This window comes from Saccharopolyspora aridisoli, assembly GCF_004348445.1.
GTDB classification, from domain to species: Bacteria; Actinomycetota; Actinomycetes; order Mycobacteriales; family Pseudonocardiaceae; genus Saccharopolyspora; species Saccharopolyspora aridisoli.
On record NZ_SMKV01000011.1, the window covers coordinates 1 to 57,671 of the forward strand.

Genomic DNA, 57,671 nt, shown 5'->3' on the forward strand with positions numbered 1-57,671 from the left:
GTGCTGGGAGGGGTGCAGGTAGAGGTCGTTGTGCAGGGGCTCGCCTGCGGTGTAGGGGGTGACGCATTCTCCGCAGACGCCTCTGCGGCAGCGGTGGGGGATGTTGATGTCCGCTGACTGCAGGGCGTCCAGGAGGGTTTCGTTCTCCCCGACCTGGACGGTTGTGCCGCTTCGGCGCAGGTGGGCGGTGAAGGGTCCGCCGGTGGCCGGGGTGGTTGCGAAGTGCTCCGCGTGGATGCGGGCGGGTGGCCAGCCGGCGTCGCGGGCCCGGGTCATGACCTCGTCCATGAGCGGCTTGGGGCCGCAGACGTAGAGGTGCGTGCCCAGGGGCTGGTCGGTGAGGTCGAGGCCGCGCCAGAACTCGGCACGGGAGTCGGTGATGTGCGCACCGGGGAGGTCGTCGGCGTGGGCGGCGTCGCGGGAGATGTAGTGCACCTCGACGGAGCGCTGCCAGGTCTCGGCCGCTCTGAAGTGCGAGAGGATCGGTGTGATGCCGATCCCGGCGGCGACGAGCAGGTGGTGGCGAGCGGTCTGCACGGGAGCGAGACCGCTTCGGGGATGCCCTGCTTCGACGACGTCGCCGGGGCGCAGCTGGTGCATCCAGCGCGATCCGCCGGATCCGAGGCGCACCGAGATCTCGTAGTGCTCCGGCTGGAATCCGTCGCCGGTGAGCGAGTAGGAGTTCCAGCGCGGCCGTCCTCGCTCGTCGGTGCCGCACAGCACGTCGACGTGACTGCCGGGCGTGTACGAGCGCAGCTCGCCGACCAGCCGGACCCGCCGCACGCCGTCGGCGACGGGGCACGTGTCAGCGACGGTGAGCCGGTTCATCGGCGCAGCCATGCGAGCAGCTCGGGACGGATCTCGCCGTAGCCCTTGTAGTCGGCCATCTCGTCGGGCAGTTCGGCGAGCACGGCTGCGAACTGCTCGCGCCAGGCAGGGATCAGCACCAGCTCCCGCATCGGCAGCAGGTGGGTGCGGATCAGGAACATGATCGAACTCGACATCGGCAGCCGGATCAGGTGCTGGACCTCCACTCGCAGGTGCAGGTCGTCGCCGATGTCCGACATGCGACCGCGCTCGGCGCCCCACTCGTCGTAGGTCTCCAGCGAGGCGTCCAGCCGGTGCCCGACGGTCGAGCTCCAGTTCAGCCGCCGGTAGCAGTCGCCGGGTTGCATGCCGAGCAGGAACCGCTCGGCTCGCGGGATCGCGCCGTCGGCGAAGTCGCGCGGGACGGGGCCGTGCAGTTCGGTGAACGACATCCCTAGCACGAACCGGATCGACCAGTTCGACGCGAAGGTCACCACCCCGGCATCGGCGAACAACCGCCCTCCGCGTTCGTCGAGCAGCACGATGTCGTCGGGCACCTGCGAGGCCGCGAACCGCAGCGGCGGTTCGCCCAGCGAGTCGTCGTCCCCGAAGCGGAACCGCCGCGCAACGCCGAGCCTCGTGTTCTCCCAGTGGAACTCGCGATCGCCGCAGGAGGCCAGCGTCATCGCCGGGTCGGTGGCCGCGGCTTCGGAGAGCAAGTGCAGCAGCGCGTCCCAGGACGCCGCTCGCATGTGCCCGCGCTCCACGTGACGCCCCGGGTCGCGGCCGAGGATCGCCGCGCGCTCCGCGAGTTCGGTCTCGTAGGCCTCGTTGAAGTCCAGGACCGCGCCGCCCCACTCACCCGCCGCCGTCCGGTGGACGCGCGGTGCGGGCTCGACGTTGACGCTGTAGCGGTAGCGGTCACCCTCCAGCGGCCAGGGGAACCGCCGCACTCGCGCTGGCAGGATCACCGGAACGCCTCCACGTCGGCACGGAACCCCAGGTGAGAACCCCGGAGCCAGGACACGTGGGAGTAGATGTGCAGCAGCTGGCCGCACCCGCCGCAGACCGTGCGGTCCCCGGCTACCGCCATCACCTCGGTGTCGGTGGCGCAGTGCGCGCAGTGCACCACCACCCGTTCCCGCGCGGTGACCTGGCAGCGGACCTCCTCCTCCAGGGCACCGGCCGAGAGCGCCTGCGAGCGCAGCGCCAGCACGTCGACTTCGTGTCCGGCCAGCATCAACCGCCATCCGACCCGCGCCTCCCGCAACTGCGCGGCCAGGGATTCGGACGCGGACGCGGCGTCGTCCGCCTGCAACGTCCACACAGGACGATCGACCGAGCGCAGCCATCCGCGGATGATCTCCGAAGCCTCATCCCCGACCCCGAGTAACGCGAAGCACCGGCCCGACGGATCCACCTCGACCCGCTCCGGCCACGCGGGCAGGCTGGTGCGCGCACCGGCCGCCATCCGCTCGTCGGTCATCGGCATCCTCCCGCCCCCGAGTACACGAAGGCCGGGCGCGGGTGTCAACCACGCCCGGCCCGAGTCACGCGATCACTGCACCGCCCAGTACCCGAACGCCTTGTAGTCCGGGGACGGGCCGAACGAGGTCAGCGCGGCCAGGCGGACGGTCAGCTCGCTGCTGGTCACCAGGTGCGCCGGAATCGTGATGACGGTTTCCGACCAGCCCTTCGTCTCCGGCTTGAGCCAGTGCTTGCCGAGGTCGGTGCCGTCGACGAGCACCCGCACGTCCCGCGCCCCCGTGTACAGCCCGGGCTTGGGACCGGCGGAGTCGTGCCGGGCGATGAGCCGGACCTCCTCGCCGGGAACCAGGTTGCGCAGCGTGAACTCCTCCTCGCCGACGATGTGCCTGGCGCTGTCGACGACCTCGTGCCCACCGGTTTCGAGCGTGCGGGCCTCGGTGAGCGGCTGGAAACCCGCTCGCGAGGTGTGCACCTCGTGGTCGTGGTCGGCCTCCGAGGTCATCGACCCGACGTTGACGTGATCCCGGATGGTGCCGCGGAACGGGCGCATCGGCACGTCACCGGTGTCGATCAAGCTCCAGTCGGCCTTGTACACCGTCATGACCGGCAGCGAGAGCACCGGCGCCCCCAGGACGCCGGCGTCGGCGAGGTGTTCCAGCTGCACCCCGTTGGGCATGCGGTCGTAGATGGCGATGTAGTCGGGGCGGTCGTCGGGCGACATCGCGCGCAGTTCCTCGTAGAGCGCACCCATGCCGTGCAGCGCGGGCTTGGCGAGGCCGTTGGTCGTCAGCCCCACGAGGTCCACCGTCGGGTGTCCGCCCAGGTAGGCGGCGGCACCGACGTCGTGCACGCCCAGCCGCGCGCCCTCCGGCAGGTTGCCCTTGGTCCAGGTGGCCAGGGCGACGACGCGCTCCCGGATGCCACCGGAGTCCTGCACCGCGTTGTGCACCCAGGTCGGCACCGACAGGGCCGTGAACAGCCCGGCCACCGCCAGCAGCGCCACCGGGGCCTTGTCGCCCAGCCTCAGCCGCTTGCCGACCTCGACGAGGCCGATGACGGCGGCGAGCACGAACAGCGGGAGGAACGGCTGCAGGTAGCGGACCTGCTGCCACAGCGCGGTTCCCATCGTGGAGATCGCGCCGAGCGCCAGCAGCGTCCCGATGCCGATCGTCCAACCGACCCAGCGCCGCGTCCCGCCGTCGCGGACCAGCACCGCCACGCCGAGCGCGGCCAGCAACAGCGCACCGGGGAAGGCGAAGTCCTGCCGGTTCAGCCCGGCGAGGATCTCCATGAACGCCGAGAAGTTGTCCGCGGTCTTTCCCGCGAGCTCGCCGAAGCTCAGGTTCGGCATGCTCAGGTGCGACTTGGCCTGCGAGCCGTTCGGCGAGGAGTGCCCGGTGGCGACCAGGTAGAACAGCAGCTGCGCGGCGATCACGGCGAACGGCAGCGCGCACCAGGCGACCGAGGCGATCCGGGAGGCGAGGTTCTGCCCGCGACGCGCGCTGAGGACCATCATCAGCGGCGGCACCAGAAGCAGGAACACCAGGGCTTCCAGGCGGCACAGCGCGGCCAGCGACGCCAGCACCGGGGTGAACTTGAAAACCCCGCACGGCGCCTCGCGGACCAGCATCAGCAACGTTGCGACCAGCAGCAACGAGGTGATCGAGACCTCCATACCGCTGGAAGCTCCCCACAGCAGCGGCCCGCTGAGCGCGACGAGCACACCTGCCCACACCCCTGCGACGGGACCGGCGACGCGACGGCCCAGCAGCACCACGCCAGCGGCGGTGAGCGCGTGGCAGACCACGCCGAACAGGACGGCGGCGGGCATCAGCAGACCGCCGTGCATCCCGAGGAAGTGCAGTGCTCCCAGCACCAGCACGTAGAGCAGGCTGCTGGCCCCGGTGCTGATCGGGTCGCCGTCGTTGTACCGCAGGAACTCGCCCTGCCCGATCTGCTTGCCGTACTGGAGGTGGATGTAGGTGTCGTCCAGCGGCGGGATGTAGTGGCCGCCGTTGTAGTGGACGTTCACCAGCACGAAGCCCAGCCCGGCCGCCACCGCCAGCAACGGGACCGCCCACAGGGCGCTCCGGTCCGCGCGCCACCGGGCCGCGGGGAGGTCCCCTCGTCTTGTCGGCTCGGATAACTCAGGTTCGACGAGGTCGTTCGTCACGCTCACCCAACGGTCCTTCCAGAAAAAGTGTTGTCGCGCCCTGCTCACCGGTTGGGCGGGCCCGCGTCCTCGACTATAGATGGGCGATTTCGCCCGATTCACCGGGACATCCGGTCCGGTCAGCGCTCGGTGGTCGATGCCCAGGCGTCGACGGCGTCGACGAGGCTTTCCGTCCAGGCGCGCAGGATTCGACGACCTTCGGATCCGCTGGCGCCGCGCGGGTCGCCGAGGACACCGTTGGCGCTGACCGCCGCGGTGCCGCCTTCGCGAAGCCGGTCGATCAGCTGCGGCAGCGGTTCGATGTTGCCGGGTTCGGTTCGTTCCAAGCGGACCGTGTGGGGCCGGAGCGCGAGCACCGCGGAGGTTTCGGTGCGTCCGGCGTGGCTGTCGTCGGCCGGTCCGGTCGGCGACCAGGCCAGCACCCGGCGGCCTTCGGAGCGCAGCGTGCGCACCGCGTTGCGCACGGGTGCGGCGTTGCCGCCGTGGCAGGAGACGAGCACCACGCCGGCGAAGGCGTCGGCCGAGCGGCCGAGCTCGGTGAGCAGCAGTTCGGTGGCGGTCTGCCCGATGGACAGCGTGCCTGGGAACGCGGCGTGCTCTCCGCTGGATCCGTAGGCCACGGCGGGTGCGACCACGACGGCCCGATGTTTGGCGAGGCGGTCGCACAGCGCGACGGCGATGTCGGTGTCCACCGTGCACGGCAGGTGCGGGCCGTGCTGCTCCGTGGCTCCGACGGGGACGGCGAGCAGCCGAGGTTCGCACAGCTCGGGCCAGCTGGTGTCGCCGAGGTTCACGCCGAGTTCCCGCTGACCGGGACGCTGCTGCGCCCGCCTCTGTCGGTGAGCACCGGCCGCAGCGCGATCGTGCTGCGTTCGCGCAGGACCCCGCGCAGCACGCCGCAACCGTAGGCGGCGTCGTCAGCTACGCGGGCGAGGGTGTGCCGCATCGGATCGAGCTCGCCCTTCTCGGCGAGGTGGCGCGCGGCGACGAGGGCGAGCACGACGCGCCCGCGCTTGGTGAGCAGCAGCGGCGGGATCGCCAGCGGCGCCCAAGAACGTCCGATGGCGTCGCCGAGGAGCCGTGCCGCACCGAGGTTCCCGTGCGCGGCGAGCTTGATCGACTCGGTCGCGGGGATGCCGAGAGCGCCGAGCTTGCGGGCGAGCAGGACGGCCGCCGCGCCGGTGACGGCCAGGGCGAGCCTGGGCCGGCCGAGGGCGATCAGCAGCCAGGTCAGCACGCTCCACAGCGAGATCCGCACGGGTGCGACGTGCTCGCCGTGGCGCCGTCCGAGTGGCCCGGCCGAGCAGCCGTAGCCGTAGCGCTGCCGCAGCAGGGCGGGCCAGCTGGGACGCGGGGCGTGCTCGACGATCGCGGCGGGTTCGTAACGGACCTGGTGGCGGGCGGTGAGCCGCCACACGAGGTCGACGTCCTCGCCGAAGCGCATGGTCTCGTCGAAACCCCCCAGTTCGGCGAGGGTTTCGGTGCGGACCAGCAGTGCGGCGGTGGGGACGTAGCCGATGCGGCTGCCGGGCAGCACGGGTCCAGGTTGGGGGCCGAGGTCCAGCGGTGAGCGGGTCTGCTCGTAGCGCTCCAGTGCCGAAACCCCCGGAACGCTGAGCACTCTCGGCGCCATCGCGGCGACGTCGGGTGCTTCGAAGTGGCGCAGCAGCGGGGCCAGCCAGCCGGGCTGCGGGACGGTGTCGGCGTCGAGGAAGGCCACCAGCGGCGTCGTGGCCAGGCGCCACCCGGCGTTGCGGGCGGCGGCCGGACCGCGTGCCGTGTCGTGGCGGATGGTGGCGCCGGGGATCGGTGTCGGGGAGCCGTCGTCGACGACGATGACGCGCAGGCCTCCCAGCGCCGCGAGCAGCGCGGTGGGGTTCTCGCCGCGGACGGGGATGACGACGGTGACGTCATCGGGTCCCAGGCTCGCCGTGTCGTGCTCGGGGTGCACCAGACCGGTGCGAACGAGCCGCTGCGCCAGTGACCTTCCGCTGGTCACGGGTTCTCCGGCGAGCCAGTCGTCGAGTAGTTCGCCACCGCGCGCGGTCAGCCGCATGATGCGGTACGGAGATCCGCCGGCGACGGTCCGCCCGTCGTCCCAGCGCTGCAGGCTCGGATCGGCCACCAGTCTCACGCCGTGAAGCCTCCGTCCGCGTGGACGACGGTGCCGGTGATCGCCGAGGCGCGTTCGTCGCAGAGCCAGCACACGGCGGCGGCGACCTCCTCCGGTTCCAGCAGGCGTTCGACGACCTGGTGGTCAGCGAACTCCTCCACGTCGTCGAGGTGGTAGTGGGCGGCGGTGGCGGTGAGCATGTCGGTGCGGGTCGATCCGGGTGACACCGCGCTGGCGTTGACGCCGGTTCCGCGCAGGTCGGTGGCCAATCCGCGGATCAGCCCGACCACCGCGTGCTTGGCCGCGTTGTACCCGGCCAGGTGGTAGAGGCCCCGGTGCGCGGCGGCCGAGGCGAGCGCGACGAACCGCCCGGCACGGGGCTCGGGGCGACGCAGCATCGCCGGGACCGCGGCGCGGGCCAGGTTGGACACGCCCCGGACGTCGATGTCGAAGAGCAGGTCCAGTTCGGTGTCGCTGGTCTCCCACAGCGGCGCTCCACCAGCCATCACGGCCGCCGCGGCGACGGCGGCGTCGAGCCCGCCGAACTCGGCCTCTGCGACCTGGACGGCTTCGGTCAGCGCGGCCGTGTCGCGGACGTCGGCGACCACCTCGCGCACCGAGTCCGGATGCTCGTCGGCCAGCCGGCGCAGTTCATCGCGGGTGCCGAGCGGGTAGGCCACGCCGGGCAGGTCGGCGCACACGTCGAGCGCGACGACCCGCCAGCCCTCGCCGGCGAGTTGCCGCACGACTGCGGCCCCCACTCCCCTGGCGGCTCCGGTGACGATCGCGACCCGGTTCACGGCCGCGCCTGGTATCCGCGGCGTCGCAGGTAGGCCAGCAGCTCGTCGGCGGCTTCGGCCGCGCTGAGCGGGCCCACGACGGTCGGCGGGGTGCGCTCGACCAGCGCGCCGGTCAGCTCCAGCGCTCGGTGGTGGGCGCTGTCCCCGCTGGGCACGGGGTGCTCGCGGGCTCGCGGGCGCCGGGGCCGTGCGCTGACGACGTCGGCGCTGGCGGGAGCCGGTGTCCATGGCAGCAGTTCGATCTCGGTGTCCTGCGCCGCCAGCACGGCGGGCAGCGCGGCGCGTCGGAGACGCAGCCCGCCTTCGACGGAAACCACGGCGGGACTGGGCAGCCGCAGGATCTCGCGGGCACCCCGGTCGAGCCGTCGGTGTGCCAGCAGCCGGTCGTCGTCGAGTTCGAGGTGGACCGCACCGAGCGCCTGGGCAGCACCCAGGTGCGCGGCGAGCAACGCCGGCGTCGCGCCGGTCCCGCCATCGGTGGACCGGTCGCCGCAGAGCACCAGGTCCGGTGTCTCCGGCATGGCTGCGGCCAGCGCTGCGGCGGTGGACCCGTTGTGCGCCAGGGAATTCGGGTCCAGCGGTGTGTCGACGTCGACGCGGGTGGCGCGGTCCGCTCCGGCCGCCAGCGCCTCGCGCAGGCCCTCCTCCGCTTCGGCCGGGCCGGCGCTGATGGCGTGGACCTGGCCGCCGGTGAGCTCGGCGAGCCGCAGCGCGTGTTCCAGCGCGGCGTGCTCGGCCGCGCTCTCGCCCCGGTGTCCGCCGCCCAGGGCGCCGGTGAGCGGGTCGACCTCGATCCGCTGCCAGGATCGGCTCAGTGCCACGGCGATGCGCATGTCCTCAACCCTTCCGGAACACGACGCCGTGACCACCGTCGGGGTAGGTCCAGCTGATGGCTCCGGCGTTGTTGCAGATCTGGTAGCAGGTGCCGCATTCGAAGCACTGCTCGTAGTTGAACAGGATGCCGCCGTCGCCGGTGGGCACGAACAGCTTCGCCGGGCAGGCGGCCACGCACGCCTTGGTGGTGCAGGACCGGCAGATGTCGGTGTCGACGCTGATGTGCGCCCGCTCGCCGACGTCGAAGTCCACGGTGTCCATCCGGTCCTCGAACGAAATGCTCTGGTACATGGTCGCTTCTCCTCAGCCGAAGGTGCGCAGTCCGGTCCAGGCATCCGCGGCCAGCTTCCGCAGGCGGACGCCGTGACGGGCGGCGGTGGCGCGGAACAGCTCGCCCAGACCGGGTTTCGGATCCGGGTTGCCGATGGTGAACACGCCCTGGGCGAAGTCGCACAGCAGTTTCGGGTACTGCTGCTGCACCCGGTCCGACAGCACCAGGCCGGGCGCGCGTTGCAGCCGCTTGTGGTCGGCGAGCACGAAGTTGCCCTCCAGGCGTTCGCGGTAGCCGTCGAGCCGACCGCCGTTCTCGACGGACTCGGCGGCGGTGCGTCCGGCGGCGAGACCGGATCCGATGGCGAAGTTGACGCCCTCCAGCCAGATCCCGGCCGCCAGGCACATCGCGGCGGCGTCACCGGTCACGAGCATCCCGGGCGCGGACAGCGGGGGCATGCTGCGGTAGCCGCCTTCCGGGATGAGGTGCGCGGAGTACTCCTTGAGCTCCGCGCCGCGCAGGTAGGGGGCGATCGCCGGGTGCGCCTTGAGGTCGGCGAGCACTTCCTCCGGGCGCCTGCCCGAGGCGGCGAGGCCGGTCAGCGACAGGACGACGCCGACGCTGATGGTGTCGCGGTTGGTGTAGAGGAACCCGCCGCCGGGAATGCCCCCGGTGCAGCCGAGGATCTCGAAGTCCGCGCCGTGGTCACCGGTGAGCGCGAAGCGCTCCTCGATGGCTTTGCGCGGCAGCGCCAGGGTTTCCTTGACGCCGAGCGTCTGGTGCTCGGGGTCGGTCCCGGGCACCAGTCCGGCCTGCTTGGCGAGGAACGAGTTGACGCCGTCGGCGGCGATGACCACGCGTGCCCGGATGTCGCCGTCGGGACGGTCGGTGCGCACGCCGACGATCTGGCCGTCCTCGCGGATCACGTCGGTGGCCACCGTCGAGGTGACCAACCGAGCTCCGGCGTCGACGGCCTTGCCCGCCAGCCACGAGTCGAAGTCGGCGCGGAAGGTCGTCATGCCGTTGTAGGGGGCGCTGCCCCAGTCCTCGGTGCGGAAGTCGACGGTGAGCGCCTGGTGATCGGTGAGCATCATCGTGCTGCGGCGGGTCACCCAGCGCTGCACCGGCACTTCGCGCCACCACTCTGGCAGCACCTCGTCGAGCACCCGGCCGTAGACGACTCCGCCGTAGACGTTCTTGGAGCCGGGGAACGGCCCGCGTTCGAGCAGGATGACGCTGCGCCCGGCTCGGGCGAGTTCCAGTGCGGCGGCCGACCCGGCGGGACCGGCGCCGACCACGACGGCGTCGACTTCAGGCATCTCGTCTCCGGCGGTCGAGTTCGCGCAGGACTTCGGGGGCGTCGGCGATGATGCCGAGGTCGGCCATCGCCGTCATCGGGCAGGACGGGTCCGTGTTGATGCTGACCACGTGCTCGGGTCGTCCTAGGCCACCGGTGTGCTGCGCGGCGCCGGAGATGCCGAGGGCGACGTAGAGCTCGGGGGCGACGACGACGCCGGTGGTGCCGATCTGCCGGTCGTGCCCGGCCCACCCGGCGTCGGTGACCACCCGGGTCGCTCCGGCTGAGGCGCCGAGCCATGCTGCGACGTCGGTCAGCGTCCGCATCACGGCGGTGCCGTCCTCACCCCGCCGCACCAGACCCGCTCCGCCGCCGAGGATGCGGTCGGCTTCGGTGAGCTCCACGGTCTCCGGTTCGGGTTCGCGGACCTCGACCGGTTCGGCGTCGAGCACCTCAGCGACGGTGGCGGCGATGGTCACCGGTTCCGGTGGCGGGATCGGGTGGCCGACGCCGCGCACCCCGGGGACCAGGGTCACCACCACGGGCCCGGTGAAGCGGACCTGGACCTCCAGGAAATCGTCCACCCTGGACAGGTCGGCGGTGCCGGTGCCGCAACGCGTCGCCCCGGCGTGCAGCGGCCTGCCGGTGCCGAACGCCAGTCGGGGCGCGAGGTCGCGTCCGTCGGGTGAGGCGGGTAGCAGCACCACCCGCACCGCGTCGAGCAGCGGTCCCAGCGTCGCGGCTAGCGAACCGGGCGCGACCTGCTCGGACTCGACGGTCCACGTGCTGCGGGCGGTGCGGAGCTCCTTGGCGGCGCGGTCGGTCCCGGTGCCGGCGAGCAGGACCGCTCCTCCAGCCTCCGCGACGGTCTCGTCGGCCCCGCCGGGGAGTGCGCCGTCGCGGACGACGACCACGGCCAGCACCTCGGGTAGCGCGTTCACAGTTCCACCGCCACTCGATGACCCTCGATCACGGCCGCGTGCGCGCGCCGCGGTGCCAGGCAGTCGCCCGCGCGGTGCACCGGGAACGGCGCGTCGCGCAGCTCGTGCCACAATTCGTCGACCGGGCTCTGGTGCACCGCGCACACCACCCAGTCGAAGGTGTGCTCGCCAGTCTCACCGGTGGTGTGCTTGAGGATCTGCAGCGACACGCGATCGCCTTCGGCGGAGGCGCCCAGGACGACCTCGTCGGTGCGTTGCCCGATCCCCTTGGCGTGCGCGCGGATGTTGAAGGTCTCCATGTCCAGCGTGACGCCGAGGTCCTGGCAGACGACCATGCCCGGGGTGCTGATCTGCACCCGGCATCCCCGGTCGGCCAGCAGTTCGGCGACCGAGGCGGCCTGGTGGAAGCCGAGCTCGTCGACGATCAGCACGTCGCCCTCGGGTGCGGTGTCCCCGGCGAGCACGTCGCGGACGTCGACCACGCGCGTCAGATCACCCGCCCACCAAGGCGATTGCGGTCTCGCTCCGGTGGCCAGCACTACCGCGTCGGGGTGCTCCTCGCGGAGCACCCGCGCGGTGGCCTCCGTTCCGGTCTTGACGTCCACGCCGTGGCGCTGGCACTCGGCGCGCAGGTTCCGCACCACGTCGAGGAATTCGGCACGCCCCGGCACGCTTGCCGCCTGCGCGACCTGCCCGCCGGTCTCGGCCGCCCGCTCGAAGAGCGTCACGTGGTGGCCGCGTTCGGCGGCGGTGGACGCGGCCTGCAAACCGGCCGGCCCACCACCGACCACCAGCACGCGGCTGCGCCTGCGCGGCGTCGGCAGGGTGGTGGATTCCTTGCCGGTGCGCGGGTTCTCGATGCACCCGAGCCAGCGGTTGAGGCCCATCCGGCCGACGCACTCCTGGTTGCAGGACAGGCAGGTCCGGATGTCGGTGGCGTGCCCCGACCGGGCTTTGGCCGCGAAGTCGGCATCGGCGATCTGACCGCGCACCACGCCAACCAGGTCGCAGTGGCCCTCCTCCAGCGCGCGTTCGGCCTGCAGCGGGTCCTTGATGCGGCCGACGCCGACGACCGGCAGGTCGACCGCCTGGCGGATGGCGTTGGAGATGAACAGCGCGTACCCAGGCGGGATCGCCATCGACGCCTCGATCATGTACAGCGTCGAGGTGGCCACGCCGATCGAGGTGTTGATGTAGTCGACCTTGCCCGTGCCCTCGACCATCTTGGCGACCTCGACGGCCTCGTCGATGGTGGTGCCGCCCTCGATCAGCTCGTCGCCGCAGAGCCGCACGCCCAGCGCCCGGTCGGGCCCGATGGATTCGCGGACGGCGTCGATGATCTCCAACAGGATGCGGGCCCGGCCGGTCAGCGATCCGCCGTAGTCGTCGGTGCGCTTGTTGGTGGCCGGGGACAGGAATCCGCGCACGATCGACGAGTGCGAGCACTGCAGCTCCACGCCGTCGAACCCGCCTTCGGCGCAGTGCGCGGCGACCGTGCCGTACCCGGCGACGACCTCGGCGATCTCGCGCTCGTCGATGGCCTTGGGAACTTCGCGGAACATCGGGTCGGGCACCGCCGAGGGCGCCCACACCGGCAGCCGCGAGTACATCGACGAGGCCTGTCCGCCGTTGTGGTTGAGCTGCGCGAAGATCGGCGTGTCGTGGGCGTGCACGGCCTCGGTGATGCGGCGGTACCCGGAGATCACCGACGGGTCGAAGCCGTGGATGAGCTTCTCGTACGGCCAGTCGGTGGGGTGTGTCGAGTGCTCCTCGGTGATCACCAGCCCGGAACCGCCCGCGGCGCGCGCCGCGTAGTAGGCGGCGTGCTGCTCGGTGGGGTGGCCGTCGCGCGCGTAGTTGGTCAGGTGCGCGGAGAACACGATGCGGTTGCGCACGGTCACCGGTCCCAGCCGCAGCGGGGAGAACAGGTAGCGGCTCATCGCAGACCCCCCGCCGCTCGACGGCCTTCCAGGATCGCCTCGTGCACGGTGCGGGGCGCGACGCAGTCGCCGATCCGCACCCCGTCGAGCCGCTGGTCCGGCAGCCGGTGTCCGCAGTGGACGACGGTGGCCGCCAGGCGCTCCCGGGTTTCGGCGGTGTGGACGTCCTCCAAGACCACGTGATCGTTACGCACCTCGCGCAGCAGGGACCGCTTCTCCAACGCCACCCCGGCCCGCTGCAGCCGCGCGTTGGCATCGGCGAGGTCTCCGGTCAGCGCGAGTTGCGTGCCCACGACCTGGTCCTGCGTCACGATCGCGGTCTCCACGCCTCGGCCCGCCAGCAGTTCGGCCACGCCGACTCCGACGAAGTCCCCGACGGGGTCGTGCACCACCACCGGTCCCTCGGGCGTCTCACCGGTCAAAGCTTCGACCACGTCGAGCACCACGCCCCCCTCTACCTTGAAACCCCAGGGGCCCGGCACGGACCCGGTCGCCACCACGACCTCGCGCCCGGCCACGTCCTCCGGACCGGCCTCGACTCCGAGCCGCACCTGGACGCCGAGTCGCCTGACTTCTTCCTCGAGCCACTCGACAAACCGCGACAAACGCCCGCGACCGGCGACTTCGGCCGCAATGCGCACCATCCCGCCGATCTGGTCACCGCGCTCGACGACCTCCACGGTCCGTCCCCGCAGGGCGAGCACCCGAGCGGCCTCCAGACCCGCGGGGCCACCTCCCACCACCAACACCGGCTCTCCCGAACCGAACCGCCCTTCAGCAGCACTCCGGTCCCCAACTCCAGTGGAACTCCGACGACGGACTTCAGTGGAAATCTGGGGACGGGTTTCGGTGGGAACCGGGGGATCTTCGGTCTCGTGACCGGCCGAGGGGTTGACGATGCAGGTGACGATGGGGTTGCGGTTGTCGCGGACGTTGCACTTCTGATTGCACAGGACGCAGGGGCGGACCGGCGTGCCGTCGCGGACCTCGGCGACGAGATCGGGGTCGGCGATCTGCGCTCGGGTCATCTCGACCAGGTCCGCCACACCGTCGTCGAGGGCTCGCTGAGCCTGATCCGGTTCGACGACGCTGCCCTGCAGGACGACCGGGGTCCCCCCGGCGGCTCCGCGGATCCACCTGCATAGGTCGATGTTGAAGCCGGGCTCGGTGTGCAGGTCGGGGCGGGTGGCGGTGGTGCCCATCGCCGAGCCCCGGACGACCACCAGGTAGTCGACCGCGTCGCGGACCGATTCAACGATGCCGACTGCGGCCTCCGGCGTGATGCCGGCCCACGGTGCGAGCTCGTCGCAGGACAACCGCAGGCCGACCACCCCGTCCCCGACCGCTTCGCGCACGGCCGCGAGCACCTCGCGCAGCAGCCGCGTGCGGTCGGTGCCGTAGTCGTCGGAGCGCTGGTTGGTCAGCCCGGACAGGAACTGCCGCAGCAGCGAGAACTGCCCGGCGTTGAGCTCGACCCCGTGCAGCCCGCTGCGCATCGCCTCGCGAGAGGCCGAGGCGAAACCCGCCACCAGCGCGTCGATCTCGTCCTGCTCCAGCTCCATCGGCATCTCTCGGCTGGCGACGTCGGGCACCCGCGAGGGTGCCCACAGCGCGCGCTGCGAGAACGCCGAGGAGCCCTGCGACCCGGAGTGCCCGAGCCCGGCGAGCACCACGGTCCCGTGCGGACGGCACGCCTCGGCCACGGCGGCCCAGCCCGGGCCGCAGTGAGACGCCAGCGGTGCGCGTTCGTAGGGCCAGTCCGAGTCGTGCGCGCTCGCGGTCTCGGTGACCAGCACACCGGCTCCACCGGCGGCGCGCGCCGCGTAGTAGCCGACGTGCCGGTCCGAGATGTCCCGATCACGCCCGAGGTTGGTCTCGTGCGGTCCGAACAGGACCCGCGACGGTGCGGTGCTCCGGCCGAGCCGGACCGGGTCGACGAGTTTCACGACCCGGTCACCAGTGGAGACGAGTCGCAGGGCTTCGCAGGGAAGGCGGGCATGCCGAGCCCGACCTTGCGCCGCGAGGAACGCGAGTGGTCCTGCGTCGCCTTGGGCAGCGCGCTCTTGTCCACGACGGACAACGCGGACTGCCCGTGCCCCTGCACGCACTCGGGGTCGGGTCCGTCCAACGGGAGTCCGGTGAAGAACTTCGCCGCCATGCAACCGCCCTGGCAGGCGTCGTAGTGCGAGCACGACGCGCACGCCCCCGCCGACTGCGGTTGCCGGAGATCGTTGAACAGCTCCGACTCCCGCCACACGCGGGCGAAACCGCCTTCCTCGCGGACGTTGCCGCCCTTGAACACGTCGTGGATGGCGAACGGGCACGCGTAGACGTCGCCGACCGGGTCGATCAGGCACACCACCCTTCCCGCACCGCACAGGTTCAGACCCGGCAGCGGGGTCGATCCCAGCGCGTTGAGGTGGAAGAACGAGTCACCGGTGAGCACCTGGTCGCCGCGGGCGACCAGCCAGTCGTAGATCTGCCGCTGCTGCGCGTCGGAGGGGTGCAGCTCGTCCCACACGTCGGCACCGCGTCCGGACGGCCGCAGCCTGGTGATGCGCAGCTGCGCGCCGAAGCGGTCGGCGATGACCTTGAAGTCGTCGAGCTGGTCGACGTTCTGGCTGGTCATCACGACCGAGATCTTGAAGTCGCGCATGCCCGCGTCGGAGAGGTTCTGCAACGCGGTCATCGCCATGTCGAACGATCCGGGCCCGCGCACCGCGTCGTTGACCTCGCGGGTCGCGCCGTCGAGCGAGATCTGCACGTCGACGTAGTCGGTGGCGGCCAGGCGGCGCGCACGTTCGGCGTCGATGCGCAGTCCGTTGGTGGAGAATTTGACCCCGACCTGGTGGTCGATGGCGTAGTCGAGGAGTTCCCAGAAGTCGGGGCGCACGGTGGGTTCACCGCCGCCGACGTTGACGTAGAAGACCTGCATGCGTTGCAGCTCGTCGATGACCGCTTTCATCTCGGCGGTGGAGAGCTCGTTCGGGTCCCGCCGCCCGGAGGAGGACAGGCAGTGCTCGCAGGCCAGGTTGCAGGCGTAGGTCCATTCCCACGTCAGGCAGATGGGGGCGTCGAGTCCGCCCTTGAACTGCTCTACCAGCGCGGGGACCGGTGCTGTGGTGGTCATTCCAGGCTCACTTCCAACGGGACTTCGTCGTCTGCATTGGGTGGCAGGGGTTTTCTCAACGCGGCGGAGCCGCCGTCTCAGGTGTGGGTCTCACCCGGCACGCCGAGCAAGGTGATCGACGAACTCACTCTCGCGGGCGGATCATGTCGGACGCGGCCAGGGAGGCGAGTGCTTTGCGGAACTGCGGGCGGCGCTGCTCGGGGAAGCGCGCCAGTGCCTCTTCGACGCTGGCGTGCTCGTCGAGCTCGCGGACGAGTTCCACCAGTTCGGGCACTTTCAGGAACGACAGCTTCCGGTTGCCGAAGTGGTACGCGAGCGCCCCGAAGGGTTCGGGGCGCAACGCGACTTGCGGGTTCAACCGGTAGCCGCGGCTGATGTCGAACTCCGCGGCGGCCACGATCAGTAGACCCCGCACATCCCGTCGATGGAAACTTCCTCTACCAGGAGTTCTTCCTCGAGGACGGGCTCGTTTCCGGTGCTCTGGTCGATCTGCTTGTCAGCCATGCGATGCTCCTCACAGTGTCGAGCTACCATCGACACGGTATTTGCACCGAGTGCATTTTTACAAGACCTGGAGCGGGTTCCGTTGCGGCATGACACCTCTGGAGCACAGCGATCGGGTGGGCGCCGAAAGGTCACCACCGCAGCGGAACTGGAGCAGGTCGCCTTCGACCTCTTCGACGAACAGGGCTTCGAACGCACCACCGTCACCGACATCGCGGCCGCCGCGGGCATCGCGCGGCGCACGTTCTTCCACTACTTCCCGTCGAAGAACGACATCCCGTGGGGCGACTTCGACTCAGGCCTGGAGCGGATGCGCGCCGAGTTCCGCGCGCTGCCGGATGACCTCCCGCTGATGGACGCGGTGCGGCACTGCTTGGTGGAGTTCAACCGGGTCCCGGAGGACCAGGCCCCCGACCACCGCAGGCGGATGCGGCTGATCCTGGGAGTTCCCGCGCTGCAAGCGCATTCGACGCTGCGCTTCGAGGCATGGCGCGAGGTGGTGGCCGGGTACGTCGGCCACCGCCTCGGCCAGTCGTCAACCGCGCTGACCCCGCAGACCATCGCGCACGCCACGCTGGGCGTGGCGCTGTCGGCGTATCAGCACTGGCTGGATCATCCCGAGCAGGATCTCTCGTCCCTGCTCGACACGGCGATGCGCGAACTCGCGCTCGCGCACGCCGCTCAGTAGTCGGCTTCTGTGTAGCGGATCAGCCCGCGCAGGTTCTTGCCTGCCATCATGTCGGCGTACCCGGTGTTGATGTCCTCCAGCTTGTACTCGGCGGTGATCAGCTCGTCGAGCTTGAGGGTGCCGTTGCGGTAGTGCTCCAACAGCCGCGGGATCTGCATGCGCGGGCTGACCCCGCCGAAGATCGCGCCCTGCAACCGCTTCTGCAGCAGGGTGAGCTCGAACAGGCTCACCTGGGCGTCGATCTGGTCGGCCCGGCCCATGCCGGTGACCACCACCTGACCGCCCTTCTTGGTCATCGACAACGCCGGTTGCAGGTGCTCCCCGGTGGTCTCGCCGATGCAGATCAGCACGCTGTCCGCCAGCTGACCCCAGGTCAGCTCACCGACGGCTTCGTGCGCTTCGGCCATCGAGGCGAAGGAGTGCGTGGCGCCGAGCTCCTCGGCCTTGGTCCGCTTGAACTCCACCGGGTCCACGGCCACGACGTAGCGCGCACCCGCCGCCGCAGCTCCCTGCACGGCGTTGATGCCGACGCCACCGCAGCCCACGACGACCACGGTGTCACCGGTGCGCGTCTCACCGATCTCGGTGGCGGTGCCCCAGCCGGTCGACACACCGCAGCCCAGCAGCGCGGCCTTCTCCAGCGGGATGTCCTCCTCGATGGTGAGCACCGATGCCTGATTCACCGTCACGTACGGCGCGAAGGTTCCCAGCAGGCACATCGGCGCGGCGGGTTTGCCCTGGTAGGAGATGCGGTAACCGCCGGAGATCGCTTCTCCGGACAGCAGGCTCGCACCTGCGTCGCAGAGGTTCTGCATCCCCTTCGCGCACGCACGACACCTGCCGCAGCCCGGGATGAAGGTCAGCACCACGTGGTCGCCTTCCTCGATCCCGGTGACCCCGGCACCAACCTTGGTGACCACACCGGCACCCTCGTGCCCACCGACGGCGGGGTAGATCGCCATCGGGGTGGCGCCGTTGCGCAGGTGCTCGTCCGAATGGCACAGGCCCGAGGCCGCGAGCCTCACCTGCACTTCGCCCTCGATCGGATCGCCCAGTTCGATCTCTTCGACTTCCCAGTCTTTGCCCGGCTCGTGCAGGATCGCGGCCTTCGTCTTCATAACCACTCCTCGTCGAGTGCGGAAGAACATGCGCATCCGAGAATGAGAACCCGGTCACGCCGAAGTCAATGCCGCGAACGAACGATCAGCAGCGGTGCCGGTGTGTGGTGGATCAGCTTGTGGCTGGTCGAGCCCAGGTGGGCGCCTGCGACACCACCGCGTCCGTGCGCGCCCACGACCACCAGTTGCGCCTCGGTCGAGTGGTTGATCAGCGCCTCCACCGGGGAGCCGCGCCCCACGATCCGCTCGACCTCGACGGCGGGGAACCGCTCCCGCCACCCGGCCATGACCGCGGCGAGGAAGCGCTGCTCCTGCTCCGCGACCTCCTCGCTCGGCAGCCTGCTGCGCAGCCACTTCAGGTCGATGCCGACGACCTCCCAGGTGTGCACCACGTGCAGCGGTTCGCCGAGCGTGTCCGCCAGCCGGAACGCCTGCGCGAGCACCGGCGCGGCGGATTCGACGTCGTCGACACCGGCGACGACCGGACCCACGTCCGGGAACGTGGGCGGATCGCCGACGTCCGGCACGACCGCGACCGAGCCGAGCGCGTGCGCGGCGACCTTGACCGCGACCGCGCCCGCCAGCAGGCCGGTGAACCCGCCGAAGCCGCGGTCGCCGACCACCAGCAGCTCGGCGGCCGCGGACTCGGCGACGAGCACCCGCTCGGGAGGACCGGGGACCGCTGCGGCGGTCACCTCGACGGCTGGCTGCTCGGACCGGACGTGTTCGGCGGCGTCGGAGAGCCAGTGGGCGACCTGCGCGCGCACGTGATCCTCGCCCGGATGTGCGGTGGGGTCCGCGTAGACGATCCGCAGGCCGCAGCCGCGCCGCGCCGCCTCGCGTGCCGCCCAGGCCGCGGCGTTGCGCGCCACCGCCGAACCGTCGACTCCCACCACGACGTTCATCACGGCCTCCTCGGTCGTCCCCTCCCAGGGTCGTCGACCGGGGCGCCACGCGCCTCCCGGTCCGAAGTGTCCGAAGTCGACGTGCGAGGCGGTGTTGATCCACCGAGCCGCGTCGGCCGGGGCCGCTCGGCCACGAGTTCGACTCCGCAGGCCCCAAGCCCTACTGCACCTCCCACATCACCTTCCAGGTGAGGGAGCCCGGGAACAGCGCTCGAACGGCTCAGCCTAGGTCGCATGAAGAGCGCGAGCGGCGCAGCCGTGAGCCGTCAACACCACCCCCGCAACCCGCACCGCCAAGCGAACGGAGCCCGGCCTTCACCCGAAGACGCCGGTCGGCAGCACGGCGTGGACTCCCCAGGTCTGGTTCGCGATCTGGGTGATGCGCATGTCGACCGTCGCGCTGGCCAGCGCCAGCGCCGCGCCCCTGTCCAGGGCGCGCTCGATCTGCAGCCAGTCGACCATCGCGCTCAACGCGGTGGCGGTGGCCTCGTTGAGGTCGGTGTCGAAACCGAACGTGACCAGGCCTGAGGGGGTTTCGGCGTGGATGCCGGGGACCGGGCGGTCCACGACCAGATCGAGCCGCACCCGGGTCGTCATGCCGCACTCGATGGCCGTGCCCCCGACCTCGCCGTCGCCCTGCCGGGCGTGGCCGTCGCCGAGCAGCAGCATCGCGTCCGGAACCGTGACCGGCAGGTACAAGGTCGATCCGGCGACGAGCTCGCGGCAGTCGATGTTGCCACCGCCTTCGGGCCGCGGCGGGATCGTCGAGTGCTCACCGGGTTCCTCCGGCGGCATGCCGACCACGCCGAGGAACGGCGCGAGCCGCACGGTGTGCCCGTGCTGGTCGGTGCCGGTCTCGCCGTCGAGCTCCCACAGCAACCAGGTCCGCTCGGCGTCGTCCACCCGCAGCCGGCGCATCAGCCAGTCGTCCTTGCCCGCGGCCGCCGTCCACCCCCACCCGGCGGGCGTGAGCTCCTCGAAGTGCACGGCCAGCACCATCCCGGGCTTGGCGCGGCGCACCGCGATCGGGCCGGTCAGGCAATGCCCCCGCCGCTCGGCGAACATGACGGGCTGCTGCTCCCCCGGCACCTCGTGGCGCCGCAGGAACCCGCTGGAGTCCAGCGTCTCCACCGTCACGACGTCCCCGGCCTCCACGGTGAGCACCGGCCCGGTGTCCCGGCTGAACACGTCGACGACGCTGCCCACCTCGGCCCGAACCTCGAAAGGACCCACCACGACCTCCGCCCCTGGAACTCCCACCACCCAACCAGGACGGACGTTACCGGCCAAGTGGGGGAACCCACGTCAGCGATGCGTCACGTCGAGGGCGGCCCGGATGATGGTGCCGGTGTCGAGACCGTGGTGGCGGTAGACGTCTTCGAGGGATCCGGACTGGCCGAACCCGGTGACGCCCAAGTGGACGGCCGGAACCCGGCTGACACCGGCCAGGAACGCCAGCGCGTGCGGGTGTCCATCGAGGACGGTGACCATCGGGCGCGCCCGATCGGCCGGCAAGACCTGGTCCAGCACACCCCGGTCGGCATCACCCCGATGAGCCCGGAACAGCAGGTCCGCGCTGGTCACGCACACGACGTCGGCACCGACCCCCTGATCGGCGAGCCGGTCGGCCGCGACCAGCGTCTCGGTCATCAGCGCGCCCATGCCCACCAGCGTCACCTGCGGGTCGGAGTGGCGTCGCAGCGCGTACGCGCCTCCGACGACCTGCCTGCGGCGGCGTTCGCGGGCCGCCGGATCGCCGGGCACCGACGCCAGCGACTGGTCCACCGGACGCGTCGAGAGTCGCAGGTAGGACGAGGATCCGCCGGGCTTGCCGAGCTGCGACATGGCCTCCAGCAGGCACCACTCGGCATCGACGGCGAACGCGGGTTCGTAGCTCGTCACGCCGGGCTGCTCCAGCCCGATCGAGGGAGTGCCGACCGACTGGTGCGCCCCGCCCTCGGGCGCCAGGCTCACCCCGGACGGCGTGCCGACCAGGATCGACTGCCCGCCGCCGTACACGCCGAACGACCACGGTTCGAGCGCGCGCCCCAGGAAGCAGTCGTAGACCACGCCGATCGGCAGCAGCGGCTGACCCCACCGGCTCCAGGTCGAGCCGAGCTCACCGAGCAGGCTGACCAGGTTGGTCTCGGCGATGCCCAGTTCGATGTGCTGGCCGGCGGGCCGTTCCCGCCAGTGCAGGATGGTTTCGGCGTCGTCGGCGAACCAGTCGACGCGCTCGGACGGGGACCACACGCCGACCTTGTTCAGCCAGCCGCCGAGGTTGGTGGTCGAGCTGACGTCGGGCGCCAGCGTCACGATCCGCTCGGCCGCCTCCGGCGACTCGCGGGTCAGGTCAAGCAGCGTGCGCCCCAGCGCCGCCTGCGTCGTGGTCGTCCCGCTCGGCGTGCGCCCGATGTCGGTGGGCAGCTTCGGCGGCTTGACGCGAGCGCGTTCGCGGCGGCGCAGCCGGGAAGCCGCCTCCGCGCAACGCTTCCCGGCCGGGCTGTCGTCGGCGAAGCGGTGCCACGGGTCGTCGAGGTCGGCGCCGACCAGCCCGGCCAGCTGCCGCATCTGCTCCTCGCCCAGCAGTGAACCGTGGTTCTGCGGATGTCCTTCGGTCGCCAGGCCGTAGCCCTTGATGGTGTAGGCGAAGATGACCGTGGGCCGGGTGTCGTCGATGGCCTTGAACGCCGAGTCCAGCGCGTCCAGGTCGTGCCCGCCCAGGTTGCGGATGGCCACCGCCAGCGTCTCGTCGTCCACATCGGCCAGCAGCCGCTGGATCGCGTCGTCCCCGGCCGGGATCCGCTCCCGCAGCTGCCCCGGGGTGCAGCGCAGCAGGCGCTGGTACTCGGGGTTGCTCATGCCGTCGATGCGTTCCCGCAGCGCCGCGCCGCCGGGACGGGTGAACAGCTCCTCCAGCACCTGCCCGTACTTGAGGGTGATGACCTGCCAGCCCGCCGCGGTGAACATGCCCTGCAACCGGTTCGCGGCGATGTTGGGAACGACGCGGTCCAGCGACTGCCGGTTGAGGTCGACGATCCAGACCACCTCGCCCAGGTCGGCGACGGTCGGGTCGAGGATCGCCTCCCAGCAGGCGCCTTCGTCGAGTTCGGCGTCGCCGAGCAGCGAGTACTGGCGTCCGGTGCCCGCTCCTCCGCCGTGGGTGTCGACGTAGCGTCGGGCCACCGCGCCCCAGATCGGCGCGGTGGCGCCGATGCCGACCGAACCGGTCGAGTAGTCGGCCGGGTCGGGGTCCTTGGTGCGGCTCGGGTAGCTCTGCACACCGCCGTAGGAGCGCAGCGTGGTCAGGTGCTCCTCGTCGAGCGAGCCGAGCAGGTAGTTGATCGCGTGCAGCACCGGCGAGGCGTGCGGTTTGACCGACACGCGGTCGGTGGCGGTGAGGTGTTCGAAGTACAACGCGGTCATGATCGACACCATCGAGGCGCACGACGCCTGGTGCCCGCCGACCTTGAGCCCGGAGCTGTTCGGCCGGACCCTGTTGGCGTGGTCGATCATCGCGGTCGCCAGCCACAGCACGCGCTGCTCGACCTCACGCAGATCCGCCGTCTCGGTGCGCGCCGGTACCAGGCTCGTCATCACGCCTCCTCGCGTTGCCACATTGCGCTCAGAAGAACACCAAGAGGAAAATCACTGCACAAGACCCGGCTGGCGAACCGAGCAATCTGCTCACCGGGCCAGTCCGCAACGACCGACGAGGTGCACAGATTGCCCACCGCCGAACCCCTCGACGACATCGACATCCGACTGGTGCTGGCCCTGCGCGAGGAACCGAGGGCGACCGTGGTCGCGCTGGCCGATCGAGTCGGCTTGTCCCGCAACACGGTTCAGTCGAGGCTGGCGAAGCTGGAACCGAAACTCGGTTCGTTCGAACGCCGCATCGACCCGGCGACCCTCGGCTACCCGCTGACCGCGTTCATCACCGTCCAGGTCACCCAGCAGCACCTCGACCGGCTTGCCGACGCGCTGGCCGAGATCCCGGAGGTGGTGGAGGTCTTCGGCCTCACCGGCGACTCGGACCTGCTGGTGCGGGTGGTCGCCACCGACGCCGACCAGCTCTACCGCATCGCGGGGCGCATCCTCGACACCCCGGGCGTGGAGCGCACCAGCTTCTCGCTGGCCATGCGCACCCTCGTCGACTTCCGCCTGACCCCGCTACTCGCGGACAAGCTCCGCTCGGACGCCCAGTAGCCGGACCGGGCGGTCCAGCGGGAAGCGGCCCAGCGCCTGCTGAGCCGCGACGTCGATGGGCTCGAAGGCCCTGGTGGGTTCGGCGAGCGTGACGCCGTGGGTGTGGGTGGCGAAGCGGGAGTCGCGGACCTTGACCACCACCCGGCGGGCCAGCGTGTCGTCGGCGGCCAAGTCCTCGGAGACCTGGCGGGACAGGCGGGTGATCTCAGCGCGCATCGGCTCGACCTCCCGCAGGTCGCGCTGGAAGGTGACCTCGCGGCCGTGCGAGCGGGCGCGGAACGGTTCGTCGCTGACCGGGCTGGAGTCGTAGCCGTGCGCGAGGGCCACCAGCCACGGCCCGATGTTGGGACCGAACTCGCCCGCCAGGTCCGCCATCGGCGTCCGGGCCAGCTCGGCCACGGTGGCGATGCCCCGAGCGGCGAGCTTCTTGGCGGTCTTGGCGCCCACCCCTTGCAGCGCGTCGGTGGGCTTGTCGGCCATCACCTCGACCCAGTTGGTCACGTCCAGCCGGAACACCCCGGCGGGTTTTCCCATGGCGGAGGCGAGTTTCGCGCGCAGCTTGTTGTCACCGATGCCGATCGAGCAGTTCAGCGCGGTGCGCTCGCGCACGTAGCGCTGGATGTAGCGGGCGGTGGCGCCGGGGTCCTCGGTGTCGACGAGCATGAACGCCTCGTCCCACCCGATGACCTCCAGGACTCCGCCCAGCTCGCCGAGCGCGGTCATCACGTCAGCGGAGGCGGCCAGGTAGGTCTCGCGGTCGGCAGGCAGGAACACCGCCTCCGGGCATCGCGCCGCCGCCGTGCGCAGCGGCGTCCCCGACCTCACGCCTTGGGCGCGGGCCTCGTAGGAGGCTCCGGCGACCACGCCGCGTTCGGTCGGGTCGCCCGAACCGCCGACCAGCACCGGCTTGCCGACCAGCTCGGGATGCCGCAGCAGTTCCACGGCGACGATGAACTGGTCGAGGTCGATGTGCAGCACCACCCGTTCCACGCCGGTCAGCATCGTCGGGATCGCCCGCCCGCGCCAGGTCCCGCGCCGGTGCGCGAGACTGTCGTGGTGAGCAAGCGAAGCGCCGGAATCCTGCTGTACCGCCTCGACGGGCCGGAGCTGCTGATCGTCCACCCCGGCGGTCCGTTCTTCAAGAACAAGGACGTGGGCGCCTGGAGCTTGCCCAAGGGCGAGTACGAGCCCGACGAGGACCCCCGGGCGGCTGCCCTGCGCGAGTTCACCGAGGAGACCGGCATGGACCTGCCCGACCACGACCTGGTCGCCCTCGGCGAGGTCGAGCTGCGCAGCGGCAAGGTCATCCAGGCGTGGGCGGCCGAGGGCGACTTCGACTTGGAGGCCCTGCGCAGCAACACCTTCGACCTCGAATGGCCACCCCGCTCCGGCCGCCGCCAGACCTTCCCGGAGGTCGACCGAGCCCTCTGGTGCGACCCCAGCACGGCCCGCACCAAGCTCAACCCCGCCCAAGCCCCCTTCGTAGACCGCCTCCTCACCCACCTCAGCCCGTGATCCCGGGTCGCGACATCCCACGGTCACCCCCGGCGACCCCGCTGGTCCCGCTGCGAGATCCGGATTGCTCCAGCAATCCGCCCCCTGGTTGCGGAGGTGTTCCGCGTCGGGTCGGTTCTCGAGCGACAGGGCCCCGCCCGGAAACATCCGGCCGGGGCCCCACGAGCCGGAACTCACGCTTCCAGCGACTTCTCCCGCGTCTCGCGGCTGACCAGCAGCGCGACCAGGGTGACCGCGCCGGCCACCGCCAGGTAGACGCCGACCCAGCCCAATCCGTAGGAACCGGCCAGCCAGGTGGCGATGTAGGGCGCGACCGAGGCGCCCAGCAGGCTGGCCACGTTGTAGGACACCGAGGCGCCGGTGTAGCGCACCGCGGTCGGGAACAGCTCGGGCAGCAGCGCGCCCATGGGACCGAAGGTCATGCCCATCAGGCCGAGGCCGACCACCAGGAACAGCACCGTGGCCGTGGTCGAGTGGGTACCGAACCACGGGCCCATGAACAGGCCGAACACGATGATCGCGAGAGTGGTGATCACCAACGTGGGACGCCGGCCGTAGCGGTCGGCCAGCAATCCGGCCACCGGCACCGTCAGGCCGAAGAACACCACGCCGACCAGCAGCATCACCAGGAACGTCGAGCGCTCGTAGCCCAGGCCGGAGGCGGAGGTGCCGTAGGACAGCGAGAACACCGTCATCAGGTAGAACAGCACGTAGGTCGCCAGCATGATGAACGTGCCCAGCACCAGCGCCTTGAAGTCGGTGCGGAAGACCTGCACGAACGGAACCTTGGCGCGCTCGTTTTTCTCCAGCACCTTCGCGAACGCCGGGGTCTCGCTCAAGCTCAGCCGCACCCACAGTCCGACGACCACCAGCACCGCCGACACCAGGAACGGGATCCGCCAGCCCCATGAGGCGAACGCGGCGTCGGACATGGCGCCGGAGAGGATCAGGAACAGGCCGTTGGCGAAGAAGAACCCGATTGGCGCGCCCAGCTGCGGGAACGTCCCGAACAGCGCCCGCTTGCGCGGCGGCGCGTTCTCGGTGGCCAGCAGCGCCGCGCCACCCCACTCGCCGCCCAGGCCCAAGCCCTGCCCGAACCGGCACAGCGCCAGCAGCAGCGGCGCCACGACGCCGATCTGCGCGTAACCGGGCAGCAGACCGATCAGCACCGTCGAGATGCCCATGGTCAGCAGCGACGCCACCAGGGTCGCCTTGCGGCCGATGCGGTCGCCGAAGTGGCCGAACAGCGCAGAGCCCACCGGCCGGGCGACGAAGGCGATGCCGAAGGTCGCCAGCGAGTTGAGCGTGGCCGCCGTCTCGTCACCAGCGGGGAAGAACAGCTTCGGGAAGATCAGCACCGCGGCCGTGGCGTAGACGTAGAAGTCGTAGAACTCGATCGAGGTGCCCACGAGGCTGGCGAGCACGACCTGTCGGGTCGAGTTGCGTGGGGTCTTGGACCCCGGATCCCCGGAACCCCGCACCTGCGAGGCGTGGCCGACAGCCATAGCGCCGAACCTCCTGATTAACACGAACGGACGAACGACACTCTAACCTCCGGCGACCACCTCCCGAGACGGGGTTCCCGGATGCTGGACGTTCAGGAGGCGAGGAACTCCATGACCAGCGCAGTCACCCGCGCCGGGTTGTCCTCCTGGACGAGGTGTCCGGCCTGTGGGATCCACTCAAGCCGGGCGTGCGGGATGCGCCGCGCCAGCTCGCGGGCCCGGTCCGCCGGGAGCCAGGTGTCGTTCTCGCCCCAGCCGACGAGCACCGGGCAGTCCAGATCGCCGTAGCGGTCCTCGACCTCCCGGGTGTAGCGCTCATCGGCCTGGGCGATCTGCCGGTAGAACGCGGGCTGCCCGTCCTCGCCGAGCCACGGCGCCACCATCCGGTCCAGCACGTCGGGCCTCAGCTCGCGGTGCGCGGCGGTGGTCAGGTAGCCGCGCACCAGCGACTCGTGCAGGTGCGGCGGCAGCGCGGCGAAGACCTCGGCGTTGGCGTTGACCAGGCGGAAGAACCCGGAGCCCCAGGGTCGGACGCTCACCGCGTCCAGCAGCGCCAGCCGCCGGTACCGCACCCCGTCGAGCAGGGCGCTGCGCAGCGACACCGCGCCACCGAAGTCGTGGGCGATCACCGAGGGCTCGTTGAGGCCGCAGTGCCGCAGCCACCCGGTGAATACCTCCTGCTGAGCCGCCAGCGACACGTCCTGCCCCTCGAACTTCGCCGAGCCGCCGTAGCCGGGCATGTCCCACAGGTAGACGCGGTACCGAGCGCTCAGCGCGTTGGCCACATCCCGCCACACGAAGGAGGAGAAGGGCGTTCCGTGCATGAGCACGACGGTCTCCCCCTCCCCGAAGCTGTCCCACCGCACCTGCCCGTGCGGCGACTCGTACACCTCGGCGAGTTCCCACCTCATCAAGGCCTCCGTGGTGCGAGCGGGCGGGAACTGGTCCTGCGGTTCACACGACCGCTTCTTCTTCGTCCGGCGCGTCGTCCCCGCGGACCGGCAGCTTCCCGAAGGCCGCCGGCGGCTCCTGCCAGTACGTCGCCGCGGCACCCTCGCGGATCGCCTGCCAGACGCGTTCGGGCGTGGTCGGCATGTCGATGTGGCGCACGCCCAGGTGCTTGACGGCGTCCACGACGGCGTTCTGCACCGCCGGGGTGGAGCCGACCGTCGCCGACTCACCGATCCCCTTGGCTCCCAGCGGGTTCAGCGGCGTCAGCGTCTCGGTGTTGGACACCTCGAAGGACGGCAGGTCGGCCGCCGAGGGGATCGCGTAGTCAGCCAGGGTCGCGGTCTCCGGGTTGCCGTCGGCGTCGAAGGTGACCTCCTCCCACAACGCCTGGGCGATGCCCTGCGCGGCACCGCCGTGCTGCTGACCGCGCACCAGCATCGGGTTGAGGACCCGGCCGCAGTCGTCGACGGCGATGTGCCGCAGCGGCGTGACCTGCCCGGTCTCGACGTCGACCTCGACTACCGAGACGTGCCCGCCGAACGGGAACGTCGCCCCGCCCGGGGCGAAGTCGACGTTGGCCGCCAGCCGCTCACCCTCCTGCGCCGCGGCCTCGACCAGCTCGGCCCAGGCCACGGTCGCGCTCGGCACACCGGCCACGCCCAGCGCGCCGCCGTCGGTGACCTCGATGTCGTCCACGTCGGCCTCCAGCTTCGAAGCCGCGATCTCCTTGGCGCGCCGCAGGACCTCCGTGCCCGCCTCGCGCACCGCGCTGCCGCCGATCTGCAGCGAGCGGGACCCGCCGGTGCCACCGCCGCGCGGCACCTCGGCGGTGTCGGACTGGACGAACTCGATCTCGTCCATGGGGATGCCGAGCGTGTCGTTGACGATCATCGCGAACGCGGTCGCGTGCCCCTGGCCGTGCGCGGAAGTGCCGACCCGGATGCGGGCGCCGTCGGCGTGCACCTCGACTTCGGCGTACTCACCGGCACCGCCACCGGTGATCTCGACGTAGGCGCTGACCCCGATGCCCAGCAATTCGTGCTCCCAGGCCGCGATGCGGCGGGCCTGCTCGGCGCGCAGCTCCTCGTAGCCGGCCAGCCGCAGCGCCTCCTCGAAGGGCACCGCGTACTCGCCGCTGTCGTAGGTGGCCCCGGTCAGCGTCTTGTAGGGGAAGCTCTCCGGGACCAGGAAGTTCTTGCGCCGCAACGCGACCGGGTCCATGCCCAGTTCGGCGGCGGCCAGGTCCATGATCCGCTCCACCATCGCCGCGGCCTCGGGACGCCCGGCGCCGCGGAACGCACCGACGGGCGTGGTGTTGGTCAGCGAGGCGATGCCGTCGTAGCTGATCTTCGGGATGTTGTAGACGGCCTGCGCCATGGTCCGCGTCGGGCCCAGCGCCAACGATCCGCCGAAACCGGCGTAGGCACCGCAGTCCCCGATGACCCGGCAACGCATCCCGACGATCGAGCCGTCGCGGCGCAGTCCCAGCTCCACGTACTGCACCTGGCCGCGTCCGTGGGGCATCCCCTGCATGTTCTCCGAGCGGCCCTCGACCCAGCGGACGGGTCGCCCCAGCTCGAGGGCGAGCCCGACGGCCACCACGTGCTCGGAGATCGCCCCTGCCTTGCCGCCGAAACCGCCGCCGACGTGCGGCGAGACCACCCGCACGCGGTCGTCGTCGAACCCGAACGCCTTGGCCAGACCGCTGCGCACGCCGTGCGGCATCTGCGTCGAGACGTGCACGGTGATGTCGTGGTCCGCGTCGGGCCCACCCGGTTGCACCGCGATGGCGTTGCCCTCCAGCGGGACGACGGCGACGCGCTGGTTCTCGATGCGGGCCCGCACCACCACGTCCGCGCCGTCGAGCACCGAGTCGCCCGCCGCGTCGCGGTATCCGGCGGCGATGTTCGATCCGAGGTCGGGGAACTGCCGCTCGGCGTCGTCGTCCAGCGCGCGTTCCAGGTCGGCGACGACCGGCAGTTCGCGGTAGTCGACGTCGACGAGCTCGATCGCGTCGGCGACGGCAGTGGCCGACTCACCCACGATGACCGCGACCGGCTCTCCGACGAAGCGCACCCGGTCGGTGGCCAGCGGCGGCCGGACGACCTTCGGGTTCACCTCCACGAACGGCGCGGGCACCGGGAGGTCCAGGTCGGCTGCGGTGTAGGCGCCGACGATGCCCGGTGCCTCGGCGGCTGCGGACGTGTCGATCCGGGCGATCTCGGCGTGCGCGAGGTGGGAGCGCACGAAACCGATGTGCAGCAGCCCTTCCACCCCGAGGTTGCCGATGTAGGTGCTCCGGCCGCGCAGCAGGTCCGGATCTTCGACGCGCTGGACCTCGGTCCCCAGCAATGAGCCCACCATGCGAAAAACCCTATCTCTCCGGACGAACACTGGCAGCGGTCGAGGACCGCGGCGCCGATAGGTGATCAACCGGGCAAGCGGAACGAGAATCCCCGACTCGCAACATCGATTGACCCGCCTTGTTCGCGTGGGTAGCTTTTCACAACCTCACAAAAACTTTCATGCACGTGAAAACTGACGCCTCTTGCAACACCGCTAGGCACAAGGGAGTGCCCGATGGGAACCAAGGTCGCGAGCGCCAACGCTGATCCCTACCTCCTCACCGCAGACGGCATCAAGGAGCCGCCCACCGGATGGGCCGGGAGCCTGCGCTATCTCGGCCCCGGACTGATCGTCAGCGCGTCGATCGTCGGGTCCGGCGAACTCATCGCCACCACCGCCCTCGGCGCGAAGGTGGGATTCGTCCTGCTGTGGATGGTGGTCCTGTCCACCGCCGTGAAGGTCGCCGTTCAGGCCGAACTCGCCCGCTGGACCATCCTCACCGGCAAACCGGCGCTGACCGGTTTCAACGAGGTACCGCCCAAGATCGGCCGGATCGGCTGGATCAACGTGCTGTGGATCCTCATGGCGCTGTCGAAGTTCCTGCAGATCGGCGGCATCGTCGGCGGCACGGCCTCAGCTCTGAGCATGCTGATCCCGGTCGGCGGCGAACCGCTGAGCGCCACCTCGCTGGGCGTGTGGACGGTCATCGTCGTGGCCGGCAGCATCGCACTGCTGTACTCCAACAGCTACAACCTCATCGAACGCGGCGCGTTCGCTCTGGTCGTGGTGTTCTCGATCGCCACCGTGGTCATCGCGCTGGGACTGCCGTTCACGCCGTTCAGCTACGGCAGCGACGACGTGCTCAGCGGCCTGACCTTCACCATCCCGGCGGGTGCCATCGGGGCCGCGGTCGCGATGTTCGGCATCACCGGCGTCGGCGCCGACGAGATCACCTTCTACACCTACTGGTGCGTGGAGAAGGGCTACGCCCGCTGGGTCGGCCCGAACGACGGCAGTCCGGAGTGGAAGGCGCGCGCGCGAGGCTGGATCCGCGTGATGTACAAGGACGTCTTCGTCTCCTGGATCATCTACACGGTCGGCACGCTGGCGTTCTTCATCATGGGCGCGGCGGTGCTCAACCCGCAGGGCCTGGTGCTCGAGGGCAACGGGATGATCACCACGCTCTCGCAGATGTACACCGACGTCATCGGCGAGTGGGCGGCCATCGGCTTCCTGATCGGTGCGACCGCGGTGCTCGGCTCGACCCTGTGGGCCTCGATCCCCAGCTGGTCGCGGATGTACACCAACGTGCTGGCCACGCTCGGCGTGCTCGACTGGAACAACCCGGTCGCCCGTGAGAAGTGGGTCCGCGGGTGCATCGTGGTGCTGCCGATCCTGTGGGGCGCGACGTACCTGTCGATCTCCTCGCCGGTGGTGATGGTGCAGATCGGCGGCGTGGCCACCGGTATCTTCCTGCCCGCGGTGGTCATCGCGACCTGGTACTTGCGCAAGACCCAGGTCGACCCGGAACTGCACGGCGGACGCTGGTTCAACCTCGTCCTGCTGGTCAGCAGCATCGCCATCACGTTGCTGGGCATCTACAGCCTTCTCAACGTCTTCGGCGTCGAGATCGGCTGACAAATCGCTGGACGTGGCGGTGACAATCGTCGGGTGCCCATGGATGTGGAGGTCGTTCCGGCAGCGGTGGACGAACCGCTCGTCCGAGCCCTGCTGCGCGAGTACACCGACGAGATGGCCAGCCGCTACTACGACCGCCCGGCCACCGAAGCCGAAGTGGACGAGGCGATCGCCGAGGACCCCGACGACGGGTTGCACCCGCCGACCGGGGTCTTCCTGGTCGCGCGCGAGGGACCGGGCGTGCTCGGGTGCGCGGGGATCCGCGAGCTGACTCCCGGCACCGCCGAGCTCAAGCGGGTGTACGTCCGGCCAGGACTCCGGGCACGAGGGCTGGGTGGCGTGCTGCTCGACGCGGTCGAGGAGCACGCCACCGCTCTCGGCTACCACGCGCTCCGGCTGGACACCCGCTCGGACCTGGTCGAAGCCCGTGGGCTGTACGCCAAGCGCGGTTACGTCGAGATCCCGGCTTACAACGCTGCCCCCTACGCCTCACACTGGTTCGAGAAGCACCTGTGGAGAGGATGAGTGTTGGGCAACGCCTTCGACGCCGTGACCATCGATGACCTGCGCGCGCGGGGCAGTCTCAAGTGGACGCTGCACGACGACGCGATCGGGGCATTCGTCGCGGAGATGGACTTCGGCACGGCACCGGCCGTGCTGGACGCCTTGCACTCCGGCGTCGATTCGCTGAACTTCGGCTACCAGCCGCCCCGCCTCGCAGCCGAGATGTCCCGGGCCTGCGCCGAGTACCAGGCCGCGCACCACGGCTGGCGGACGTCCCCCGATCGCGTGCACGCGATCCCCGACGTGATCCGCGCGCTGACGATCACCATCGAGCACTTCAGCGCCCCCGGCAGCAAGGTCATCCTGCCCACGCCGGCCTACATGCCGTTCCTGAAGGTCCCCGGCGGGATGGACCGGGAACTGATCACGGTTCCGATGGCCCTGGACGGCGACGGGGTCGTGTTCGACCTCGACGCGCTCGACGCCGCGTTCCAGGCGGGCGGGAACCTGCTGGTCCTGTGCAACCCGTACAACCCGCTGGGCCGGGTGTTCACCCCGGACGAGCTGACCGCGGTCTGCGAGGTCGTCGACCGCAACGGTGGCCGGGTGTTCTCCGACGAGATCCACGCCCCGCTGGTCTACCGGGATCACCGGCACGTCCCCTACGCGTCGCTGTCGGACACCGCCGCCGGCCACACGATCACCGCGACCTCCGCGTCGAAGGCGTGGAACCTGCCGGGCCTGAAGTGCGCCCAGCTGATCACCTCCAACGACGCCGACGCGGCCGCGCTGGACGCGTTGGGCCCGCACGCCACCGACGGGGCCTCCAACCTCGGGCTCATCGCCAACACCGCCGCCTACGACTCGGGGCAGCCGTGGCTCGACGAGGTGCTGGACTACCTCGACGGCAACCGCCGGGCCGTCACCTCGCTGCTGGCCGAACACCTGCCGGAGGTCGGCTACCGGCAACCCGAGGGAACGTACCTGGCGTGGCTGGACTTCCGCGCGCTCGAACTCGGTGACCACCCGGGTGAGTTCTTCCGCGACAACGCGGGCGTCGTGCTCACCGACGGCCCCGCGTGCGGCGAGGAGGGACGCGGTCACGCGCGCCTCAACTTCGCCACCCCGCGCCCCATCCTCGAACGCATCGTCTCGAACCTCGCCGAAGCCGTGCGGAACCGCTGATCACGGGGCACCGGGCGGTTCTGGTCTGAACTGACCGGACGAACCGGACCTCGATCCAGACCAGGACCGCACCGGCAGGATGGCACCACCGGAGTTTTCGCCGAAGGGTCGTTCCGGCTTCACCCTCGCCTTACCCCGCGAGGAACCGCCGGGCTCACGATGATCAGGTGCACAACGCGATGACCACCGGGCTCCCCGGCTCGCGACGAGTACGCAGCCTCGCGGTCCTCGGCGACTCCGTCGCCGCGGGCATGGGCGACCCGGTTCCAGGCGGCCGGTGGCGGGGTTTCGCGCCGCTGCTCGCCGACGCGGTCGAGGCCGCCCGCTTCACCAACCTGGCCACCAGCGGTGCCCGCGTCGCCGAGGCCTGGCACACCCAGCTGCCCGACGCGCTGCGGGTGGAACCGGACGCGGCGATCGTGATGATCGGCATGAACGACACGATGCGCGCGGACTTCAACGCCCAACTGCTGTGGCAGCAGCTCGACCACGTGATGTGCTCGCTGGTCGGAGCGGGAGCCTCGGTGGTGACGATCCGGTACCACGATCACGCCAGTGTGTTCCGGCTGCCGGGGCCGCTGCGGCGGTTGTTGCACCGGCGCATCGACGCCCTCAACCGCATCCTCACCTCGGTCGCCGAGGCCCACGGCGCGGCGATCGTGGACCTGGACCGGCTGCCCGGCGCCTACCACCCCGCCGCGTGGAGCGTGGACCGGCTGCACCCCTCCGAACTGGGGCACCGGATGCTGGCGGCGGCCTTCGCGACGGGCCTGGCCGAGCAAGGCGTGACCGTGCCCTCGGAGGTGTCGCTGACCTGCTCGGGCGGCGTGCCGGTGACGCGCCTGGACCACCTCCGGTGGCTGCTGATCAAGGGGGTGCCGTGGGTGGCCAGCCGGGCCTGGGACCTGACGTGGTGCTCCCTGGCCTGCCTGCTGCGGGCGATCTTGCGCAGGTCCCCGCGAACCGACGTCGCGGGCGCGTCCGGCCACATCTGCCCGCCTAGCGACCCGCCCCGGGCGTGGCCGGCCGGTTGAGCCCGTGACGCCCGGCAGGCAACCGGGCGGGCGGCTGTCCGGGCAGCCGCAGCGTGGCGACGCTGCCCTCGGGAACCTCCACCTCGAACGCCCAGTTGCCATCACGCCGCCGCCAGGACACCCCGGCGTTGCCCTGCGGGGTGACGTGGCGGACGTCGGCCCAGGTGACGCGGTCGTCCTGCACGGGAGCGATGTCGAAGGTCCACCAGCCCGGGCTGGTGGAGCGCAACCCGCCGACGCGCTGCTGGATCCAGGCCGAGGCCGCGCCGAGGAAGTAGTGGTTGTGCGAACGAGCGGTGTCGTCCCAGGCCTCCATCAGGGTTTCCATCCCCAGCCGGTGCCAGACCCCCCAGCCGGGCCGGTCGGGCCGGGTCGCCACGGTCACCGCGAGGTCGGCCCGACCGACGTCGGCCAGCACCCCGAGCAGGTGCTTGGCGGCCACGGCCCCGCAGTCGAGGTGCCCGTTGGTGCGCTCCTCGATGTCGTCGACGAGACCGGCCCCCACGGCCCCGGCGACGTAGGCCGGAACGGCGCCGAAGGCGAGCGGCAGCACGTTCATCGACTGCCGGAACCCGGCCTCGGGTGAGCGGTAGGTTCCACTGGGCTCGTCGAAGAACTTCGCGTGGTAGGCGGCGGCGATGCTGCGCGCGGCATCGCGGTAGCGCTCGGCTTCGCCGTCCATGCCCAGCGCGTGGCACACCTCGGCGGTGCGCGTGGTGACGCGGTGGAGCATCATCGTCGCCGTCGGCTCCGGCCCCTCGGGCGCGTGCCAGTGCCCGGGTGAGAGCCAGTCGCCCCAGCTGTCCCCGCGCCACAGCCCCTCTTCCGCCAGCTCCAGCAGCCGGTCGGTGTAGGCGCGGATCGGGTCGCCGTAGCGCTCCAGGAGGGCCAGGTCCCCGTGCTCCCAGTAGAGGTTCCACGGGATGAGCACCATCGAGGCGCTCCACGCCGGATCGGGTTCGCGCCCCCACCCCGGGGTGGGCACGATCATCGGCACCATCCCCGCCTCGTCGCGCGCGTCGACGTGGTCGTCGAGCCACTTGACCAGCGAATTCCGCAGGTCGAAGTGGTGCAGCACGGCTTCGGTGCCCAGATGGGCGTCGGCGGTCCAGCCGTTCTTCTCGTACACCGGGGTGTCGGTGGGCACGCCGTGCAGGTTGTTCAGGAACGTGCGCGCGGTGGCCGCGTCGATCCAGCTCAGCGTTTCGTCCTCGCAGACGAAGGACCCGGTTCGCCCGACGGTGGTGGCCAGCCGCACAGCCCGCACCTCGCTGACCGAGGCGTCGCCGCGGACCTGCACGCCCAGGTAGCGGAACCCCTTGTAGCTGAACTGCGGTTCCCAGGTCACCGGCTCCGGTCCGAGCACGTACCGGTCGACCTGGGCTTCGCCCGCGGCCAGTGCGTTGTCGCAGCGCACGGAACCGTCTTCGGCCAGTTGCTCGGCGTAGCGCACGACGACCTCGGCACCCGGGTCACCGCTGATCGCGCAGCGCACGCGTCCGGTGAGGATGGTGCCGAAGTCGTGGACGGTGGTGTCGCCGACGCGCGTTTCCCGCAGTGCGCTGAGGATTTCGGTGCGGCGGACGGGTGGCGCGGTGGCCTCGCGCAGCCGACCGCCAGGTGGCGGTACGACGATTCCCCGCTCCCAGCGCTCTTCGGTGGTCGCGTCGACCGCTTCGCCCGTGTAGAGCAGGTCTCCGGTGGTCGGTCCTGCGGCCACTTCCCAGCCCGGCCCCGAGGCGACCACGTGCCCGACCCCTGCGGGATCCAGGTATTCCAGGTGCGCGAGCAGCACGGGTTCACGGTGCCACGGAGCGAGGTTCCAGCCCCAGGTGTTGGCCCCGCGAGCCGCGTAGAAGCCGCGTCCGAGCTCGGCGGTGAGCGTGTTCCGACCGGGCACCAGCAGGGACGTGACGTCGTAGGTGCGGTGCAGGACGGTCCGGTCGTAAGCTGTCTGGGCGGGTTCCAGGACGTCTTCGGTCACCGCGCTGCCGTTGACCTGGAACACGCCGTAGCCCAGGCCCACGGCGGTCAGCCGTGCGTCGCGCGCACCGCCGGGAACGTTGAAGACCGCGCGGAACACGGGGTTCGGAGCGGGGACCGTCTCCACACCGATCGCACGGGTCCCGGGTTCGGCGACTCCGTCGCGCAGCGCAACCCCCTCGACCGGCAGCGGCGACACACCGTCATCCTCGAACGCCGGCGCGGGCCCGGTGCGGGTCCGCCAGCCGACCCGCCCGGATTCCAGGCTCAGCCTGACCAGGTAGTCGCCCGGTGCCGCGGGCTCGGCGAGTTCGAGGTGGTGCGCGAAGCGGTCCCAACGGAACCCGCCGACCTCGATCACCGCGCTCGCCAGGACCGCGCCTGCCGCGTCGCGCAGCTCCCACCGGCCGCGCGGTTCGCCGTCGCGGACGAGGTCCGCGCAGACCGCGGTGATGCTCCCCGGCGTGGTGAAGGTCTGGCCCAGCCACTCCCCCGGCCCGATCCAGGCGATAGCGTCGGAGTCGATCGACCGCCGGACGCGGTGGGCCGGGTCGGTCCACCTGCCGATCCAGGAGGCGGAGCGGCTGATTCCGTCTGGCATGTGCGGTTCCACGAGTTCCTCTCCACGAGCGGTCAGCGTGCCGCGGCCGCGAGCTGCCGCGCACCCGGAATCCGGGGTACCCAGAACAGGCCGATGGCACCGGCGAGGACCGCCAGAGCGCGACACCGGTGAAGGTCAGCGCGGGGCTCGCCGACGCCAACGCCGGTGTGCCGAAGCCGACCAGCGAGGCCGCGATGCGGCCGAACGCGATCGTGACCCCCTGGGCGATCGTGTTCGCCCCGACGTTCCACATCGCGTAGTGCAGGCCGGTGGCCAGCAGGCCGACGAGCAGCGGTGTTGGTCCGCCCGCGCCGGCGAGCAGCGCGGCACCGACCGCGTAGACCACCATCGACGAGGAACGAGGCCATTCCGGCGAGGAGCGCGGTGCGCCAGGGACGTGCCGGTGTCGGGGTGCTGTCCATCGAACCTCCGTGGTCGATGCACCGACGGCCTGCCACAGCGTGCACGGATCGCTGAGCCGGTCCTCAGAACCTCATGCTAACGATCTACGGCCCGCTCCGGTTCGGAATTTCGGGTGACTGTCCACGTCCGGTGGATCGACACCGAAACATCCCTGCAGCCTGTGAATTCGTCCATCGTGGTCACTCAGTTGTGCGTTTTGGCACGGTGTTTCAACGAGTGATGATCGAAGCCACCCGATCGTGCGTCGATTTTCGGTCGCTCCTTCGTCCGACCGCACGGCACAATGGGTACACCAGTTCGAAGCGAACCTGTTCCTTGACAACTGCACAGTGGGAACCAACGCCCGGACCGCTCCGGGGACGAGCGAGGACGACCGTCACCGCTCTTCGCACACCGCTCACGCACCACGAGAGGAGCGCAGCCGTGCTTTCTGCACCTTCCCGGAGCCGGTCTTCGGCAATCCGTCAACGACGCGAAGTTCTCGCGGGATCTTGTACTTCGCCAGTCGCGAGGCCAGGAACTCGCGCAGTTCGAACAACGTCAGCCCACCACCCGACTCGCACACCACGTACGCGCACCCGACCTCTCCCCACATGGGGTCGGGGACTCCGACCACCGCCACCTCGATCACCGAGGGGTGGGCGAAGATCGCGTTCTCCACCTCGGCGGGGTACACGTTCTCGCCACCGGAGATGAACATGTCCTTGACCCTGTCCACGACGTAGAGGTGGCCCTCGTCGTCCACCTTCGCCACGTCCCCGGAGCGGAACCACCCGTCCTCGGTGCGCGATGCCGCGGTGGCCTCGGGCTTGCGCCAGTACCCCGGGCTCACGTTGGGTCCCTTGATCAGCACCTCGCCCGGCTCACCGGGCGCCGCGTCGCTGCCGTCGTCGCGCACCACGCGGACGCTGGTGAACATGGTCGGCACGCCTGCCGATCCGACCTTCCGCGTGCTCTCGCTCGCCTCCAGGAAGGTGGCGCCCGGCGCTGTTTCGGTCATCCCGTAGCCCTGGCAGAACACCAGTCCACGTTCTTGGAAGGTGCGGATGAGCGCGTCCGGCACCGCTGCACCACCGGTCATCACCGTCCGCACCGACGACAGGTCCGCCTGCGCCCACCGGGGAGAGGCGGCCATCCCGGCGAACATGGTGGTCACGCCGAACAGCAGCGTGATCCGCCTCCGCTCGATCAGGTCGAAGGCCCGGCCCACGTCCCAGCCCGGCGTGATCACCGCGCATCCGCCCTTGAGCAGCGTCGGCAACAGGCACTGGTCCAGCGCGGCCACGTGGAACAGCGGAGCGCTGACCAGGGTTCGCTCATCGCTGGTGATGTCCACGCACACCAGCAGGTTGTAGGCGTTCCACACCAGGTTGGAGTGGCTGAGCATGGCGCCCTTGGGGTGCCCGGTGGTGCCGGAGGTGTAGAGGACCAGCGCGATCTCCTCACCGCTGACCTGCACGTCCGCCGGCGCGGTGCCGCCCTCGTTGAGCCACGTCTCGTAATCGAGCTCTCCGCGCTCGGCATCCTCCAGCGCGACGACCACGCTCGGCAGATCGGCGATCGACCGCACCACCTCGCGCGATCCGGGGCCGTAGACCAGCACCTCGGCGCCGGAATCCTCGAGCATGTAGGCGATTTCGGGTGGCGCCAACCGGAAGTTCAGGGGTACGAAGATCGCGCCGAGCTGATGGGTGGCGAACATCGTCTCGACGAACGAGGGGTGATTGGTGCCGAGGTAGGCGACCCGGCTCCCGGGACCCACCCCGGCAGCGCGCAACCGGTCCGCCAGTCGCGCGACCCGGTCCGCCAGCTCGGCGTAGGTCAGGGACCGCTCGCCGAACATCACCGCGGTGCGGCCCGGTGTCATCAGGGCGCGACGGGTGATCCAGGTGCCGATGCCTTCGTGCTCGCCCACGTCGTCCCCTCCGCAGCGGTTCCGGCCTCGGATCTTGCCCGGGCATCACCCGGGAAGAACGGCCTGGCGGAGCAAACATAGGGCGGCGGTCGGACCCGGTCAAAGCACGGTTTTCGCCCCTCGGAAGCTCCCGGACGAGCTCATCGGCGGCGGTTCGTGCCGCGCATCGGTGTCGCGTCGGTCGGGTCTTCGGGCCACGGGTGCTTCGGGTAGCGGCCGCGGAGCTCGGCCCGGACCTGCGGATAACCGTTCTGCCAGAACGATTCGAGGTCGCCGGTCACCGCAGCCGGGCGTCCTGCGGGCGACAGCAGGTGCAGCACGACCGGAACGGCACCGTCGGCGATGCGCGGCGCCTGCCGCCAGCCGAAGACCTCCTGCAGCTTGACCGGGAGAGCAGGTTGGCCGGCGCTGTAGTCGACCCGGATGTGCGATCCGGTGGGCACTTCGATGCGGTCGGGAGCCAGCTGGTCCAAGCGGCCGGCCTGCGACCACGGGATCAACCGCCGCAGCGCCTCCGCAGCGGACAGCCGCAGGTCCGCACGTCGGCGCGCCTGGGACAGCTCCGGCTCCAGCCACTGGTCGGCCACGCCGAGCAGGTATTCGTCGTCGGTGGCCGGCCAGGGCTCGCCAAGAGCTCCGTGCAGGAAGGCCAGGCGCTGCCGCAACCGGCGGGCGTCGTCGTTCCACCGGAGGAGACCGAGGGATTCCGCCCGCAGCCCGTCGAGCAGCGCCTCGCGGACGCGCGCCGGATCGGGGTCGCGCAGCGGCCGGGTGGCCAACGCGATCGCGCCGAGCCGGTCCACGCGAACCGCGCGCACGTCCCCGTCCACCCAGGCGATCTCGTCGTCGCAGCTGAGCAGTGCCGGCGCGGCGCGGCGGGCGAGTTCCTCGTCCGCGCTCGCGGCGAGCCGGATGACTCCGGCCGAACGTCCGGGCGAACGGTCGGCGACGGCCACGGCGAGCCATTCCGAACCGCGCAGCCCGGAGCCGGCCGGTAGCTCGACGGCCGTGCCCGAGGCCATCAGGTAGGTGGCCGAGTCCTCACCGCGGCGCTTCGCCAGCCGCTCCGGCTGGGCCAGCGCGACCACCAACGCCTCGTCCCCGCCACGACGCGGTGTACCGGGCACCTGGGACACGAGCCTGCGGGCCTCCTCGCGCCACCGCTTCGCACCGGGCCCACCGCCGCGCAGCTTCGACAGCGCACCGGCCACATCGGTCTCGCCTGTCAGGGCATCGTTGTCGAGCAGCGCGACGACCTCCGCCGCGACCTCGCCGCCCGCGGTCTCGGCGCCGTCGAGCAGAGCTCGGGCGAGTCGCGGGTGCAGGCCGAACCCGGCCATCCTCCGGCCCCGTTCGGTGATTCCTCCGGCCTCGTCGAGCGCCCCGAGCCCTCTCAGCACCTCACGACCGGCGGCCAGGGCCCCACTCGGAGGCGTGTCCCACCACGACAGGGCCGAGCCGTCGGGAGTACCCCAGCAGGCCAGTTCCAGCGCGAGTCGCGTGAGTTCGGCGGTGCGGATCTCCGGTTCGGGATGGGCGGGAAGCGTCGAGTGCTCGTGCTCCGGCCAGCAGCGGTACACCAGACCGGGGCCCTGCCTGCCCGCCCGGCCGGCGCGCTGGTCGGCGACGGCGGCTGACACGCGCACCGTCGCCAGGCCGGACAAACCGCGCCGCGTGTCCATCCGGGAGACCCGGGCGAGCCCGGAATCGACCACGGCGCGCACCCCCGGCACGGTCAGGCTGGACTCGGCCACCGCGGTGGCCAGCACGACTCGTCGCCGATGCCCCTGCCGCAGCGCGTTGTCCTGCTGCGCGTGCGCCAGACGGCCGTGCAGCGGCAGCACGTCCACATCGGGCAGATCGGCGAGCTGTTCGGCGACGCGGCGGATCTCCCCCGCACCCGGCAGGAAGACCAGCACATCACCGTCCTGTGCGGACAGAGCCGCGCGGGTCGCGCGGGACACCACCGATTCGGTCCGCTCCCCGCGCCGCGGCGCCAGGTGCGTCACCTCGACCGGGTGCGTGCGGGCATGGGCGTGCAGCACCGGTGCGCCGTTGAGGAGATCGGCCACGCGTTCGGCGGCCACGGTCGCCGAGGTGGCCAGCACCTTCAGGTCCGGGCGCAGCCCTTCGCGGGCGTCCAGCAGCAGCGCGAGCAGCAGATCGGCGTCCAGGTGGCGTTCGTGGCACTCGTCGAGCACCACCACGTCCACCCCGGACAGCTCGGGGTCGGCCTGCAGGCGACGCACCAGCAGGCCCGACGTCACCACCTCGACGACCGTGTCCTTGCCGCGCCGCCTGTCACCGCGCACCGAGTAGCCGACCCGCCGACCGACCTGCTCGCCCAGCAGTTCGGCCATCCGCCCGGCCGCGGCGCGAGTGGCGAGCCTGCGCGGTTCGGCGACGACGACCCGCAGCCCGGCCTCGGCCAGCGCCAACGGCACGAGCGTGGTCTTGCCGGTTCCAGGCGGTGCGACGAGAACGGCGGTGCCGTGCCCGGTCAGCGCGGAGGTGACCTCACCCAGGACCGGGCGGACCGGGAGATCGGGGAACTCCATCAACGCCCCGGGCTCAGACGAGTTCGTCGTCTTCGGGGTTGTGCTTGAAGATCGTCTTGCCGCGCAGGACGGTGCGGAGGCATCGCGGCATCGGCGCTTCCGGCGAGAGGTCCGGCAGCGGCGGCACGCCGGAGCGCGGATCGGTCGACCAGCGCTGGACGCGTGAATCGGTCCCGGCCACCACGAGCTCACCGGCGTCCCACACCGCGTAGGTGGCGGGCGCACCGGGCACCAGCGTGCCGGTCACGCCGTCGTCCACACCGGCGGCACGCCAGCCGCCCCGGGTGTGCGCGGTGAACGCGGCGCGCGGTGAGATGCCGAAACCGTCGGTGCGGTGGTTGACCGCGGCCTGCACCGAACGCCACGGGTCCACCGGGGTCACGGGTGCGTCCGAGCCCAGCGCCAGCAGCACGCCGTTGGCCGCCAACCGGGAGAACGGGTTCAGCTGGGCGCCCCGGGGAAGCCCGAGCCGACGGGCGTACATGTCGCCGGTGCCGCCCCAGGAGGCGTCGAAACCGGGCTGCACCGACGCGACCACGCCGAAGGAACCGAGCTCGGCGGCCTGCCCCTCGTCGATCATCTCCAGGTGCTCCAGCCGGTGCCGCATGCTCGCCAGCTCGGGCACGCCGACGGTCTCGGCGGCCTTGCGGAACCCGGCGCACACCTCGGCGACCCCGGCGTCACCGATGACGTGGAACCCGGCCTGCAGGCCGGACCGCGTGCAGGTCACCAGGTGCTCGGCGACCGCATCGGCGTCGAGGTAGAGCACACCGGCAGTGCTCGGGTCGTCGGTGTAGGCCTCGCGCAGCGCAGCGGTGCGAGACCCGACGGCGCCGTCGACGAACAGGTCACCGGCCAGACCCCGCGCACCGAGGGCGCGGGCGCGTTCGACGGCGCCGAGCTCGCCCCAGTACCCGACGACCTCCGGCACACCGCCCTGTTCCGACAGCGCCAGCAGTTCGACCAGATCGTCCGCCCCGGAGATGTCCGGTCCGGCGCATTCGTGGACGCAGGCCACACCTCGGGCGGCGGCTTGCTGCAGGAACGCCAGCTGCGCCTCCTTGCGCTGCCCCGAACCGAGCGCGTCCCGAGCGGCACGTCGAACGTGGTGGTGGGCGACGCGGGTGAGCGGCCCTTCGTCGCTCCAGCCCTCGGCGCTGCGCGCCAGCGGCGCGAGGTTGACCAGTGCGTTGGACACCAAAGCCGAGTGCACGTCGATGCGTGAGAGGTAGACCGGGGCACCACCGGAAGCGGTGTCGATCTCCTCGCGTGTCGGAGGCCGGCGCTCGGGCCACCAGGTCTCGTCCCACCCGTGACCCCACACCAGCGCACCCGGGTATTCGGCCACGTGGTCGCGCAACGCGTGCAGGAACTCGGTCAGCGAGGCGCAACCGGTCAGGTCCAGGCCGCGCAGCAGCAGCCCGGTGGAGGTGGCGTGCACGTGGGCGTCGACGAAGGCGGGCGCGACGAACGCGCCTTCGAGGTCGATGACCTCGGCATCGGGGTGCAGCGCACGGCCGACCTCGTCGGCGCCGAGCCACGAGACGACGCCATCGGTGACGGCCATCGCGGTGGCGGCGGCGTCGGCGGGCGAGTGGATTCGGCCGCCGAGCAACAACGTGGTCTCGGGCATGTCCTTCGTGCTTTCCGCGTTCCGGGGGCTCAACTGCGCAGTTCGCTCTCGTCCGGGCGGCTCAAAGGCGCCCGATCCCGTGATCGAACTCAGCCCCCGATCCGCCCCGGCAACGATCGTTCTGACGAGCTTACCCGCACTAAACACCCGGCCTTGAACCTGCCGCGCTTAGCGCGAAGGCAAAGCTCAGGCTCACCGCAGCTGATCGGCGCGTACAGCGCGTCAGCGCTGCGGGGGCTCGTCGAGGCGTTCCGCGCGCACCGACTGCGGTGGGAGGATGATCGGCGTGCCCGCGGCGGACCCGGAGGACGTGGCGTCGTCCTCGTCGATGACCTCGCCGTCGATGAAATCGCCCGGACGGCCACCGGAGCGGTTGAACCGCTGCTGGTGCATCCACACCTGGTCCTGCACCTGCTTTGCCCGCTTCTCGGCCGCACGCATCATGCGCTTGCGCACCAACGCCCTGGTCGGCGGTAGGAGCAGCAGGAGACCCGCGACGTCGCTGAGGAAACCGGGCAGCACGATCAGCAGCCCACCAGCGGCGATGAGCATGCCGTCGGAGATCTCGCGGTCGGCGGGTCTGCGCATCCGGGCCGCCTCGCGGACCTCGCCCAGGGTGCGGCGGCCTTCCCTGCGCAGCAGCCAGCTGCCCAGGACCGCGGCCAGCACCAGCAGACCGATGGTGGGCAGCAGCCCGATCGCCTGACCCAACGCGACCAGCACGGCGAGTTCGGCGACTCCGGCGATGAGGAGCAGCACGAGGATCGGCACCCAGGACCTCCAGTGGTAAAGCCTTCTCCCCCGCCCAACGAACGGGAGGCTGGAAATTCTCCCATCCCGCATCGGAACATTTCGGGCGAACCTCGATCCTGCGCGGTCGCTCCGGTGGCGCCGTCGCAACACCGTGTGATGGGACACGAGCCGCGGCTCCGGGGAAGGCTCGTGTCCCTCCCGTTGGAGGCCGCCGCCGCGCGACACGAGCGTGGGAACCAGCGCTCAACACGGCGGTGCTGATCAGCCATCGTCGACAACTTCGTAGACTGCCTGGTGATGCGGGCGCACAAGTCGAAATCGCTCATCCTCCTGCTCGCGGGCTGCCTCGTGGCACTCGTGGTGTTGATCAGCGATCAGTACCTCCCGGGTCTGCCGATGCAGCCCAAGCAACTACCGGCCGCCGTGGTGACGGTCGGTGACTCGACGTTGTCCGGGGAGGGCGGCGGCAACTACATCGCGGGCACCAACGGCGAGGGCAACAACTGGTGCCACCGCTCAACCGCCGCGCCGGTGAACCAGCTGCGGCTGCCACCGGACGTGACGCGGATCAACCTGGCCTGCTCGGGAGCGCGCACCGAGTCGCTGCGGGCGGGCCCGGAGATCGTGGGCGTGGAGGAGTCCCAAACGGCGCAGCTGGCCGAGCTGGCGCAGCGCTACCGCATCACCGACGTGGTGGTGCAGATCGGTGCGAACGACGACCCGGCCTTCTCCGAGGTCGTCAACCAGTGCGTGGAGGCGTGGGCGCGCCGTGCCCCCGAGGGTTGCTCGGCTCGGCTGGATGATGGCCTGTGGGAGGAGCGCATCGACCGGATGCAGCCGAAGGCACTGGCGGCGGTGCGCGACATCCGCGCTGCGATGGACAGCGCCGGCTACACGCCCAGCAGCTACCAGCTGATCGTGCAGTCCTACGCCTCGCCGGTCGCACCGGAGGTGCGACCGGAGCTGCAGGGACTGTCCGGTTGCCCGTTCCAGCCCAGCGACCTCGCGTGGATCCGGGACGTCGGTGTGCCGCAGCTCTCCGCCGGGCTTGCCGAAGTGGCTCGCGAAGCGGACGCCCGGTTCCTGGACCTCTCGCGCGCGGGCACGGGCCACGAGGCGTGCACCGGTGATCCCGAGACCGCGAGCGGCGAGTGGTTCACCCGCCTCACCGTGGACTGGGAAGCGTTGAAGGACGAGCGGCGCGCACCGCACGCGATGCAGGAGTCCTTCCACGCCAACGCGACCGGTCACGCCCAGCTGGCCCGCTGCCTCGGCCAGTTCATGGCCACCACCGAACCCGGCGCCGCCTGCCTGCCGGACGAACGCGGGAACCTCACCGCCGTCCCGCTGTCCGACGCCCACCGCTGAGGGCTCAGATCGCGGGCGGCCGGTTCTCGAACGGGGTCGACAGCACGACCGTGGTGCGCGTGGAGACCTTGGCGGCTTCGCGGATCTGCCGCAGCAGTTCCTCCAGCCCCAGCGGCGAGGCCACCCGGACCTGGAGGATGTAGGACTCGTCGCCGGCGACCGAGTAACAGGACTCGATCTCCGGCAGGTGCTGAAGCCGCTGCGGGTAGTCGTCCGGCGCGGCCGGATCGATCGGCGTCAGCGAGATGAACGCGGTCAGCGGCAGACCGATCTGCTCACCGTCCACTTTGGCCGTGTAGCCCTGCAGCGCGCCGCGCTGCTCCAAGCGCCGGACGCGCTGGTGCACGGCCGAAACGCTCAGCCCGACGCGCTCGGCCAGTTCGGTGAAGCTGCACCTGCCGTCGCGCGCGAGTTCTCGCAGAATCGCCCGGTCGGTGGCTTCCAGAGTGCCCGGACCGGTTGCCCTCTCACTCACGCCGGCAGCACCACCAGCTCGTGCGGCTGGTTGTTCACGCTCTCCACACCGTCGTCGGTGACGATGACGATGTCTTCGATCCGCGCGCCCCAGTGGCCCTGCTGGTAGATGCCGGGTTCGACGCTGAAGGCCATTCCCGGTTCCAGGACCAGCTGGTTGCCACCGACGATGTAAGGCTCCTCGTGCACGTCGAGACCGATGCCGTGACCGGTGCGGTGCACGAAGTTCTCGCCGAACCCGGCCGCGGCGATCGGCTCGCGGGCGGCGGCGTCGATGGACTCGGCGGTGACGCCGGGACGGACGGTGTCGACGGCGGCCCGCTGCGCGGCCTGCAGCACCGCGTAGGTCTCGCGCACGCCCGCCTGCGCCGGCTCACCGACGGAGTAGGTGCGGGTGCAGTCGGAGTTGTAGCCGCTGGCGATCGGCCCACCGATGTCGATGACGACCACGTCGCCGCGCTCGATGACCCGGTCCGACACCGAGTGGTGCGGGCTGGCGCCGTTGGCGCCGGAACCGACGATGATGAACGCTGCCCCGGTGTGGCCCTCGGCGAGGATGGCCTCCTCGATGTCGGCGCCGACCTCGGTTTCGGTTCGGCCGGGCTTGAGGAACTCGGCCATCCGCGCGTGCACGCGGTCGATCGCCGCGCCGGCGTCGCGCAACGCCTGCAGTTCGGTGGCGTCCTTGCGCATCCGCAGCTCGCGCAGAACCGGGGAGGCCAGCACCTGCTCGGCGCCGGGCAGCTTGGCGCGCAGCGGGAGGGTGTGCAGCGCGGGCATCGCGTCGGCCAGCGCGACCCGTGAGGGCGTTCCCAGCAGGTCGGCCACCATGCCGTGCGAGTCCTGCCCGTCGACCCAGGTCACGACCTCGATCCCGAGGTCGTCCAGCGGGACGTCGGCGTATCCGGGCGCTTCGAGCTTGGGCACCACCAACGCGGCTGGGCCCTGGGTCGGAAGCACCAGGCAGGTCAGCCGCTCGTGCGACTCCCCCCCTGCACCCAGCAGGTACTGCAGGTCGGATCCGGGAGTGATCAGCACTGCGTCGAGGTCGGACGCTGCTGCGGTCTGCGCGGCACGGGTCAGGCGAGCCGCGAGCACGGCGGGATCCTGCTTCAGCGAGACAGTGGCCATGGTCCAAGCCTAATGCCGCAGCAAGACGAGGCCGACCGCACGGTCCAGGCGTGCCGCCCCCGCGGGGAACCGCCGAGCCCTGCCCGGCGGTTCCCACTGCGGCCGTCACGGTGCGAGATCGAAGACCTCCAGCTCGACGTGGGCTCCGGCACCTTCGGCGAAGGCGGAGATCCGGTCGCTTCCCTCGTCGGGGAACACGAGGTCGGTGAGCACCGCGCGGCCTCCGTCGGCGAACACCTCGACGCAACTGCGGTCGGCGATGACCCGCAGCTCGACGGCCTCACCCTCGACGACCAGCGGGGTGCGGTGGCGGGCCGGGAATTCGGCGCTGACCTGTGCGCGCCCGGAACGGGTGCGGTCGACGAACAGCTCCCCGGCCGCGGCGTCGTAGCCGACCCGCGTCCGGCCTCCGGGTCCGGCGAAGACGTCCACGCCCACCGCCGAGGCCGCGCCGAGCTGGAACCGGGCGACGACGTCGACCGCGCTCCCCCGGAACTCCACGCCTCCACCCTCGGTGAGCGGACCGCTCCAGGCTCGCCGGTTGGCGCGCACGCCCGCGAGTTCCCCGACGGGCTGCTGCACGAGCAGCAGCCCACCACCGGCACCGGTGGCGAGGCTCAGCTGGCGCGGGGTGCTCATCATTCCCCGCCACGGGTCGGTGGGAATCTTGTCGGCGTAGTTCCAGTTGCTGGTCCAGCCCAGCCACAACCGGCGGCCGTCGGGCACGTCGGAGAACGACTGCGGAGCGTAGAAGTCCGCGCCCCGGTCGACCCAGCGCACCTCCTCGGGCGAGCCGTCCGAGGTGAACCGGGTGCCGTCGAAATCGCCGGTGAAGTACTGGGTCGCCGATCCGCCGGCGGGTCCGCCCGGGTTGATGCTGACGATGAGAACCCACCTGGTGCGGGCGGGATCGCCGTCAACGGGCAGTTCGAACAGATCGGGACACTCCCACACACCGCCGTGCGAGCCGTGTTCGGCGCCGAACTCGCTGAGCAGCTCCCAGTCCCGGAGGTTCGCCGACCCGTAGATCTGGATGCGGTCGCCCGCGGCGATCAGCAGCACCCAGCGGCCGGTGCCCCCGTGCCAGAAGACCTTGGGATCGCGGAAGTCCTCGATGCCCGGGTTCGGGATCACCGGGTTGTCGGCGTGCTTGGTCCAGGTCCGGCCGCGGTCGGTGCTGTAGGCGATGCTCTGCTGCTGGCTCTCACCCGCGCTGGTGTAGATCGCCACCAAGCCCGGCTGCCCGCCGAAGAAACCGCTGGTGTCGTGGTGGTCGACCACGGCGCTGCCGGAGTAGATGTCGCCGAGCTCATCGGGTTCCAGCGCGACGGGTAACTCCTCCCAGCGCACCAGGTCGGGGCTCACCGCGTGCGCCCAGGACATGTTGCCCCACTGGTCGCCGTGCGGGTTGTGCTGGCAGAACAGGTGGTACTCGCCCTCGAAGAACACCAGGCCGTTGGGGTCGTTGATCCAGTTGCGGGCGGGTGCGAAGCGCACCGCAGGGCGCCAGTGCGGAGTCTCCTCCGCGAAGGCCCGGCCGGGCGTGGTCAGGCCTCCGAGCGCACCCAAGCCCAGCAGGGCTCCGGTACCGGCGAGGAATTGGCGACGTGGCAAAGCGGTTCGGATGTGCTGGCGTGGCTGCACTGGCGCTCCTTTGCTCCAGTTTCCGTTGACCTTCGAAAAGCCGTGGGGCTGATGAGCCGGTCAGGCCGGTGTCTTGTCCAGGTCCTGTTCGAGCAGCGCGGCGAGTTCGTCGAGCGAGTTCTGGTCGGCGCAGGTCAGCTCGACCTCTTCGCCGTGGTGCGCGCCGAGGCCCATCACGCCCAGGACGCTGGCGGCGTCGACGGGTTCACCGGCCACGCCGTCGACGACCTTCGCGATCCGCACGGATTCGGTGTGGGCGGCAGCGGCTTGGGCGAACAGGGCGGCCGGGCGTGCGTGCAGGCCGACGGAGGCGGCGATGCGGACGCGGCGTTGCATGCGGAGTTCCTCTCGGGAGTTGTTGCGGTGGAGTTCTTCGCAGGTTCAGGCGGCGGCGGCCTGCTCGGTGGTGGGATCGGCAGCGGGTTCGCCGGACGGCCGGCTGATCTGCTTGGCCACCAGCACCGCGGCGGCGGAGACCACGACGCCGACCACGATCGCCGCGAGGTACGGCAGCGGGTTGCCCACCAGCGGCGTCACGAAGATGCCGCCGTGCGGGGCCCGCAGCGTGGCGCCGAAGCTCATCGACAGCGCACCCGTGGTGGCCGCGCCGATCACGGTGGACGGGATGACCCGCAGCGGATCGGCCGCGGCGAAGGGGATCGCGCCTTCGGTGATGAACGAGGCGCCGAGCAGCCACGCGGTGCGCCCGTTGGCCCGTTCCGCCGGGGTGAACAGGCTGCCGCGCACGGCCGCGGCCAGCGCGAGCGCCAGCGGCGGAACCATGCCGGCCGCCATCACCGCGGCCATGATCTCCAGCGACGTGGTGCCGCCGATGCTGAGACCGCCGACGGCGAAGGTGTAGGCGACCTTGTTGATGGGCCCACCCATGTCGAAAGCGATCATCGCGCCGAGCAGTGCGCCCAGCAGCGCGGCGTTGGCCCCGGAGAGCCCTGTGAGCCAGCCGGTGAGCGCCGTCATGGCCAGCGCGATCGGCTTGCCGACGACCACGAACATCAGCGCTCCGACGAGGAGCGTGCCCACCAGCGGCAGCACCACGACGGGCATGATCCCGGCGAGGCCGCGCGGGACCTTGACCGACTTGAGCCCGACGATCACGGCACCGGCGAGCAGTCCTGCGACGAGTCCGCCGAGGAACCCGGCGCCGACGGTCACGGCGATCGCTCCGCCGACGAAGCCGGGTGCGATGGCAGGCCGGTCGGCGATGGCGAAGGCGATGAACCCTGCCAGCACCGGAACCAGGAACTCGAAGGCCGCGGACCCGATCTGGTTGGCCAGTGCCGCCCAGGACAGCAGGCTGGCCGGGTCGAACTGCTCGGTGACCGGTGGCGCGTCGGTGATCTGGTACCCGCCGAGCGCGAAGCTCAGCGCGATCAGCAGACCTCCTGCGGCGACGAACGGGATCATGTAGCTGACGCCGGTCATCAACCACTGCCGCAACCGGCTGCCGAACCCGGTACCCGCGGTGACCTTGCTGTCCAGCGCGGGCTCTGAGGCCGCCGGTCGCCCGGGCTCGGCGACGTGCCGCTGGGCGGCTTCCGCGGCTCGTTCCAGCAGCGCGGGGGCGTCGTTGATGGCCTGCTTGACGGGGACCTCGACGACCGGTTTACCCGCGAAGCGCTCCCGGTCCCGCACGCCGACGTCCACGGCGAAGATCACCGCGTCGGCGGCCTGGATGTCCTCGGTGGACAGCGGGGTGGACCCGCCCGAGCCCTGGGTCTCGACCTTCAGCTCGTCGTTCGCGTCCTTGGCGGCCTGCTCGAGCGCCTCGGCCGCCATGTAGGTGTGCGCGATCCCGGTCGGGCAGGCGGTGATGGCCACGTACTTCACGGCGAGACCTCCTCGCGGATGTAGGCGGCCAGCTCCGCCGGGTCGGTGCCTTCGGTCAGCTTCTTCTTGAATCCCGCGCGCACCAGTCGCCGGGCGAGTGCGGCGAGCACGCTCATGTGCTCCTCTCCGCCTCCCTCCGGTGCGGCGATCAGGAAGATCAGCTTGGCGGGGCCGTCCTCGGCCCCGAAGTCGACACCGGCGCTGCTGCGGCCGAAGGCCAGAGACGGCGTGGTCACCGCCGCCGAGCGGCAGTGCGGGATGCCGATGCCGCCTTCCAGCCCGGTGGGCATCTGCGCCTCGCGGGCGTCGACGTCGGCCAGGAAGGTGTCCAGGTCGGTGACCCGGCCGGCCTCGACCAGGCGCTGCGCCAGGTCGCGGACCACGGCTTCCCGGTCGGTGCCGGGCAGTTCCAGCTCGACGAGGTTCTGGTTGATCAGTTCGGTAGTCATGCAGCCACTCCGGTGAGGCTCACTGTTGCGTCCACTGCGTCCACCCGCACCCGCTGCGGGTGGACGTCGTCCAGGCCGGGCATGCGGCTTCCCGCGAGCCCGACCGCTGCCGTGCCGTAGGCGACGGCGCTGCGCAGCGCCGTGGCCTCGGATGCGCTCGCGCGCAAGTATCCGGCGAGCATCGCGTCTCCGGCTCCGACGGTGCTGCGCACCTCGGCGGCGTCGCTCATCGCGTGCCAAGCACCGGTTCCGCTCACCAGCACCGCACCCAGCCCGCCGAGGCTGACCAGCACGGTGCCCACCCCACCGGCGCGCAACCGGTGGGCGACCTCGAGCACGTCCCCGAGGTCGCGCAGCGGGTCACCCGCCAACTCGGCGAGTTCGGCGAGGTTCGGTTTGATCAGGTCGGGTGCAGCCCGGCAGGCCAGTTCCAGGGGAAGCCCGGAGGCGTCCACCGCGACCCGGGTGCCCGCTGCCCGGGCCGAACCGACGATGCGGGCGTGCAGGTCCTGCGGGCATCCGTCGGGCAGGCTGCCGCAGGTCACCAGCCATTCGGCCCGCCCGGCGAGCTCGATCACCGAGGTCTCCAGCGCCGCCACCTCGGACTCGCTGAGCCGCGGGCCGGGCTCGTTGAACTTGCTGGTGGTCCCGTCGGCTTCCACGACCGCTATGTTGCTGCGGGTGGGCGCGTGCACCGGGACCTCGACCACCGGGACCGCTTCGGGTGCGAGGAGTTCGGCGAGCCGCGCCCCTTCGGCGCCGCCGGAGGGCAGCACCGCCAGGGTGGGCACTCCTGCTGCGGCCAGCGCGCGGGCGACGTTCACACCCTTGCCGCCGGGGTCCAGGCGCACCTGCTTCGCGCGGTGCACGGCGCCGGGCGTCACCTGATCGACCTGAACGGTGCGGTCGAGGCTGGGGTTGGGCGTCACGGTCACGATCACGCCAGCACCACCTCCGCCTCGGTGGCCTTGAGCTCGTCGACGGCGGCGGCGTCCAGCCCGTCGTCGGTGATGACCAGGTCGATCTCGGAGAGCTCGGCGAAGCGGCTGAACTGGTCGTCGCCGTACTTGCTGTGGTCGGCCAGCAGCACCCGCCTGCGGCTGGCGGCCACCATCGCCGACTTCACCGCCGACTCGGCGGGGTCCGGTGTGGTGCAGCCCCGCGCCGCGGAGAAGCCGTTCGTGCCGAAGAAGCCGACGTCCACGGTCAGCAGCCGCAGCACGTCCAGGGCCCAGGATTCGACGGTGGCCAGGGTCGTGCCGCGCACCCGGCCGCCGAGCAGGTGCACGATGAAACCGTTCCTGGTGGCCAGCTGGTTCGCCGCGGGCAACGAGTTGGTGACCACGGTCAGCTCGCGGTCGGCGGGCAGCAGCCCGGCGAGCCTGGCGGTGGTGGTTCCGCCGTCGAGCAGCACGGTTCCGCGTGCGGGCACCTGGTCCAAGGCCGCCTTGGCGATGCGTTCCTTCTTCTCCGCGTTGGTCTGGTCCCGCAGCGAGATCTCGGGCTCGAAGTCGAGCCGGTCGATGGCGATGGCTCCGCCGTAGACGCGTCGCAGCAGTCCTTGTCGTTCCAGCGCGGCGAGGTCGCGGCGGATCGTTTCGGGTGCCACCTCGAACTCAGCCGCGGCGGCGGTGACGTCGATGCGTCCGTCGCGCCGTGCCCGCTGCGCCAGCAGCTGCTGGCGCTCCGCCCCGTACATGCCCGTTTCCCTCCGATTGTTGTTTGGTGTTGCCTGATTGTGCCTCTTGTTGTCATATTGTCAAGGCTTCGAGAACACGAGGAAAATCCTCGGCACGGTAGGGAGTGGTGCATGTCCACGCTGCGGGGAGTCGGTGTCAGCCCTGGCCGAGCGGCCGGCCCGGTCTTGTTGGTTCATGACCGGTTGCCCGAGCCCGAGCGCGGGCCCGAGCCTTCCGACCCGACGGCCGAGGCCGAGCGGATCCGACCCGCCGCGCAGGCGGTAGCCCGCCACCTGCAGAAGCGGGCGGCGGACACCGACGGCGAGGCCCGGTCCGTCCTGGAGGTGACGGCCGCGATGGCCACCGACCCAGGTCTGCTCTCGGCCGCCGAGCAGGCGGTCACCAGTCGACGGCTGCCCGCCACGCGCGCGGTTTTCGAGGCCGCGGAGCAGTTCTCGGACGCGTTGGCAGCGGCGGGAGGTTACCTGGCAGAACGCGTCCGGGACGTGCAGGACGTGCGGGACCGGATCGTTGCCGAGCTGTCCGGGACCGCCGCGCCGGGAGTGCCCGAACCCGCCGCGCCGAGCGTGCTGGTCGCGCGCGACCTGGCTCCGGCCGACACCGCCGATCTCGACCCCACGATGGTGCTGGCCCTGGTCACCGAGGAGGGCGGCCCGACCAGCCACACCGCGATCCTGGCCAGGGCGCTGGGGATCCCGGCCGTGGTCGCCGCGCGCGGGGCGCTGGCGTCGGGAGCCGCCGGCGCGCGCGTGGACGGAGCGGCGGGCACGGTCGAGCTCGTCGCCGAACCCGTCACCGCCGAGGCGGCCACCCGATCCGGAACCCGTTGGTGCGGATCCGGCAAGACCGCCGACGGTCATCCGGTGAAGCTGCTGGCCAACGTCGGTTCCGCGGCCGATGCCACGAACGCCATCGATGCGGGCGCGGAGGGATCGGGGCTGTTCCGCACGGAGTTCTGCTTCCTGGACGCCACGAGCGAACCGTCCGCCGACGCCCAGCGCGAGTGCTACGCCGAGGTGCTGCGCCCCTTCGCCGGGAAACCCGTCGTGGTGCGCACTCTCGACGCGGGAGCCGACAAACCGCTGCCCTTCCTGGACATCGCCGCTGAACCCAATCCCGCCCTGGGCGTGCGGGGTGTCCGCGTCGCCTTCGACCGCCCGGACGTGCTGGACCGGCAGCTCGCCGCGATCGCCGCCGCCACCGAGGACACCGGCGCCGAGGTGTCGGTGATGGCGCCCATGGTGGCGACCCCGACCGAGGCGGCGTGGTTCGCCGAGCGCGCCCGCGCTGCCGGTGCCGGTCGCGTCGGGGTGATGGTGGAGACCCCCGCCGCCGCGCTGTGCGCCGAGGAACTGCTGGCCGAGGTGGACTTCGCCAGCATCGGCACCAACGACCTCGCCCAGTACACTTGCGCCGCCGACCGCATGACCGGCGCGCTGGCGGCCCTCAACGACCCGTGGCAGCCGGCACTGCTCCGGCTGATCGCCTTGCTGGGAAGCGCCTCCGCGTCGCAGGGCAAGCCGGTGGGCGTGTGCGGCGAGGCGGCGGCCGACCCGCTGCTTGCCGGTGTCCTGGTCGGCCTGGGGGTCAGCAGCCTGTCGATGACCTCGGCGGCACTGCCCGCGGTGGGTGAAGCGCTGGCCGGGCGCTCGCTGCCGGAGTGGCGTGCGGCCGCCGAGCGGGCGGTGTCCGCGCCTGACCGCGTGCAGGCGCGCGAACGAGCCCGGGCCGCTGTGGACGGCTGAGCGGATCGGCAGGTCGGGCGCGTGGCGCGGGCCGGACATGACAAGCTGGGCGCGTGACCGGACCTCTCATGCTCGTTGATTCGGCCGGGTTGTGGTTTCGCTCGTTCTACGCGCTGCCCGACTCGTTGACCGCCCCTGGTGGCACGCCGGTGAACTCGGTGCGCGGCTTCTGCGACATGCTGGCGAAGCTGATCACCGATCGCCGGCCGTCACGGCTGGTGGCGTGCTTGGACAACGACTGGCGCCCGCAGTTCCGGGTCGACGCGCTGCCGTCGTACAAGACGCACCGGGTGGCCGTGGAGGACCCGGACGCGGAGGAGGTGCCCGACACGCTCTCCCCGCAGATCCCGGTGATCCTGGAGGTCCTCGACGCGGCGGGCATCACCACCGCCGAGGCGGAGGGCTTCGAGGCCGACGACGTCATCGGCGCGCTGGCCGACCGCGAGCGCACCGACCCGGTGGAAGTCGTCACCGGCGACCGGGACCTGTTCCAGCTCGTCCGCGCCGAACCGCAGGTGCGGGTGATCTACATCGGAGCGGGCCTGGCCAAGGCCCAGGACTTCGGCCCCGGCGAACTCGCCGAGAAGTACGCGCTGTCCGAGGAGCGGGCGGGAGCGGACTACGCGGAGATGGCGGTGCTGCGCGGAGACCCCTCCGACGGGCTTCCCGGCGTGACGGGCATCGGTGAGAAGACCGCGGCGAAGCTGATCACCCAGTTCGGGTCCCTCGACGACCTGCTGCGGGCGGCTGCCGACGGCGACGCCCGCCTGACCTCGCGAATCCGCGCGAAGCTCACCGAGTCCGCCGAGTACCTGGCGGCGGCCCCGGCCGTGGTCAACGTGGTCAGGAACGCGCCGGTCGTCATGGACCGCGAGTCCGACGCCATGCCCGCCGCCCCGGACCGCGACCGGCTGCGCGCGCTCCAGTCCACCTGGGGCCTCGGAGCCAGCATCGACCGCCTCATCGCAGCCCTCGAACGCTAGGCACCGCCCCGAGCGGAGACCTAGCGAGGGGTGGCCTCGCCGGCCCACCGCGTCGGGTCGGAACAGGTTGCGCCCCACTCCGCTCGAAGGTCCACGCCCGACTAGAAGCCGGTGCCGCACCACGGTGGCCGCTGCAGCGGGAACAGCAGGTCGGCGTTGGTCAACGCCTGCGGATCGTGGACCTGGACGAGTCCGGCCGTGGCGAGGGCAGAGGCCGTCTGATCGCCCAGGTAGAGCGCCGCCAGGGCCGCGGCGTCCAGCGTCAGCTGCGGAGCGTCGTCGCAGGTCGTGGCCCCGTCCGGGCTGATGCGGTAGCAGCCGGTGTTGGCGGGCCGGAACTCGTCGACGACCTCCAGGACCACCGGTTCCCCGCGACCGTAGGTGCGGGCCCGCAGGGCGGCGAGGACGTCGACGAGGCGGACCCACAGGTCGTCGCTCACCCCCGTGGTGCGGCAGGCGCGACGGTCGGTCAGCCACCACTCGACCGGCTCGTCCACCGGGCGTTCGAAGCCCGCGACGGTCGTCACGAGGTCGATGTCGAGCAGGAAGCGCCACAACTCGATCGCCGCGACGTCGTTGGCCGCCACCAGATCCCACACATCCACAGTGGAGGATTCGCCTCGCGGCTGGTACACGACGAATCCGTCGTCCGCCCCGGAATCGTCGGCGTGCACCGCAACCGCCTGGCTCTTGTTCATCAGGGCGCTCCGCCCCTGCCACCAGCCGTCGGGGCGGTGAATGCGACCCGCGCGATCTCGCCCGCACGTCCGGTAGAGGGCCGGCATCAGCCGCAACGCCTGCTCCAGCGAGACCAACCGGACCTGACCGCCACGCGGGACCGAGCGGCGCAATCGCGCCCGGGTGCGGTCGATCTCCACGTTCCGGACCCTGCTGGCGACGCCGTAGCCGAAGCGCTCGTAGATCCCGCCCTCGCTGGCGTGCAGCATCGCCACGACCTCACCGCGCCGGGCGGCGTCGTCGAGCTGGAACCGGATCATCCCGGTCAGCAGGCCACGCCGGGTCGAATCCGCACGCACCGCCACCCCGGTCACCGCCGCCGCAGGCAGCTCGGCACCACCGGGAACCGCCAGCGAACTGGTCATCGACCAAGCCGTGCCCGCCAGCTCACCGTCGAGGAACGCGCCGAGCACCCGACCCGGTTCCATGCACTGCGAGCTCGCCGCCCACTGCTCGTCATCGGCCAGCGGGAACAGCACCGCCCGCCGGAACAGATCGTTGGCGTCGCGGTACTCGGACTCGGACAGCACCCGGACTTCGGTCTCACCCACGCCAGCAATCGTCTCCGACCCCGACCGCGCAGTCCACCGATTACTTCGGGTGCCCGACCTCGTAGACGCCTTGGTCGTTCTTGACCGCGACCGTGACGACCTTGTCGGCGCCGTTGATCTGAACCTGGCAGTCGAAGCGGTGCCGGACCTCCACCGGCTCACCGTCCGGGCAGGTCACCGCACCGACGCCGGCGATGTTGTAGGAGCCCTTGAGCGTCTGCGTGACGCCCTTCTCCACGCTGGCCGCGTCGAACACCGAGCGCACGAAGAACCCGGGAGCGACGAAACCCAGCACCAGCACCACGGCGACCACCACGAGCACGCCCGAGCCGCCGAGGATCCACGGCAGCATCGGCCGCTTCTGCTTCTGCGGCACCTGCGGGAAGCCGAAACCGCTCGGCGACGGGTAGTACGGCTGCGGCTGGCCGTACCCGTAGCCGTAGGGCTGCGCGTACTGGGGCTGCTGGATCGGCTGCTGCTGCACCGGTTGCGCGGGGTACTGCTGACCCGCGTAGCCACCCGGCTGCGGATGGCCCGGCTGCATCCCAGGCCCCTGCGGTTGCCCCCACTGGGGGTAACCCCCTGGCGGGCCGTAGGGGGACGACATCTACACCTCCGGATGACTTCAGCTGGCGCGGCCGACTGCCAGTGATCCAACCACAGCCGGGTCACACACCCCCGGCGGCCACCACACCCCGGCGGATCGCGGTCACGGCCTTCGCCGCCGCCGAGCCGACCGGGTCCTTGGTGCCCATCACGTCGCGGACCTGGTCCAGCAGGTCGATCACCTGGCGGCACCAGCGCACGAAGTCGCCTGCCGAGAGCTCGTTACCGGCGGACTCGGCGGCGGTGAGCACCTTCTCCAGCGACTCGCCGCGCGCCCACCGGAACACCGGCCAGGCGAACCCCGCATCGGGCTCGCGGGTGCGGTCGAGCTTGTGACGGCGCTCGTCGTCCTCCAGCTCCGCCCACAACTGCCAGGTCGAGGTCAGCGCGTCGGTGATCGGCCCGGCCGGGACCTGCGGCGCAGGCCCTTCCCGCCGCGACTCGTAGACCAGCGAGGACACCACTGCCGCCAGCTCGGCCGGGCCGAGCCCGTTCCAGGTCCCCACCCGCAGGCACTCCGCGGCCAGCAGATCGGACTCGCTGTAGAGCCTGGACAGCCGCCGGCCGTGCTCGGTGACCTGCCCCGCCTGCGTCTCCACCTCGTCGGCGTCGTCACCGGGCTTGCCGTCCGGGGCGGGCAGGTAGTCGCGCTCGGTCAGCAGCGCCACGATC

At 71.2% G+C, this 57,671-nt stretch carries 51 protein-coding genes (1 of these 51 running past the window's edge); 11 read left to right on the forward strand and 40 right to left on the reverse strand.

What is annotated here, in order from left to right:
* The 16 genes from E1161_RS10965 to mftA form a co-directional block, all read right to left on the reverse strand.
* Window positions 1–840, reverse strand: an 840-nt coding sequence (locus E1161_RS10965) for a PDR/VanB family oxidoreductase (protein ID WP_132622291.1), incomplete at its 3' end; no start/stop codon positions are given.
* Window positions 825–1,778 carry a heme-dependent oxidative N-demethylase family protein gene (locus tag E1161_RS10970; RefSeq protein WP_235874941.1) on the reverse strand — a complete coding sequence of 318 codons (954 nt, stop codon included), beginning with the start codon at window positions 1,776–1,778 and terminating at the stop codon, window positions 825–827. The genes E1161_RS10970 and E1161_RS10965, both read right to left, overlap by 16 nt.
* Entirely contained in the window at window positions 1,775–2,293 is a 519-nt protein-coding gene (locus E1161_RS28045) for a dimethylamine monooxygenase subunit DmmA family protein (RefSeq protein WP_235874942.1), read from the reverse strand. The genes E1161_RS10970 and E1161_RS28045 overlap by 4 nt, the downstream gene beginning before the upstream one ends.
* Window positions 2,294–2,365: 72 nt before the next feature.
* Window positions 2,366–4,474 (reverse strand): hypothetical protein, encoded by a 2,109-nt coding sequence (locus tag E1161_RS10975; protein ID WP_132622295.1) that lies wholly within the window; start codon window positions 4,472–4,474, stop codon window positions 2,366–2,368.
* Between the two features lie 113 nt (window positions 4,475–4,587).
* Window positions 4,588–5,262 carry a mycofactocin biosynthesis peptidyl-dipeptidase MftE gene (gene mftE, locus E1161_RS10980; RefSeq protein ID WP_132622297.1) on the reverse strand — a complete coding sequence of 225 codons (675 nt, stop codon included), beginning with the start codon at window positions 5,260–5,262 and terminating at the stop codon, window positions 4,588–4,590.
* Window positions 5,259–6,602 (reverse strand): mycofactocin biosynthesis glycosyltransferase MftF, encoded by a 1,344-nt coding sequence (gene mftF, locus E1161_RS10985; RefSeq protein ID WP_132622299.1) that lies wholly within the window; start codon window positions 6,600–6,602, stop codon window positions 5,259–5,261. Before mftF ends, mftE begins: the two co-directional genes overlap by 4 nt.
* Window positions 6,599–7,381 carry a mycofactocin-coupled SDR family oxidoreductase gene (locus E1161_RS10990; protein WP_132622301.1) on the reverse strand — a complete coding sequence of 261 codons (783 nt, stop codon included), beginning with the start codon at window positions 7,379–7,381 and terminating at the stop codon, window positions 6,599–6,601. Before E1161_RS10990 ends, mftF begins: the two co-directional genes overlap by 4 nt.
* Entirely contained in the window at window positions 7,378–8,214 is an 837-nt protein-coding gene (locus E1161_RS10995) for a mycofactocin-associated electron transfer flavoprotein beta subunit (protein ID WP_207920181.1), read from the reverse strand. The genes E1161_RS10990 and E1161_RS10995 overlap by 4 nt, the downstream gene beginning before the upstream one ends.
* Window positions 8,215–8,218: 4 nt before the next feature.
* A complete protein-coding gene (locus E1161_RS27565) occupies window positions 8,219–8,506 on the reverse strand; it encodes a ferredoxin family protein (protein ID WP_207920182.1) in 288 nt (95 codons plus the stop codon).
* Between the two features lie 12 nt (window positions 8,507–8,518).
* A complete protein-coding gene (locus tag E1161_RS11000; protein ID WP_132622305.1) occupies window positions 8,519–9,805 on the reverse strand; it encodes an FAD-dependent oxidoreductase in 1,287 nt (428 codons plus the stop codon).
* On the reverse strand, window positions 9,798–10,724 hold the full coding sequence (locus E1161_RS11005) for a mycofactocin-associated electron transfer flavoprotein alpha subunit (protein WP_132622307.1): 927 nt from the start codon (window positions 10,722–10,724) through the stop codon (window positions 9,798–9,800). Before E1161_RS11005 ends, E1161_RS11000 begins: the two co-directional genes overlap by 8 nt.
* The gene (locus E1161_RS11010; RefSeq protein WP_132622309.1) at window positions 10,721–12,664 is read right to left on the reverse strand and encodes a mycofactocin system FadH/OYE family oxidoreductase 2; all 1,944 of its coding nucleotides are present in this window, start codon (window positions 12,662–12,664) and stop codon (window positions 10,721–10,723) included. The genes E1161_RS11005 and E1161_RS11010 overlap by 4 nt, the downstream gene beginning before the upstream one ends.
* Complete coding sequence (locus tag E1161_RS11015; RefSeq protein ID WP_132622311.1) at window positions 12,661–14,610, reverse strand: mycofactocin system FadH/OYE family oxidoreductase 1; 1,950 nt, start codon at window positions 14,608–14,610, stop codon at window positions 12,661–12,663. The genes E1161_RS11010 and E1161_RS11015 overlap by 4 nt, the downstream gene beginning before the upstream one ends.
* Complete coding sequence (mftC, locus tag E1161_RS11020; RefSeq protein ID WP_132622313.1) at window positions 14,607–15,794, reverse strand: mycofactocin radical SAM maturase; 1,188 nt, start codon at window positions 15,792–15,794, stop codon at window positions 14,607–14,609. The genes E1161_RS11015 and mftC overlap by 4 nt, the downstream gene beginning before the upstream one ends.
* 124 nt (window positions 15,795–15,918) lie before the next feature.
* Window positions 15,919–16,191, reverse strand: a complete 273-nt coding sequence (mftB, locus tag E1161_RS11025; RefSeq protein WP_132622543.1) for a mycofactocin biosynthesis chaperone MftB — start codon at window positions 16,189–16,191, stop codon at window positions 15,919–15,921.
* Window positions 16,192–16,193: 2 nt separating this feature from the next.
* Complete coding sequence (gene mftA, locus E1161_RS11030; protein ID WP_132622315.1) at window positions 16,194–16,298, reverse strand: mycofactocin precursor MftA; 105 nt, start codon at window positions 16,296–16,298, stop codon at window positions 16,194–16,196.
* Window positions 16,299–16,380: 82 nt separating this feature from the next.
* Here mftA and mftR point away from each other — a divergent pair, with 82 nt between their 5' ends.
* Window positions 16,381–16,986, forward strand: coding sequence for a mycofactocin system transcriptional regulator (gene mftR, locus E1161_RS11035; protein WP_235874943.1), 606 nt, complete (start codon window positions 16,381–16,383; stop codon window positions 16,984–16,986).
* On the opposite strand, the gene E1161_RS11040 is transcribed toward mftR, so the two are convergent.
* The 4 genes from E1161_RS11040 to E1161_RS11055 form a co-directional block, all read right to left on the reverse strand.
* Complete coding sequence (locus E1161_RS11040; protein ID WP_132622319.1) at window positions 16,980–18,104, reverse strand: NDMA-dependent alcohol dehydrogenase; 1,125 nt, start codon at window positions 18,102–18,104, stop codon at window positions 16,980–16,982. The two genes, mftR and E1161_RS11040, sit on opposite strands and share 7 nt — an antisense overlap.
* Before the next feature lie 65 nt (window positions 18,105–18,169).
* Entirely contained in the window at window positions 18,170–19,009 is an 840-nt protein-coding gene (locus E1161_RS11045) for a universal stress protein (RefSeq protein ID WP_132622321.1), read from the reverse strand.
* 315 nt (window positions 19,010–19,324) lie between these two features.
* Window positions 19,325–20,242, reverse strand: coding sequence for an acetamidase/formamidase family protein (locus E1161_RS11050; RefSeq protein ID WP_132622323.1), 918 nt, complete (start codon window positions 20,240–20,242; stop codon window positions 19,325–19,327).
* A 72-nt stretch (window positions 20,243–20,314) separates the two neighbouring features.
* Complete coding sequence (locus E1161_RS11055) at window positions 20,315–22,606, reverse strand: transketolase-like TK C-terminal-containing protein (protein ID WP_132622325.1); 2,292 nt, start codon at window positions 22,604–22,606, stop codon at window positions 20,315–20,317.
* Between the two features lie 129 nt (window positions 22,607–22,735).
* On the opposite strand from E1161_RS11055, the gene E1161_RS11060 reads away from it, so the two are divergent.
* Window positions 22,736–23,218 (forward strand): Lrp/AsnC family transcriptional regulator, encoded by a 483-nt coding sequence (locus E1161_RS11060; protein ID WP_132622327.1) that lies wholly within the window; start codon window positions 22,736–22,738, stop codon window positions 23,216–23,218.
* Here E1161_RS11060 and E1161_RS11065 read toward each other — a convergent pair.
* A complete protein-coding gene (locus E1161_RS11065; protein WP_165939756.1) occupies window positions 23,183–24,208 on the reverse strand; it encodes a DNA polymerase IV in 1,026 nt (341 codons plus the stop codon). The two genes, E1161_RS11060 and E1161_RS11065, sit on opposite strands and share 36 nt — an antisense overlap.
* A 63-nt stretch (window positions 24,209–24,271) precedes the next feature.
* Here E1161_RS11065 and E1161_RS11070 point away from each other — a divergent pair, with 63 nt between their 5' ends.
* Window positions 24,272–24,733 carry an NUDIX domain-containing protein gene (locus E1161_RS11070; RefSeq protein ID WP_235874956.1) on the forward strand — a complete coding sequence of 154 codons (462 nt, stop codon included), beginning with the start codon at window positions 24,272–24,274 and terminating at the stop codon, window positions 24,731–24,733.
* A 173-nt stretch (window positions 24,734–24,906) separates the two neighbouring features.
* Here the strand turns inward: E1161_RS11070 and E1161_RS11075 are convergent, their stop codons facing one another.
* The 3 genes from E1161_RS11075 to E1161_RS11085 form a co-directional block, all read right to left on the reverse strand.
* Window positions 24,907–26,238 (reverse strand): MFS transporter, encoded by a 1,332-nt coding sequence (locus tag E1161_RS11075; RefSeq protein WP_165939757.1) that lies wholly within the window; start codon window positions 26,236–26,238, stop codon window positions 24,907–24,909.
* Between the two features lie 92 nt (window positions 26,239–26,330).
* On the reverse strand, window positions 26,331–27,149 hold the full coding sequence (locus tag E1161_RS11080; protein ID WP_132622333.1) for an alpha/beta fold hydrolase: 819 nt from the start codon (window positions 27,147–27,149) through the stop codon (window positions 26,331–26,333).
* A 43-nt stretch (window positions 27,150–27,192) separates the two neighbouring features.
* Window positions 27,193–29,553, reverse strand: coding sequence for a xanthine dehydrogenase family protein molybdopterin-binding subunit (locus tag E1161_RS11085; protein ID WP_132622335.1), 2,361 nt, complete (start codon window positions 29,551–29,553; stop codon window positions 27,193–27,195).
* Between the two features lie 216 nt (window positions 29,554–29,769).
* Between E1161_RS11085 and E1161_RS11090 the strand changes: the two genes are divergently transcribed.
* The 4 genes from E1161_RS11090 to E1161_RS11105 all read left to right on the forward strand — a co-directional run bounded on the left by E1161_RS11090 (window position 29,770) and on the right by E1161_RS11105 (window position 33,896).
* On the forward strand, window positions 29,770–31,173 hold the full coding sequence (locus E1161_RS11090; protein ID WP_132622337.1) for an Nramp family divalent metal transporter: 1,404 nt from the start codon (window positions 29,770–29,772) through the stop codon (window positions 31,171–31,173).
* A 39-nt stretch (window positions 31,174–31,212) separates the two neighbouring features.
* The gene (locus tag E1161_RS11095; RefSeq protein WP_132622547.1) at window positions 31,213–31,698 is read left to right on the forward strand and encodes a GNAT family N-acetyltransferase; all 486 of its coding nucleotides are present in this window, start codon (window positions 31,213–31,215) and stop codon (window positions 31,696–31,698) included.
* Window positions 31,699–32,862 carry a MalY/PatB family protein gene (locus E1161_RS11100; protein WP_235874944.1) on the forward strand — a complete coding sequence of 388 codons (1,164 nt, stop codon included), beginning with the start codon at window positions 31,699–31,701 and terminating at the stop codon, window positions 32,860–32,862. It begins immediately after the preceding gene.
* A 167-nt stretch (window positions 32,863–33,029) separates the two neighbouring features.
* Window positions 33,030–33,896, forward strand: a complete 867-nt coding sequence (locus E1161_RS11105) for an SGNH/GDSL hydrolase family protein (RefSeq protein WP_235874945.1) — start codon at window positions 33,030–33,032, stop codon at window positions 33,894–33,896.
* Here E1161_RS11105 and E1161_RS11110 read toward each other — a convergent pair.
* A complete protein-coding gene (locus tag E1161_RS11110; protein WP_132622339.1) occupies window positions 33,862–36,480 on the reverse strand; it encodes a family 78 glycoside hydrolase catalytic domain in 2,619 nt (872 codons plus the stop codon). The two genes, E1161_RS11105 and E1161_RS11110, sit on opposite strands and share 35 nt — an antisense overlap.
* Window positions 36,481–36,608: 128 nt before the next feature.
* Between E1161_RS11110 and E1161_RS28345 the strand changes: the two genes are divergently transcribed.
* Window positions 36,609–36,740, forward strand: coding sequence for a hypothetical protein (locus E1161_RS28345; RefSeq protein WP_268951381.1), 132 nt, complete (start codon window positions 36,609–36,611; stop codon window positions 36,738–36,740).
* A gap of 560 nt (window positions 36,741–37,300) precedes the next feature.
* Here E1161_RS28345 and E1161_RS11115 read toward each other — a convergent pair.
* The 4 genes from E1161_RS11115 to E1161_RS11130 form a co-directional block, all read right to left on the reverse strand.
* A complete protein-coding gene (locus E1161_RS11115; RefSeq protein WP_132622341.1) occupies window positions 37,301–38,818 on the reverse strand; it encodes an acyl-CoA synthetase in 1,518 nt (505 codons plus the stop codon).
* A 140-nt stretch (window positions 38,819–38,958) separates the two neighbouring features.
* Window positions 38,959–41,376 (reverse strand): ATP-dependent helicase HrpB, encoded by a 2,418-nt coding sequence (gene hrpB, locus E1161_RS11120; RefSeq protein WP_207920184.1) that lies wholly within the window; start codon window positions 41,374–41,376, stop codon window positions 38,959–38,961.
* A gap of 13 nt (window positions 41,377–41,389) precedes the next feature.
* A complete protein-coding gene (locus E1161_RS11125) occupies window positions 41,390–43,009 on the reverse strand; it encodes an amidohydrolase (RefSeq protein WP_132622345.1) in 1,620 nt (539 codons plus the stop codon).
* Between the two features lie 222 nt (window positions 43,010–43,231).
* Window positions 43,232–43,780 (reverse strand): FxsA family protein, encoded by a 549-nt coding sequence (locus tag E1161_RS11130; protein ID WP_132622347.1) that lies wholly within the window; start codon window positions 43,778–43,780, stop codon window positions 43,232–43,234.
* A 279-nt stretch (window positions 43,781–44,059) separates the two neighbouring features.
* On the opposite strand from E1161_RS11130, the gene E1161_RS11135 reads away from it, so the two are divergent.
* On the forward strand, window positions 44,060–45,130 hold the full coding sequence (locus E1161_RS11135; RefSeq protein ID WP_132622349.1) for a GDSL-type esterase/lipase family protein: 1,071 nt from the start codon (window positions 44,060–44,062) through the stop codon (window positions 45,128–45,130).
* A gap of 4 nt (window positions 45,131–45,134) precedes the next feature.
* Here the strand turns inward: E1161_RS11135 and E1161_RS11140 are convergent, their stop codons facing one another.
* From E1161_RS11140 to E1161_RS11175, 8 genes are all read right to left on the reverse strand, one after another.
* The gene (locus E1161_RS11140; RefSeq protein WP_093418192.1) at window positions 45,135–45,575 is read right to left on the reverse strand and encodes an Lrp/AsnC family transcriptional regulator; all 441 of its coding nucleotides are present in this window, start codon (window positions 45,573–45,575) and stop codon (window positions 45,135–45,137) included.
* 26 nt (window positions 45,576–45,601) lie between these two features.
* Window positions 45,602–46,735: a M24 family metallopeptidase gene (locus tag E1161_RS11145; protein WP_132622351.1), complete on the reverse strand. Its 1,134-nt coding sequence runs from the start codon at window positions 46,733–46,735 to the stop codon at window positions 45,602–45,604.
* A gap of 105 nt (window positions 46,736–46,840) precedes the next feature.
* Window positions 46,841–48,379 (reverse strand): glycoside hydrolase family 32 protein, encoded by a 1,539-nt coding sequence (locus E1161_RS11150; protein ID WP_132622353.1) that lies wholly within the window; start codon window positions 48,377–48,379, stop codon window positions 46,841–46,843.
* A gap of 60 nt (window positions 48,380–48,439) precedes the next feature.
* Window positions 48,440–48,715, reverse strand: a complete 276-nt coding sequence (locus E1161_RS11155; protein ID WP_132622355.1) for an HPr family phosphocarrier protein — start codon at window positions 48,713–48,715, stop codon at window positions 48,440–48,442.
* Window positions 48,716–48,760: 45 nt separating this feature from the next.
* Window positions 48,761–50,227 carry a PTS fructose transporter subunit IIC gene (locus E1161_RS11160; protein ID WP_132622357.1) on the reverse strand — a complete coding sequence of 489 codons (1,467 nt, stop codon included), beginning with the start codon at window positions 50,225–50,227 and terminating at the stop codon, window positions 48,761–48,763.
* Entirely contained in the window at window positions 50,224–50,676 is a 453-nt protein-coding gene (locus E1161_RS11165) for a PTS sugar transporter subunit IIA (RefSeq protein ID WP_132622359.1), read from the reverse strand. Before E1161_RS11165 ends, E1161_RS11160 begins: the two co-directional genes overlap by 4 nt.
* Window positions 50,673–51,617: a 1-phosphofructokinase gene (gene pfkB / locus E1161_RS11170; protein WP_132622361.1), complete on the reverse strand. Its 945-nt coding sequence runs from the start codon at window positions 51,615–51,617 to the stop codon at window positions 50,673–50,675. Before pfkB ends, E1161_RS11165 begins: the two co-directional genes overlap by 4 nt.
* Window positions 51,614–52,375 (reverse strand): DeoR/GlpR family DNA-binding transcription regulator, encoded by a 762-nt coding sequence (locus tag E1161_RS11175; RefSeq protein WP_132622363.1) that lies wholly within the window; start codon window positions 52,373–52,375, stop codon window positions 51,614–51,616. The genes pfkB and E1161_RS11175 overlap by 4 nt, the downstream gene beginning before the upstream one ends.
* 111 nt (window positions 52,376–52,486) lie before the next feature.
* Here E1161_RS11175 and E1161_RS11180 point away from each other — a divergent pair, with 111 nt between their 5' ends.
* Both E1161_RS11180 and E1161_RS11185 read left to right on the forward strand, forming a co-directional pair.
* Window positions 52,487–54,121 (forward strand): phosphoenolpyruvate--protein phosphotransferase, encoded by a 1,635-nt coding sequence (locus E1161_RS11180; protein ID WP_132622365.1) that lies wholly within the window; start codon window positions 52,487–52,489, stop codon window positions 54,119–54,121.
* A gap of 68 nt (window positions 54,122–54,189) precedes the next feature.
* A complete protein-coding gene (locus E1161_RS11185; protein ID WP_132622553.1) occupies window positions 54,190–55,104 on the forward strand; it encodes a 5'-3' exonuclease in 915 nt (304 codons plus the stop codon).
* Between the two features lie 101 nt (window positions 55,105–55,205).
* On the opposite strand, the gene E1161_RS11190 is transcribed toward E1161_RS11185, so the two are convergent.
* The 3 genes from E1161_RS11190 to E1161_RS11200 all read right to left on the reverse strand — a co-directional run.
* A complete protein-coding gene (locus E1161_RS11190) occupies window positions 55,206–56,393 on the reverse strand; it encodes a GNAT family N-acetyltransferase (protein ID WP_132622367.1) in 1,188 nt (395 codons plus the stop codon).
* Between the two features lie 40 nt (window positions 56,394–56,433).
* Window positions 56,434–56,937, reverse strand: a complete 504-nt coding sequence (locus tag E1161_RS11195) for a DUF4333 domain-containing protein (protein ID WP_235874946.1) — start codon at window positions 56,935–56,937, stop codon at window positions 56,434–56,436.
* Window positions 56,938–57,061: 124 nt separating this feature from the next.
* Window positions 57,062–57,671 carry the final stretch of a DEAD/DEAH box helicase gene (locus E1161_RS11200; protein WP_132622371.1) on the reverse strand. 2,201 nt of this gene lie beyond the right edge of the window, so 610 of the gene's 2,811 nt are visible here — the last part of the coding sequence; its start codon lies beyond the right edge, outside the window; it ends in the stop codon at window positions 57,062–57,064.

Excerpts from the sequence above, each read along its gene's own strand:
- hrpB (WP_207920184.1), bottom strand. The coding sequence starts at position 41,376 with ATGGAGTTCCCCGATCTCCCGGTCCGCCCGGTCCTGGGTGAGGTCACC.
- E1161_RS11110 (WP_132622339.1), bottom strand. The coding sequence starts at position 36,480 with ATGCCAGACGGAATCAGCCGCTCCGCCTCCTGGATCGGCAGGTGGACC.
- E1161_RS11095 (WP_132622547.1), top strand. The coding sequence starts at position 31,213 with ATGGATGTGGAGGTCGTTCCGGCAGCGGTGGACGAACCGCTCGTCCGA.
- E1161_RS11075 (WP_165939757.1), bottom strand. The coding sequence starts at position 26,238 with ATGGCTGTCGGCCACGCCTCGCAGGTGCGGGGTTCCGGGGATCCGGGG.
- E1161_RS27565 (WP_207920182.1), bottom strand. The coding sequence starts at position 8,506 with ATGTACCAGAGCATTTCGTTCGAGGACCGGATGGACACCGTGGACTTC.
- E1161_RS11090 (WP_132622337.1), top strand. The coding sequence starts at position 29,770 with ATGGGAACCAAGGTCGCGAGCGCCAACGCTGATCCCTACCTCCTCACC.
- E1161_RS11145 (WP_132622351.1), bottom strand. The coding sequence starts at position 46,735 with ATGGCCACTGTCTCGCTGAAGCAGGATCCCGCCGTGCTCGCGGCTCGC.
- mftC (WP_132622313.1), bottom strand. The coding sequence starts at position 15,794 with ATGACCACCACAGCACCGGTCCCCGCGCTGGTAGAGCAGTTCAAGGGC.
- E1161_RS11155 (WP_132622355.1), bottom strand. The coding sequence starts at position 48,715 with ATGCAACGCCGCGTCCGCATCGCCGCCTCCGTCGGCCTGCACGCACGC.
- mftA (WP_132622315.1), bottom strand. The coding sequence starts at position 16,298 with ATGGCTGACAAGCAGATCGACCAGAGCACCGGAAACGAGCCCGTCCTC.
- E1161_RS11040 (WP_132622319.1), bottom strand. The coding sequence starts at position 18,104 with ATGAAGACGAAGGCCGCGATCCTGCACGAGCCGGGCAAAGACTGGGAA.
- E1161_RS11165 (WP_132622359.1), bottom strand. The coding sequence starts at position 50,676 with ATGACTACCGAACTGATCAACCAGAACCTCGTCGAGCTGGAACTGCCC.
- E1161_RS11185 (WP_132622553.1), top strand. The coding sequence starts at position 54,190 with ATGCTCGTTGATTCGGCCGGGTTGTGGTTTCGCTCGTTCTACGCGCTG.
- E1161_RS11180 (WP_132622365.1), top strand. The coding sequence starts at position 52,487 with ATGTCCACGCTGCGGGGAGTCGGTGTCAGCCCTGGCCGAGCGGCCGGC.
- E1161_RS10995 (WP_207920181.1), bottom strand. The coding sequence starts at position 8,214 with ATGCGCATCGCCGTGGCACTGAGCCGATCCTGGCAGCGGATCGAGGTC.
- E1161_RS11195 (WP_235874946.1), bottom strand. The coding sequence starts at position 56,937 with ATGCAGCCGGGCCATCCGCAGCCGGGTGGCTACGCGGGTCAGCAGTAC.
- E1161_RS11010 (WP_132622309.1), bottom strand. The coding sequence starts at position 12,664 with ATGAGCCGCTACCTGTTCTCCCCGCTGCGGCTGGGACCGGTGACCGTG.
- E1161_RS11080 (WP_132622333.1), bottom strand. The coding sequence starts at position 27,149 with ATGAGGTGGGAACTCGCCGAGGTGTACGAGTCGCCGCACGGGCAGGTG.
- E1161_RS11175 (WP_132622363.1), bottom strand. The coding sequence starts at position 52,375 with ATGTACGGGGCGGAGCGCCAGCAGCTGCTGGCGCAGCGGGCACGGCGC.
- E1161_RS11085 (WP_132622335.1), bottom strand. The coding sequence starts at position 29,553 with ATGGTGGGCTCATTGCTGGGGACCGAGGTCCAGCGCGTCGAAGATCCG.
- E1161_RS11055 (WP_132622325.1), bottom strand. The coding sequence starts at position 22,606 with ATGACGAGCCTGGTACCGGCGCGCACCGAGACGGCGGATCTGCGTGAG.
- E1161_RS11045 (WP_132622321.1), bottom strand. The coding sequence starts at position 19,009 with ATGAACGTCGTGGTGGGAGTCGACGGTTCGGCGGTGGCGCGCAACGCC.
- E1161_RS11125 (WP_132622345.1), bottom strand. The coding sequence starts at position 43,009 with ATGCCCGAGACCACGTTGTTGCTCGGCGGCCGAATCCACTCGCCCGCC.
- E1161_RS11000 (WP_132622305.1), bottom strand. The coding sequence starts at position 9,805 with ATGCCTGAAGTCGACGCCGTCGTGGTCGGCGCCGGTCCCGCCGGGTCG.
- E1161_RS28045 (WP_235874942.1), bottom strand. The coding sequence starts at position 2,293 with ATGACCGACGAGCGGATGGCGGCCGGTGCGCGCACCAGCCTGCCCGCG.
- E1161_RS11135 (WP_132622349.1), top strand. The coding sequence starts at position 44,060 with ATGCGGGCGCACAAGTCGAAATCGCTCATCCTCCTGCTCGCGGGCTGC.